Raw genomic sequence first — 40,381 nt, forward strand, 5'->3', positions numbered from 1 at the left:
CTGATCCTGACCGGCAAGGCCGGCACCCTGGTGATCACCTCGATGGGCCGGATGGACGCGGGCGACGTCAAGATGAACACCTTCCTGCTGTCCATGCTGCAGAAGACGGTGAAGGGCTGCATCTTCGGCGGCGGCAACGCCCGCCAGGACGCACCGCACCTGCTGTCGCTCTACAAGGCGGGTCAGCTCAACCTGGACGACATGGTGACCCGCAGCTACTCCCTCGAGGAGATCAACGAGGGTTACAAGGACATGCTGGACGGCAAGAACATTCGCGGCATCATCAAGTACACCGAGGCCGACTGGTAACAGCCACGAGGGCTACCGCTCGGCGAGCATGGCGGTGATGCGTGCGACGAGGTCGTACGGAATCGGCTTGCCGAGCGGGAATTTCAACGTGCCCTTGCCCGCACGGTACGGCTCGATCTCGCGCTCGAACGCGGCGTCGCCGTCCGGGATCGGATACAGGCTGACGTGCCGCTTCCAGCCCGCGAAATAAACGACGTTGTGACCGTTCAGCTTGAAGGTCGGGATGTCGTAGGTGATCGCCTCGGTCGCATCCGGCAGTGCGCGGTGAATCGTGCGCCGGAGCTCCTCGAGGACGGGCGCTACGTCCGCGGGGAACAAGGCGATGTAGGCGTCGACATTCGCTGGTTTCGCTGCCACGAGTCCCTCGATTCGGTGATCGGTCGCCAATGTGTTGATCCGTCGAGCCGGTCGAGCGGTCCCAGTCTATGGGCGCGAGACGCTCACGCTGCGCAACGCAGCAGGGCCTCGCGCAGATTGCGGCTGCGCACATCGTCGAGCACGGCGAGCCCGAGACGGTTCATCGAATATCCGAAGCCGAGACCCGTTGCGGGGTCGGCGAATCCGAACGAGCCGCCGAGGCCAGTTGTGCCGTAGGCGCGTTTGTCCGAGCCGAAACGGAACGAGCCGCGCGACTTGCGGAAGCCCAAGTGGTAGCGACTCTTGGTGTGCAGCACCAGATCGTCGGCGGGCACGTCGTCGGCGGTATCCGCGACGGCGAGCAGGTCGAGGACCTTGTCCTCGATCGGGAGGTTTCCAGTGCGACCGGCCGCCGCACCGTACGCCTTCGCCAACGACCTGGCATTGCCGACGCCATTGGAGCCCGGCATCTCGACCTCGAGAAACTCGCGCCGAGCCGCCCGTGCCGGAGCGCCGACACGCGGATTGCTCAGTGCGGCATGGGAATAGCCGCGCTTGGCGAGGATCTCCGCGCCGATGCGCACCGGCAGGTCGCGTTCGTAGCGCAGGATGTCGAGGCCCTCGGTCGCGGCGAGCGTCGCGATCCGGTCCATACTCTGCTCGGCGGGTAGGCCGATGAAGAAGTCGAGGCCCAGGGGCTCGGCGATCTCCTCGGCGAAGAAGCGGCCCAGCGTGCGCTGCTCGGGATCGACCCGACGCACCAGCTCGCCCTGATAGAGGCCGAGGGTGATGGCGTGATAGCCGTGCCGGGTACCGGGCAGCCACGCGGGCTTCTGCGCGGCGAGGATGGTGGCCAGCCTGTCCAGGTCGGCGACCTCGGCGAGGCGGACCACGGTGTCCAGGCCCGACAGGCCCGCCTGATGATCGATCAGCTGCCGGACGGTGACGGCGTCTTTGCCATTGGCAGCGAACTCCGGCCAGTACGTCGCGACCCGCTCCTCGTAGTCGAGCAGGCCCCGCGATACCAACGTGGCGAGCACCAATCCGGCCATGCCCTTGGTGGAAGAGAACACCGGGACGATGGTGTCGCGCTCCCACGGCAGTGTCCTGCGTCGGTCGCGATGCCCCGCCCACAGATCTACGACCGGGCGATCGCCCGCGAACACGGCCACGGCGGCGCCGATTTCGCCGTGGTGGGAGAAGTTGCGGCGAAAGGCGTCGGCGACGGGTCCGAAACCGGACTCGACCTCGCCGTGGATTGTGGGCAGTGCGCTCATGGTCACCAGATGGTACCGACGGTACCGGTGTTCGTGCGGCGGCGTTCGGTCCGCGCGGACACCGGTCGCGCGTCCGAGACCGATTCCGTCGCGGAATCGGCGAAAGCGTCCGCCTGGGACAGCCCGTCGGTCGTCTCGCTACGCTCGCCTGGTGCGTTCACTCGAGCAGATCAAGGACTGGCCGGTTCGGCATGCGGGAGCGGGTGTTGTCACCCGTGACGGCGCGCATACCGCGGGCGATGTCGAGCGAGTGTTTCCGCTCGCCTCGGTGACCAAGCCGCTGGTCGCCTACGCCGTGCTGGTGGCGGTGGAGGAGGGTGCGATCGAACTCGACCAGCCCGCGGGCCCGCCGGGGGCGACGGTGCGACATCTGTTGTCCCATGCCTCCGGCCTCGCCTTCGACACGACCGAGGTTTTGGCCGCTCCCGGGACCCGGCGGATCTACTCCAGCGCCGGCTTCGAGGTGCTTGCCGCGTTCGTCGCCGAACAGTCCGGGATCGGGTTCCCCGAGTATCTGCACGACGCGGTTTTCGAACCACTCGGCATGACCGCCTCGGTGCTGGCCGGGCCCGCCGGACACGCGGGCCGCTCCACCGTGGCCGACCTCGCTCGCTTCGCGACGGAGTTGCTGAATCCACAGTTGCTCTCCGCGCAGACCCACGCCGAGGCGACCGCGGTCCAGTTTTCGGGCCTCAACGGTGTGCTGCCCGGTTACGGTTCGCAGCGCCCGAACGACTGGGGACTCGGTTTCGAGATTCGTGACAGCAAATCTCCGCATTGGACCGGCGGAGGTAATTCGCCTGGTACCTATGGCCATTTCGGACAATCTGGAACATTTCTGTGGGTCGATCCGAACATAGGGGTGGCGAGTATCGCTCTGACAGACGAGAATTTCGGCGACTGGGCCCGGGAGGTATGGCCCGTCTTCTCCGATGCGGTGATCGCGGAGTCGACGTTCGCACGGAATGAGGTGCCCAAGTAACACCACGGAACATGCTTTCGAAGTAACACGTGTAACTTCGGACACTCCAGTACACTCAGGCAACGCCAGGTTCGACGGGTCGTTGGGGAAGACGTCCCTCGTCGAAGCTGGAGGTGTTAGTGGTGCGCGCATCGAGTCAGTTCGCGGATGCGACGGCGGGTGTGGTCTACATACACTCGTCGCCCCCCGCGCTGTGCCCACACATCGAATGGGCACTTACCTCGGCCCTGGCCGCGCCGGCGAAATTGCGCTGGACCGCGCAGCCCGCCGACGGCCAATTGCGCGCAACCAGTGATTGGGTCGGTCCGGTAGGTACCGCCGCCCGGATAGCCCAGGCCTTGCGGCCATGGCCGGTGCTGCGTTTCGAAGTCACCGAGAACCCGAGCGACGGTGTCGACGGCGAGCGCTACAGCTTCGTGCCGAACCTCGGTCTCTGGCATGGTTCCACCAGTGCCAACGGCGACGTCGCCATCGGCGAAATGCGCCTGCGCGCGCTGTTGCGGGCCTCCCGCGAACTCGGCAAGTACAGCGGCTACGACCTCGCCGCCGAAATCGACCGCGCCCTCGGCACCGCATGGGACGAGGACCTGGAGCTCTACCGCTACGGCGCGGAATCCGGTGCCGAGGTCACCTGGCTTCGCCGCGACGTGGGGTAATCGAGTACAGCGCTACTCGTGCCGCCGAACCGGTCCTGGCAAATGATTGGCGGGGTCGATAGAACCAAGGGGCCCGAGATGAGCTTGTTCACCGGCAGGTATGCCAACCCGCTCAATGCGTCCGCACACATCTTGATGCAGGTTGCCATGGAAACGACCAAGCAGGCGTTGCTGGCTACCGGCACCCCGAACGTCGACCGGCTCGCGCTGATGGTCGCGCTCGAAAGGCGTTTGGCTGGCAGGCGACTACGCCAATGGGGCGTTGTGGCCTGCCGCGCGCATCGACAGCCGCAACGACGGGCCCCTTTTGAGAATCGGGTCTTCGTCAGCGAGGTGAGTCCGAGACCCGCCGCACTACACTGTCTTTCGACTGAGCGCGATCCGCAGCGAGCGACAGCGGGGGGCGCGCGGAACTCGATCGCGTGATTCGAAAGCAGGTTCCGGCTTGACTACCTCCGAGCGCCCCTCTCTGATCGATCTCGGAACAATAGACCGGACTCGGTATTCCATAGCGCGAACGAGCCTGCCGTGGGAATTGGATATCGACACTGTTGTGGTGTCGGTGGGGTCGACTCTCGGTGAGCTCGGTCGTGCGCTGCGGCAGGAGTTTCAGCTGGCGCCATGGGACACGATCTATTTCGAACAGATCGACGCTGGGCATCCCCACATCCTGGATCTCCGGTCCGGCGCGTCGCTGCAACGCGCCGTACTTGTCACCCCCCGCGACGAACCGTCTGACCGGGGTGAAGTCACTTCCGCATCCGTGCGCCTCGCCACCCGCAGTGCGGTCCAGGTTGCCGTAACGGCTGGATCCCGAGTGCTCGGACTTCCGCTACTGGCAACGGGCGCGATGGCCGAACCCGTTGACACTATCGCTGCGATCGTGATGCCTGCTGTCGTCGAGGCTTTGCGGGATCTGCGCGAGGCAAAGCTCGATCGTCTGGTGTTTCTATGCCAGACCGAAGACAGTGCGGTAGCGATCGTGCGGGAGTTCGCGCGGCTGCCGGGGGTACAGTCCGCTATCCAGCTGGCAGGCGGAATAGCCAGGGACTTGGTGGATCCCAACGTCGGTATCCCGTTGGATCGCGATCGATTGGAAGTTGCCCCTTACGTCTCGATGCTGGCCACTGTCATGGCCGATCGGCACACGCCGTTGCCGCTATCGGTCGGTGTCTTCGGCGAATGGGGTTCCGGCAAAAGCTATTTCATGGCAATGATGCGCGATCGTATTCAGGGTCTCGCGGGATCGGACAGCACTCGATACTGCGACGAGATCGTCCAGATCGGTTTCAACGCCTGGCATTACGCCGACAGCAATCTCTGGGCCAGCCTCGGCGACGAGATATTCCGGCAACTCGCTGGGCCCGACCCCTCCGCACCGCACCGTGCCGAGCAGATCCGCACCGATCTGGCCGGTCGCCTCGACCAACGCCGGCAGCTCGAGGTGGCGACGGAGCAGGCCAGGGTTACCGCCGCCCGCTTGCAGGCCGAAGTGGACGCCGCCGTCGCCCGCCGCGAATCCAGCGCTCGGAAGCTCATTGCGGCGCTGCGCGATTCGGCCGAATTCGGCAACAGGGTAGACAGTCTCTGGCGGCAGCTCGGCATTACCGATCAGGTCGAGCAGGCGAAACTGTTTGCCGCGCAGATGCACGGCACGCTGACCGAAGTCGATGGTCTGCGCCGTGCCTCAGCTGATCGCCGTGGCCGAACCGCGCTGGCCGTCGCCGCCATTCTGCTTCTGGCGGGCGCGGTCGCCGCCATGCTGACACCCGCGGTGAAGGAATGGGTTGCGGTGGCCTTCGGCTTCGTGACGTTCTGTACCGGAGGGGTGGGGCTCACCTATCTGACCCGTGCGCGCGACGGCCTGCGAAACCTGCGTGAAGTCACCGAGGACGTGCAGTCGGAAATGGCAAGAGCCCATGCCTCCGGCGATGTGGAGTTGCGCGAGAAGCTCGCCCAATTGCGTGCTGCCGAGGCGGAACAGCTTGTCGCACAGTCCCAGCTCGACGATGTCGTCGCCCATGTCGGTGAGCTCGGTAGACAACTGGCTCAGCTCACACCCGGCCGGAGGCTCTACGCCTTTCTCGCCGAGCGTGCGAACGGCGACTCCTACACCCGGAATCTGGGGCTGATCTCGACCATTCGCAAGGATTTCGAACAGCTTGTCGAATTGATGAAGGACTGGCGGGAGAACCCGGAGGACTGGGACGGCCCCCGTCGGCCGGTCGACCGAATCGTGCTGTACATAGACGATCTCGACCGCTGCCGCCCTGATCAGGTCGTCGAGGTGCTCCAGGCGGTGCATCTGCTGCTGGCATTCGAGCTGTTCGTTGTCGTGGTCGGCGTCGATCCACGGTGGTTGCTGCGTTCATTGCACAGTCAGTACAGCGACCTGCTGCACGACGGTGTCACCGGAGACCCGGCGGACGACTGGCACACGCCCGAGGACTATCTGGAGAAGATCCTGAACATTCCTATCATGTTGCCCGCCATGCCTTCTGGGAGCTTGGGCCGATTGCTTCGCTCGCTCGAGGACGATGCCGCCGTGGCACGACCACTTCTCGCGGCGGATCGACGGGGATCCGGTGACCACCCGAGCCCGCTCGGCGCCGCGCCTGTGAACACCGCGCAAGCAGACGCTGCCGCCATCACCATCGAGCGTGGATCCGAGGTCGATACTCAGCAGCGAACGGCGACAGCGGTGGGCACCGCACGTCCACTCACCGAACCCGAACTGTCCCTGCTTGCTTCGCTGGACCTGCTGATCGCCACACCACGCGAGGCCAAACGTCTGGTGAATCTGTATCGCATGGTGCGCGCCACCCGCGACCTGTCCGACGCATCCCAGTTTCTGGGTCTCGGCGGTACCCGTCCGGGTCAGTACCAAGCCGTCGTGCTCCTGCTCGGCTTACTGACAGCCCATGCACGACTGCTAGGCGGCGTGCTCGACACCCGGCCCGATCCGCGCCGCGAGATCGACGGCGGATTGGCGCACCGCCCACCTCGTACGCCGTGGACCCGTTTCGTCGCCGACCTCGAACCACAACGATCGGAGATCGCGTGGACGAACCGCATCGTCGGGACGATTCCGGACAGCCAACTCGCGCAATGGAATCGACTCCATCGCGGCATCGCGAAGGTTTCGGAACTCGTCGACCTGCCCGATTTGAACGATCTACAGATTTGGCTGCCACGAATCCGACGTTTCTCGTATGTCCTCACATCGGCCGATAACGCCGAGGTCGACCACAACTGAGCGCTGGTCTGCTCGGCACAGCAGGGATCGAGCCGTCGTTCAGGTTCCGGATTCTGGAAGGTTCTCCGGGAAAACGGTGACATGGCGGATCGTTCCGGAGAGGCCGGGAAGTTCGCGGGGTGTGGTCCACGTGCGGAAGTCGTCATAGCTGTCGCTGTAGAAGTACTTGTTGTCGGTGTAGGCATCGAAGTAGATGCGCCAGCCACCATCGGGTCGACGGACGAGCGACTGTCCTTCGCGCGGGGTGCCCCAGTGTGCCCAATCACCCGTCGCGACAAAGACATACGGCCCGAGCGGGGTTGGAGCGACAGCCAGTTCGATGTATTTGGTGGTCTCGTTCTTGGTGAAGGCGAAATACCGGCCGTTCAGTGCGACCACTGTGGTGTCGATGTAACCGATCTGCGCGCGGTCGAAGAGGTTGGATATCAGCCCGACCATCGGTGTCAGCACAGTCCACGACCGCAACGACACATCGGTCGCCGTCATCAGATACGGCGTGAAGCGGCGCCCGTAGCTCAGCGACACGATGATGCTGACGCGGCCGTCGACATCGACGAACCATTCAGGTGCCCAACAGGCTTCGATGCCGGGCATCGGAACCGTGAAGTCGTAGAGATGTGTCCAGTCGACTCGATTGGCGCTGCGCGCAAACCCGATAGCATGCCCGTCCGCGGACGGGGTGTAGGCCAGGTAGTAGTCACCGTCGACATGGCGGAAGATGCTCGGATCCCGCATCACCCCACTCGGCGGCCGATAAGCGAAACCGCGCAGCAACCGAAACGTAGTCGCATCAGTAGATTCGTAGACGCACAAATCGGTTTCGCTGCCGTTGGTGAAGGCGCTCATCGTGTATCGAACCGCCGCCCCTGACATTTCGCCCGCAGCGGCCCTCCCCGCTGATAACGACACCAGCGGCAATCCCGCTGCCAACGCCAGCACCGACCTGCGACAGACCTTCCCAGAGGGCATCGCACAAATTATTCAGGCCGGATCGGCTTCGAGCCGCAGACACGCCGCCTGGCCACTGCGCCGTCACGCCGATGTCGGCAAGGGCGTCGGCCAGGCCAACGCCACTGTCGCGTGCATATTGAATCGGACTACTGTCCAGTCTAGTATATGGACACATGTCGACAAGTTGGTGCCCGAGTCACCGCGCACGGTCTGACCGTGCCACGGCGGCCGGGTGGTCGTGATCACCGGCGGTGCTACGACACCCGACTCGAGCATCTCTGATCCTCTCGAGGAGGCAATAGTGTCAGCGCCCTCGCTGCCCGCAGGATTTGATTTCACTGATCCCGCGTTGTGGGAAACCCGAAACCCTGCCCAGGAATTCGCCCTACTCCGCCGCGCCGCTCCGGTCTGGTGGAACTCGCAGAGTGCCGCTCGGTCCGGCGGCTTCCGCGACGGCGGCTACTGGGTCGTGAGCAAACACGAACACATCAAAGAGGTCTCAAGACAGCCCGAGGTCTTCTCCAGTACGACCAAGGGCGCGATCATCCGGTTGCCCGGCGAGGTCACTGTCGAGCAGATCGAGGTGACCGGTGCACTGCTGATCAATATGGACCCGCCCAAGCACACGAAGATCCGCCGGATCATCTCCAAGGGTTTCACCCCACGGGCGATCGAGGGATTGCGGGCCGCGCTGGCGGACCGGGCCGCGGCGATCGTGCGCGCGGCGAAGCAAGAGGTCGGTGGTGACTTCGTCGAGCAGATCGCTTGCGAGCTGCCGCTGCAGGCTATAGCCGAACTACTCGGTGTGCCGCAGGACGATCGCCACAAGTTGTTCGAGTGGTCCAACCAGATGCTCAACTACGACGATCCGGAGTACGGCGACACCACGTCCACCGACACCTCGCAGACTGCCTCGATCGACCTCCTCGGATATGCGTGGAATATGGCCGAGCAGCGGCGTGCCGATCCGCTCGACGACATCGTCAGCCGGCTGGTGCAGGCCGACATCGATGGTGAAGCCTTGGCGTCTGACGAATTCGGGTTCTTTGTCATCCTGCTCGCGGTGGCGGGCAACGAGACCACCCGCAACGCCATCACGCACGGGATGAAGGCGTTCGTGGACAATCCGGACCAGTGGGAGCTGTACAAGGAGCAGCGTCCACGCACCGCCGCCGATGAAATCATCCGGTGGGCTACTCCCGTGACGGTATTTCAGCGCACCGCCACCGTGGATACCGAGTTGGGCGGTCAGCGGATTCGGAAGGGGGAGCGGGTCGGTTTGTTCTACGGCTCGGCAAATTTTGACGAGGAAGCGTTCACTGATCCGTTCAGCTTCGACATTCTCCGTGATCCCAACCCGCATTTGGCTTTCGGCGGTACCGGACCGCATTTCTGTGTCGGCGCGAATCTGGCTCGCTTGGAGATCGACCTCATCTTCAATGCCATCGCCGATGCGATACCGAACCTGGCCGAGGTGGCCGCACCGGAGCGGCTGCGTTCCGGCTGGATCAACGGAATCAAGCACTGGCAGGTTCGCTACGAATAGCCGCCGATAGAAATGGCCACGGCAAGGTGTTTCGCCGTTGCAAGACACTGCGCATCCCGCACTCGAGCCTAGGGTCGAAGTTGTCCTAGGTGGGTCATAGTGTGTCCTCATGAGCACAGAGATCACTCGCTTCCGGATCGACATCCCGCAAGAACAGCTCGATGACCTGAACCGGCGACTGGACGCCACCCGTTGGACCGACGCCGATCCCGATGCGGGGTGGCGGCAGGGCATCCCGATCGAATACACAAGGGAACTGGTCGACTACTGGCGCAACACCTACGATTGGCGCGCCCAGGAGGCTCGGCTCAACTCCTTCCCACAGTTCCGCACCGAAATCGACGGCCACAACCTGCATTTCATCCACGTCCGCTCCGCAGAGCCCGGCGCGGTGGCGCTGCTGCTCACCCATGGATGGCCGGGATCGATCGTGGAATTCCTCGAAGTGATCGGACCGCTGACCGACCCGGTGGCGCACGGCGGCAAAGCCGAGGATGCCTTCCATGTCGTGGTGCCGACCATTCCCGGCTACGGATTTTCCGGACCGGCGGTCGGCTGGTCCACCGTGCGCGCCGCGAAGGCCTGGGCAGAACTGATGCACCGACTCGGCTATGACCGCTACGTCGCGCACGGCGAAGACACCGGCGCCGCGATCACCCGCCAGTTGGCGGTCATCGACGCCGAGCACCTCGTTGCCATGCATCTGACGATGATCGCCTCCGCCACAGTCACTCCCGAGACAGCCGACCTCGACAACCCGGCCGAACGGCGTGCCCTCGAACTGGCTCAGCGCGCCCAGTACGAACTCGGCGCCTACGCGATGCTGCAGGCAAGCCGTCCCCAGACACTGTCCTACGCGCTCGCTGATTCCCCGGTAGGTCAATTGGCTTGGATCGTCGAACGATTCAAAGACTGGACCGACTCCGCCGACGCACCCGAGGACGCCGTCGACCGCGACGCAATGCTGACCAACGTCATGATCTACTGGCTCAACGCCACCGCGGGGTCCTCGGCGCGCTACTACTACGAAGGTGCCGCCACTTGGGGCGCACCGGAACCCGACACCGACGTGCCGGTCGCGGTGGCGGTCATGCCCCACGACCTCGGAATCCCGGTGCGCCGCATTGCCGAACGAAACCACAACATCGTCCGCTGGACGGAATTCGAGCGCGGCGGCCACTTCGCCGCCATGGAAGAACCCGACCTCGTCATCGACGACCTGCGCGAGTCCTTCCGCGAATACCGCGATTAGAAACGGGACCAGCGTCGGCGCGATGTTGCTCTCCTGCGCCGGTCGAGATCATCGGCGTCAGGGGAGCTTTCGTACCAGCTCGAGGACCTCGAGGTCGCCGATCGCCTGGCAGCCACGGGCGATCATCGCGAGGATCGCCTCATTGCCGCGGTCCGTCACGGATTGCCTCGGTTCTGCAGTTCGTAGTAGTGTCTAGACATATGTCTGAACTTGCGTACTCCGGGGCCGAAGCCACTCGGCGACGTCTGACCGAGAAGCAGGCCGACACCGTCGACCGCCTTACCGTCGCGGTCGTCGAGGTGTTGTCTCGTGAAGGGTACTCGGGCACGACGATACGGCTCGTGGCTGCGGAGGCGGGGGTCGGCACCGCCACCGCGTACACATACTTCTCGTCGAAGGAACATCTGATCTCCGAGGTGTACTGGCGCAGGTTGGCCGCCACGCCGCTGCCCGAGATGGATGGACTGGATCGAGTCGCGCGCGTGGACGCGGTACTGCGCCAGATAGCGATGCTCATCGCCGATGAGCCCGCATTGGCTGCGGCGGTGAGCAATGCCCTGCTGGGTGACGATCCCGATGTGAAGCATCTGCGGGTGCGGATCGGGGTCGAGATTCGCCGTCGAATCCGAGCCGGGCTCGGTGCGGATGATCAAGAAACGCTCGACATTCTCGAGTTGCTGTACTCCGGCGCTTTGCTGCGCGGCGGGATGGGGCACCTTTCCTACTCGGAGGTCGCTGATCTGCTGGCGGTATCCGCCAAGCGTCTGCTGGGCTGAATCGCCCGGGCGGGAGCGATACCACTCGGCGCCTGATGTGCGCCACATAGCCGCAGATGTGTCGCCGGACTCCGGCGAACCTGCGGCAGCGTTCAGTGAATCAAAAAATTTGGCCGGAATCGTGAAGGCCGCCAATCGATTTGCCCTGCGCGCCCCTCGGCGGTTCAGGTCGAATGCGGCCCTGGTCTTGTACCGAATGTCCAACCGTAGTAGTGTCCGGACACATGTCCATCACATGTTTGGACAGGCATGCGGAAAGGACTTTCCAATGACACTGGTCAAGCCGCGGCGGGTATCCGGCGGAGCCGACGAGCACGGGCATCTCGAGGAGTTCCGCACCGATCCGATCGGGTTGATGCGGCGTGTTCGTGCCGAATGCGGGGATGTCGGGACCTTCGAGCTCGCCGGGCGTGATGTGGTGCTGCTGTCGGGTGCGGAAGCGAACGAATTCTTCTTCCGGGCCAGCGACGAGGACCTCGATCAGGCCGCGGCCTATCCATTCATGACACCGATCTTCGGTGCGGGCGTCGTCTTCGACGCGAGCCCGGAACGCCGCAAGGAGATGTTGCACAACCAGGCGCTGCGCGCCGACTTCATGCGTGGGCACGCCACGACCATCGCCGCCGAGGTAGACCGGATGCTGGCAACCTGGGATGACGAGGGCGAGATCGACCTGCTCGAGTTTTTCGCCGAGCTGACGATCTACACGTCCTCGGCCTGCCTGATCGGGCTGAAGTTCCGCAATGAGCTCGATGCGCGGTTCGCGCATCTGTACCACGAGCTGGAGCAGGGGACCGACGCGCTGGCCTACGTCGATCCGTATGCCCCGATCGAGAGCTTTCGCCGCCGCGACGAGGCCCGCGTGAAACTCGTCGAGCTGGTGCAGTCGATCATGGACGGCCGCGCGGCGAATCCGCCGTCCGGCAAGGACTCTCGTGACATGCTCGACGTGCTGATGTCGGTGCCGGACGAGAGCGGCGCGCCGCGATTCGCGGCCAGCGAGATTACCGGCATCTTCATCTCGATGATGTTCGCCGGGCACCACACCACTTCCGGCACGGCAGCGTGGACGACCATCGAATTGCTGCGTAACCCAGCAATATTGGACGCGGTGGTCACCGAGCTCGACGGGTTGTACGCCGATGATTCGGAAGTCAGCCACAACGCGTTGCGCCAGATTCCGAATCTGGAGGCGTCGCTGAAGGAAGCGTTACGGCTGCATCCGCCGCTGATCATCGTGATGCGCATCGCCCGTGGCGAATTCGAGGTGTGCGGGCACCAGATCGCGGACGGCGATATGGTCGCGGCAACCCCCGCGGTCTCCAACCGGATTGCCGAGGACTTCCCCGACCCGGACACCTTCGATCCGAGCCGCTACCTCGACCCGCGGCAGGAAGACATTGTCAACCGCTGGACCTGGATCCCCTTCGGTGCGGGCCGCCACCGGTGTGTCGGTGCGCCGTTCGCGCTCATGCAGCTGAAGGCGATCTTCTCGATCCTGTTGCGGGACTGGGAATTCGAGCTGGCCCAGCCGTCGGACACCTATCGCAACGACCACTCCAAGATGGTGGTGCAGCTGCAGCAGCCGTGCCGCGTCCGTTACCGCCGCCGGCGGCGGTAACTCCCGACCCGATTCGGGCGGCCCGCCACCGGCAGCTCCGGATGCCGGTGGACGGGGGTTGTCGCCACGACCGACCCCGTCACCGATCCGACCGAGACGATGTTCGCGCGGTCACTATCGGTGAGCTCGGCGACAGCTGGAGTCGATCAGAGGTGAGCGGCGCACCGTCGGCCCGGCAGATCGTGTCGTACATATGCAGAATCGAACCGACTGCGCTCGGCGAGGTGCGATCGCGAGAGAGATTGTCGAGGATGTCCCCGGCACACAGGTACATGTGATCGTACGGATCCAGGTATCGGTCGTCGGCCCATCGTCGCGCGACAGTGGCGTATCGCCGCAACAGCACGATGTCCACGCTGGGTCGACCGCCGACGACGGGACGCCCGTTCGGCAGTTTCAGCCATTGCATCTCGGCCAGCAGAAGCTCCGGCAGCAGCACATCGGTCATGATCTTGTCCGAGCCGACCCGGCCCCGCCGACTGTATGCGCCGATCACCGCCAACGAATGGGCGATGGCCGACAACTCCTCGTAGGTGGCGCTGGACATCCACGGTTGTATGCCCAGCCCTGTTGCGCGACGTCGAAGTTCGGCGTAATCCGGCAGGTTGGTGGCACGCCCGGAAAGCATGCGCCGCCACTGTGGCTTGTAGACCGTCCGAGCGATGTCGATCAGAATCGACCACCACAGATCGAAATTCTGTCGAGTATGCTCCTCCGGCTCTACCGGGCCGTGACCGACCGGAAGCGGCATCTCGATGATTTTTCGGCGCAATCCGGGTGCTGTCAGCGTGTCGAAGTCCGCCCGAATCCCGTTGTCCCGCAGGAAGGTCAGTACCCACCAGATAACGTGCGGTTGCAGCCACTGTCGCCCCTGCGAGGTTGCGTAGGAGTTACGCAACAACCGAATGAGACGGTGCGGATTACTCAGCTCGTCGCCGATGAGGGTGACCGCCCTGCTCTGTCGTAAGGACAACTCGCCCGGAAGTTCAGTGGGCGCCGCACCGTCGACCGTCATGCTCGAGCGCGCTTTTCGTACGCGGAAACCTTGTTGTCCCAGAGAGATTGTCGATACGAAGGCCCATGTGCCTTCGAGCAAGAGAAAGCCCCAGTTCCGGTCGGAATAGGCGATGGCGGCCAGGATGCCGCTGCCGACCGCGTTGCACGCGAGGTACGAGACCTTCGTGTCATCAACCAGACCGGCCTGAGCGGAAACAAAGGCCGCGAGCAGCAGCAGCGCGCCCAGAATCTGCGGGATCTGGCTCATCGGCGTGCCCGCTGTGCCATGAACGTCCACGCCACTCGCGGCCACGCGTGCTCACCCGCGTAATGCTCGAAGCCGCCGAATTGCGCGGCAAGCACCAGAGATATCCCGGCGAGCTGCACAATCGTCAGGCTTTGGTGCGCGAAGGTCCAGCCGAGTATCACCGCGACGACCGGGCCGAGCAGTATGAGCCGAGAACCGGTGGTCGCCTCGACGCCGCGGAGCAGGCCGCCGAAGAACAGCGCGAATGCCGCCGCGGTTGCCGCCAGGGCCAGCCATCCGGTCGCCAGCAGTTGATGCGGGCTCAGGCTGGGCGGTTCACCCTCGAGCAGCATCGCCAGTGGCAGCAGCATCAGCCCGCCCGCCAGCATCTGCCACGCGATCGCGCTCAGCGGCGCTGTCGATGGCGGCACGCCCCAGCGCCGGGTGAGTACCATCCCCGTGCCCGACAGCAGTGCCAGCGTGGCGGCCGCACCGACCCCCATGAGGTCCAGCCGGGTAGTGCCGCGCAGCACGACGAGCCCAACTCCGAGCAAGCCCAGCAACGGTGCCAAGAACTGACGCGGCGCCAGCCGCTGACCGGTCGTCATCACCATCAGCGGAACGACAATGCACTGCGCCGCGGAAATCGTCGATACAACGGCACCGGGTATCCGGTGCGCGGCGACCGCTTGAAGACCGAAGAAACCGCCGAAATTCAGCATGCCGAGCAGCACGGCGCGCGCCCACCAAATTCCCTCGGGGCGTGCGGGCCGAACAGCAAACAATACGAGCCCGGCAGGTAATACGCGGCACACCGCGTTCCACAACGGTGCGGCGGGCAGGGACTGTATGGCCAGAAAAGCGGTTCCGAAAAGGCACGGGCCCATTGCGCACGAAAGCAGCGCGTAAGTATTGACCGGTGCGACCTGTCGAATTACGGTCGTCACGCGATTTTCCAGACCGGTCACCGTGCACCGCCGTGCTGCGTCAAAAGAGCTCGCCCGAGATTTCCGCGTCGCAACAATTCGGTCAGCTCGGCGGATTCCGGGCAAAGCGCGGCCGGCGCGGACGCGACCAGATGCGGCGCATGGGAGGTGCGCGCCACGATCCTGTCGTGTTCGCCATGCGCCGTCATCACCGGACGCGCCCCGGTCGAACCGACGAACTCGACCACGGTTTCGATTGCGTCCGAACGCGTCTCGGCCGGTGGGGTGAGCACCCGGATCCGGCCGTCGAACAGTTCTGTCGAGGCGGCGTGCGGCCCGGGATCGTTCGCTGCCCACCATTCCGCCGACATCCTGAGATCGCAGCCGATCGCCTTCGCGCCGCGGGGTCTCGATCATGTAAATAAGTGAGTACGCCATGCCTATGTAAGGCGAGGCCCACCGATGTCCCGATCATCCCGGCCCCGATAACCGCGACCGTGCGCACCGGACGTTCCCGCAGCACATTCACGCACTTCTGCCTATTCTGCTCGGGATCCACCGTGAACAGCAGACTGGTGCGATGACATTCATTACCCGACCTCATCCGAATTGTTCCGTGCGAGTACAAATGAATGTCACCGCAGGAGAGTCATCTCGATTCGGTCAAGATACTCGCGTCATCCAGAGCCTTCAATCGGTAACTAAAATAGGTAGACCAGATCAGTGATTACCTATAGACGTAACATACTGATATGCGCGGAGACGGCGTGTCCGGTAAGCGCACACACGCGGCCGGTCGGGCGATGGCTATCCGCGCCGGATAGGACATTGCCGACCACGGGCGCCGTGCCTGCTGGTGAAGTCTGTCAGCGTCGGCGGCGATTTTGCAGCTCCGCGAACCTCGCAATCCCGTAGGCGACGAGGCCGGAGATGAACGCGATGTCGACAACCTCTTGCACCATCGCGGCCACGCGCCAGCCGCGCCCGTCACATTTGTCGGCGAAGTTGCTCTCCAAGCTGGCGCGCACGGTCGCCATTGTTCCCAGCGAGCAGTAGAACGCATCAAAAGATTCCAGGTCCGGAACGAACGCGAGGTACAGGATGGCGAAGGCGGACACGATCCCGATCGCTACTGCGATCAGGAAGAAGATGATTCCCCATCCAGACGGTGGACGCGGCCCTCCGCCTGTAGACCCGTCTGGTCTCCGCGGGTCGGGGTCATGAGGACCGTTCCCATCGCTGCTCGCGGACGACCATGTGATAACCACAAGCCGAAAGAAGAGGAATAACTGGATGGCGAGTATGAATATCGCACAGCTCGCCCACACGGCGATATTGCCTCTGTCGTAGGTCGCCCCGACAAGCAGTCCGGCCTGTATCAGCGCCGAAACCCACGCAACGATGACCAGGTGGCGATACCACCACTCCGGTTCGACATCCACGTTCAAGCTGGTCGTCACAAGATCAGCGTATCGTCAGCTATTGATTCGCATCCGCTATCGACGCCGTGTGGGTGTCCAATGCGGTCGAGTGTTGGGGCAACCTCGGTTGCGTACGTCGTGGCTGACTTGTTGTTCGGGCGAGTCTGCGGGTTCGCCTGCGCTGGTGCTGCGATGTGTTCGAAGTCGTCGACACGGGCGATGGCGGCGTCGATGAGTTCGCTGAGCGTGTAGAACTGTGGGTTGGCGATGCCGTGGTCGGCCGCGTGAACCAGCGCGGCGACGATGATTTTGTGGCCTTATCGTTGCCTGCGCGGCCAGGGGATTGCCCGCTGTAGCGGCGTTTACCGAGGCTGGCGAATCAAGAAACTACTTGACCTAGTGAAGGACCTTGATAGAGACCGATTTCCTGGACAGCGTGCAGTGCTTCTCGACCAGGTTGGACGTCATGCGACGGAGATGGCGGCGATCTATAAGGTTCCTCGAGATTGGCGCCTATTAATGGCCAGCTACCTGCTTTATGGCGCATTGGCAGGCAGCATTTTTGCCCTTATCTCCCTGGCGTCGTCGGCGTCAGGGATGTTTCTACTGCTGGGCTTTATTGTCGTCCTAATTCTAATTTTCGTCACTTACGTGGCGATGAAGCCGGCCCAAGCAGCCTTGAATTACGTAAAATTTCACCGCGCGGAATTTGTTCGACGGGGGTTACCGGAATCGTACGAGCTCCCACCGCGGCCAAGGCCTTGGCGGTTCCGGAAATAGGGCCGCCCGAGTACCCGGTGGCCATCTCCTCGGCTCTGGTCGATCGGCACAACCTAACCGGGCTGTGAGTGTGCGGCGCATCGCGGAGCGTGGCCAGGCGTCCAATCCGAGGACGGTCTTCACGCGCGGATCGCCCGCAAGTCCGGGGCAAGGACGGCGTCCGAGATCAGGTGAAAGCCGAGTCGCGCAGTACGGGCCGTGGGGCACCTCTGTGAGCCGGGCCACCACGCAGCTCCCTGAACTTGTCGGCACTATCCCGGCTCGGTCGCTGGTATCACGAGTGACCGTCGACTCGTACCGGGGTATCGCAGGGGTCTGGGTCGATAGCACGATGCGCTGAACCACTCCGAATCAATAGCGTCGGATTCCGGCACGGTCGACGACTATCGAGGGAGCTACGATGTGGCGATACCACCACGGGGCGACACCCGCTGCCACGTTGAACGTGACCGGCGTTCGCACGGGCCGGAGTGATCGCATCGCCGAGATCGACGCGTTGCGTGGTTTCGCTCTGCTCGGCATTCTCGTCGCCAACATCGTGTACTTCGCGTCCGGCTACCCAGCTCATCTTGCCGCCGATCCGACCTATGCTTCTCGACTGGACAGTGCGACGACGTGGCTGACCGCCTTCCTCATCGATACGAAGTTCTACCTGCTGTTCTCCTTCCTGTTCGGCTACAGCTTCACGTTGCAGATGGACTCCGCGGCACGAGCGGACGCCAGGTTCACACCCCGGTTCCTACGCCGTCTCGGTGGGCTTTTCGTCCTAGGGGTTCTGCATGCCGTTCTGCTGTTCCACGGGGACATCCTCACTACCTACGCACTACTCGGACTGATTTTGCTCGCGCTCAGGAAAGTCTCTACGACCGCCGCCCTCGTCAGCGCGCTCATGCTGACCGTTGCGGTTGCTGTGATCGTGCTACTGGTTGGGAACCCTGTGGCCGCCGATTCCGCCGAGGCGGTGATCGAGGGTGCTCGGACCACCGATGCGTTCCGTGGTGGCCCGGGCAGCGTCGTCGCCGAGCATCTGCGATTGGTCCCCGCGCAGTTGGTAAGTAACGCCGGTCAGGCAGCGCTTGCACTGTCCGCGTTCCTGGTGGGACTGGCGGCGGGCCGGCATCGTGTGCTGTCCGACCTCGATCGGTACGTGCATCTGCTGCGGCGAATCCAGTGGTTCGGATACCCGGTCGGGCTGGCTGGAGCGCTGGTCTTCGCATCCGGCGGCGGTACCCGCAACGCCGGAACGATGGCGGTCGGACTCCTGACGGCGCCGTTGCTCGCCGCGGCCTACGGTGCTTCCGCGCTACAGTTGGTGCACTCCCGCACAGGAACTCGGCTGGCACGAAGCTTTGCCGCGGCCGGACGGATGGCGCTGACCAACTACATCGGCCAATCGGTGATCTGCGTTCTGGTGTTTACCGGGTGCGGATTCGGCCTCGTCGGGCGAATAGCGCCACCCGTGGTCATCCTGATCGCCTTCGCAATCTTCGGCAGCCAGCTCGTGACCAGCACGTGGTGGATGAGCCGACACAGATACGGACCGCTCGAATGGATCCTGCGCTTCGTCACGTACGCGCGCCGACCATCACCCTGACAACTGCGACTGAGGGTACGGCCGTCGGCCCGAGGTATGAAATCCGCCGGGTTCGATCGTTCTGGTAGATGATCGTCTCGTCCGCAACCGCGCCGTTGCTCAGCGTCATCCGGCGTGTCCGTGGAACCTGGTCGTGATGTTCGATCAGCTCGCAACAGACCAGCGCAGGGCCTTGCAGTCCGCCCTCCTCCGCGGTCAACCACCAACGCAGCATGCCCGCCCAGTCGGAAAATCACCTTCGGGGTCCCTCGGGGAGGATTCACTCGTTCCAGTCCCAGTCCCAGTCGTGAAAGGGGGTGCGGGTGTCGAGGGAGTGTGTGAGGGCGTCGAAGAATTCGAGCAGCGTGTCGGCCCACAGGGTGCCTTCGAAATCGCCTGAGCCGATACCCAATTCGATGACGTGACCGTAGGTCGGTCCGGGGCGGTGCTCGACGAACAAGATACCGGCGTCGATGGAGTGAGCGATCGGAACCCATTGGTGGGCATGGCCGTAGAGGGTCTCCTCGCCCAAGCCCAATGCTCGATTCTCGGCACTGAACGTCTAGGTGTTGGTGTGGCGTCCCTAAAGACGTGTCCACTCGTAACCCTTGTCGACGTATCGGATCAACGCGCCGTGTCCGATGGGCCGAATCGTCGTCGATCACGACGGCGAATACGGCATGTGGTGTCCAGTGGCGCGAAAAGTCGCGCTAAGCCGGGCTGGGGTCTGAGCGACCGATTCGGGTGATTGGTGAGCGTTGTTGCGGTGCTGATGGTTTCATGAGCGGCTGTGCAGGTGCACTCTGTGGTCGCTGACGACGTGCCGCTGGCGTTCCGGGGCTTTCCGTAAGGCGGTGCCCCACAGCATCTCGGTGGAGGCCGACGAGTGCTCGGAGTGGGCGATCGCCGACATGGACCGGTGGATGGCGGCGGACCATGTGTTCGATCTGATAGGCCCGCTGCGGCGGTCGGTCGAGCGGGAGGGTTCTCGATTACGCGGAGAAGTCGTCGTATCGCTTGCGAATGTGCCCCGGATCTCCGCGCTTGATCAGCAGCCGTAGCGCCCGATATGGCACAGCGTTGTTCGCGCGGGACCCGTCCTGTTCGACGAACGGATAGCCATCGAACAGATTGACCTCGGGATCACCATCGCGATAAAACCATCGACCGCCCTTGACCCGGAGCAACGCCTCGCCGGTATACCAGCTTGCGCCCTCGACGAAATCCGCGTTCGCCGGATCGACCAGGGCATCGAGTGTCGGCGTGCGGCGTAACACGATGGTGCCCAACGCTTCTAACGACTCCGGAGAATGATCCCAGATTATCCCGTCGCCGTATGTTGCGGTCCAGTTCGCAAACCCCGCTTGCCGCGTCCGCAGCCAGCTTTGGAGGTGCTCGACCTCGGCAGCACTGGGCTCGCCGGGGGTCGTCTCTATTGGCTCGAATAGAAGGCCGAAGGGCCCGCCGAGCGCATTCAGAGCCGCCGGGTCCCCGAAAAATGCTTCCGAGGTCACATCGGGATCGTCGGGGTCCACAGTGCACCATCGCGCAGGCGAGCCGGGCGGCACCAACTCTCCCACGGACCAGCAGAATACCTGTTGGGCGTCGAATTTCTCGTCCGGCCCATGCGCGATCGGCCACTCGTGCGGTTGTCCATTGCAGCGGAATCGCAGCAGATGATCACCGTCGGCCGTGTCGACCAGCTCCACCTCCGTGATGGTGAACAACCCGCGTCCACAGGCGGCGATCCGCGCCAGTTCCTCTCGGTACACCCCTGCGTCGTTCTCACACGCGTGGCGGAAGGTCTTGTATTCCGTGCTGTATCGAACCTTCAAGTAGTCGAGTAAGAGCAGCACAGCCTGAGACTCGGTGGCGCCGAAGTCATCCAACGTATAGTCCAAATCCTCCGGGTCCAGCTCCGACACCATCACCGCCGCATCGACAAGACCGAGTTCGACTATCTGGTCCGCTACCTCGCGAACAGTCGACAGGGAATGCATCTGGACTCCATACCTTTCAGCGGGACAATACAGAAGCCGGTAGCAGCATCGGGTGAGCAGACCATCTGCTACGGGGCGGTAGTATGATGGTCCTCTGCCCTGATGGTTATCGGGACTTCCCATTCATGGGGGCATAGGTGTCGGTGTCGGCCTCGCTGGCTCACGCACGGCAGGCTGCGGGCCCGGCTGCGCCGCTGCACGAGGGCAACCGCGGCCAGGTGTCGCTCGCGCGCACGCAATTCGAGCCGGTTCGCAGATAGATACCCCTCACTACGAACCGGTTCGATCCAAATCTCTTGCAGCCGAGCTTCGTTACCGCCAGGTAACCACGATCGAAGAGTCGTGTGTGGTGATCGAGGTGCGCTCGATCATGTTGGAGAACTCGTGCTTCTTGACGGTGGCGTACTCATCAATGTGCTCGATGTCGAGGGGCTCCACAGTCCGGCAGGTCGGCACTGCGCACCTATAGCCGGACTCGAGCATCAGTTCGCGTGCGAGACTGGCGGGGATGGGCTGTCGTCCAGTCACGCTGCACCCTCCCGGTGTCGAGCTGCGCTGTGGTCGACCTCGATCACACATGCTGCCGGTTGGTCCTGCGGTCGGCGGCACTGCGCTTGTACGGACCCAAGGCGCGGGTCTAGCGGTGTCGCGCTTCGTGCCCCACGTTTGCCCCACAACATTCACGTGGGGCAAAACTGCGAGCCCCGAGCAAATGCTTCTGCCTGCATCTCCGTCTGTGGGCCTAACGTTTCACAACTCGAACTCTCTGGCAGCGGTTGGGCCCGAAGTCCAGATCAAGCCTGTCGGTACCCGCCGGATGGCGTCGGGCGGCGGTCGACGATGACTCCGAAGGCCAGGGCGGCGATTCCTTTCGTCCAGCAGTCGGATCTACATGTTGGAGGCGAAGTGCCTCTTCGACATGTAGTGAGGAGATCGTCAATGGATCAGCAGGTGATCATCGGTTTCGAACAGCTTCGCCGGGCGCTCGAGAGCACTCGGGCCGTCCTGGCGAAAGTCCAGCGTGACCAGTTGGGCTTGCCGACGCCGTGCGCGTCGTGGGACGTGGCGGCGCTGATCAACCATTTTGTGGGGTCTGCGAGGTGGGCGGCCCAAACCGTCTCGTCGGAGGACGCCACCGCCGACGAGGACTTCGCAGGAGGGAACTTCGTAGAGGCCTACAGCCGTAGTATCGGGATGCTGGTCAAGGCGTTCGGGGCCGAGGAGGTGCTCGACAAGCAGTTCGCGCTGCCGATCGGCGATTACTCCGGGGCCGATCTGCTGGGCCTGGCCGCACGAGAACAGTTCATCCACGGCTGGGATCTCGCCCGATCGATCGGGCATACCAGCGACCTCGAACCGGATTTGGCGGCAGACCTACTCACCCGGGCACGCGTGGAGATCTCCGACGAATTGCGCGGACCGGACGGCCTCGCGTTCTTCGGACTCGTCATCGATGCCACAGACGAAGCCTGCAGCGCGGACCGACTCGCGGCGTTTCTGGGACGCATGATCTGAGTCGACACGGCGTCACGCGGAAGGGATCAGGACAGGGTGGCCGATCAGACGAGTTTCGTACAGCAGACCGAACCGTTTCGGCGTGAGCTGCTGCCCCACTGCTATCGCATGCTCGGATCGGTTCACGATGCCGAAGACCTCGTTCAGGAGACATATCTGCTCGCTTGGCGAGGATTCGACGAGTTCCAGGGACGATCCTCGCTGCGCGTCTGGCTCTACCGGATAGCCACCAACGCCTGCCTGAAGGTGCTGCAGCGGCAGCGTAACCGGCTGCTGCCCAGCGGCCTGGGCGACGCCGAGTCCGATCCGCTGGCCCCGCCGGTCCTCGTCGAGACGCGGACGGCGTGGCTGGAGCCGGTGCCCGATGCCATGATCGGCTCGCCGACAGGCGATCCCGCCGAAACCATCGTCGCGCGCGAGGGAGTGCGGCTGGCACTCATCGCATGCCTGCAGAATCTGTCCGCACCCCAGCGTGCGGTCCTGATCCTGCGAGACGTGCTAGCCTTCCCGGCCCACGAAGTGGCCGCCATACTTGACACGACTACACCGGCGGTGAAGAGCGCCCTGCAGCGTGCGCGTACCAAACTCAGACAACTCGACCCGGACGCCGACCAGCCGACAGATGTGCACCATCCCCAGGCACGGGCGTTGCTGGAGCGATATGTCGCCGCATTCGCCGCGGCCGACGCGACCGCCCTCGAGCAGTTGCTCAGCGAGGACGCCTCTCTGGAGGCCACCACGATCCGGACCTGGTTCGCCGGTCGTGCCGGATGCGTCCCATTCCTGCGCCGGCACATACTGGGGGCCCCGGGCGACTGGCGCATGCTGCCCACCCGGGCCAACGGTCAGCCCGCCGCAATCGCATTCCGCCGCAACGGCGACACATACCACCCTTACGGAATCGTTGTGCTCACCATCGCCGGCAACGCCGTCACCGGAGTTGTCTCCTTCGCCGACCCGAACCTCGTATCCCTCTTCACCCGATTCGCGTGAAAACCCCACGACAACCCTCGGCGGTTCGCCGACTTCGTCCTCGCTCCTTCATATCCGGCAGCATCGCTCATCGGCTATGACCGTGCATTACCCCTCGGCCCGGAGTGCGTTGAGCCTCGAGGACCCCCTACGGCTCGGGACAAGCTGCTCCGAACCACCGCAAGGTGTTCGTGCAATGCCACACAACAGCAAAGCCGCAGGTCATCGGCCTGCGGCTTTGCTATTAAGTGGGCGCAGAGGGGATCGAACCCCCGACCGCTGGTGTGTAAAAGCGCGCCGTACCGTCCAGCAGGTAGCGCCACGTCCATCCCGTCCAGGTCAGAGGCATGAGCAAGTCCAGCCAGTACCGCGGGGCCCGGTCCGTATAGCCCACTGTGATAGAACTGTGATAGAAATATCACAGAACTGTGATAGGCGATCTTGTGAAGGAGGTCGTCGTATCGAAAGCTAAATTGGACCGGAGCGCGGATATGTTCGGCGGTGCCAGCATCGTATCGACTTTCAGGCAATATGACTTGATCGATGAGTATCGGCCGGTAATCAACCCTGTCGAAATTTTGGTTGAAGCGGTCGGCGAACGATGACTGCGAGCAGGGTCGGCGAACCCGGAGGGCCGGAGGAGACACAATCGCGAGGCGCTGCTGCGGCCCGACCAGGTGCGGGTGTCCCGCAGAACGCAAGCATCGTGGTGAATCCGGATGGACCGAGCGCAGCAGCGCGGGTTCTGTGGGCAACCTGCCTCGGGGTGGTGCGGCCGATCCTACGTTCCGTGCCGATCACGCCGGCGACCATTCCGATCGGCGCGGCCGTGATCGATGGGCTGGCTTGGTTGCGGCCGCGGCCGCACGGCATTGATCGGGAACGGGTGACGCTGAACGGCTTCGGTATGGAGATTATCCGTCCGTCCGGCGCCGCGAGGGCGTTGCGCCACGGCGTGGTGCTCTACATGCACGGTGGCGGATTCGCGGTCTGTGGGCTCGACACGCATCGTCCTGTCGCGGCGAGTCTGGCCCGGAGCACCGGGCTGCCGGTGGTCAATGTCGGCTACCGCCAGCTGCCGGGACGCCGCATTTCGGAGTCGGTCGAGGACTGCCTGAGCGCCTATCGCTGGCTGCTGCAGCACGGAGCGGATCCAGCGCGAATCGTTTTGGCGGGCGATTCGGCGGGTGGCTACTTGGCCTTCGCCACCGCGTTGCGCGCCATCGACGCCGGACTGCCCGTTCCAGCGGGGCTGGTCGGGCTCAGCCCGCTGCTCGATCTGGACTACGCCGCCAAGCGCGATTACGTGAACATCGAACGGGATCCTTTTATCCCGCTGTCGGCGCTCGAGGCGGTGGTCCGGATCGGCGCCGAGGTCGATGGCACGCTCGATCCGATGCTGTCGCCGGTCAACGGCGAGCTGGCGGGCCTGCCGCCCGCGCTGCTGATCGCCGCCGAGGACGAGATCCTGCGCTACGACTGCGAACTCATGGCGCGCCGGCTCACCGCGGCCGGGGTGTCGAACTCACTGGAGCTGTGGCGCGGCCAGGTGCACGCGTTCATGAGCATCTTCCCCGATCTGCCCGAGGGCAGGGCGGCACTCGGACGAGTCGCACGTTTCGTCCGTGCCCGCCTCGAGCTACCCGAACGGGCTCGGATGGCCTGACCTGGATCGGCCGGACGAGTCGACCCCGCCCCGGTCTCTTGGGTTCTAGGTGTGATGTCCAGGGAGGTTGTCTCGGGTTCGTGACGACACGGCCTGGTTGCTGACAGGCGAAGGCCTCCGGTTGTGAAGTGGAGATGTCGAGTAACCGCTTCACACCCAGGAGGCCTTCGTGGTCCACGCTAACGCCACTTTGACCCCGCGTGCACGTTTGAGGCTCGCCCGGTTGATCGTCGAGCAGGGCTGGACCTGCTCGACGGCGGCAAAGATGTTCATGGTCGCTCCCAAGACCGATGTCATTGCTCACAACCTGGATCTTTCGGCACCCTCGCCCACATCTCGCATCGAATGCGCGTCCCCGGCAACAACTTTCACCCAGAACCGGACGTAACGGCCACCGCTACCGGCAACCACCACATGCCTTGGAATCAATCATCTAGCGGCCACGAGGAGACTCTCGATTGTGTGCGCATTGTGTTCCAATTGACGCCGGGCACCGAGGCGCCCTCGGAGATGAACCGCCTTTTGGTGAGAGGTTGCGGATCAGCTGAGCAGAACGACGCAACCGACCACGGCCACATGCAGGAATGCACAGAAGTACCCGCTACGAGACGAGAGGCAGGCGTGAGAAGGAGTCAATGCCACCAGGCCTCGCGTTCGCGGGTCAGCGCGACCGAAATCGGTGCGTCGCGAACGTGCCGAGGCAGACTTCGACCGGACAGAGCGGTGAAGTGTGTGGAGAGGTCAGCCACCCGGATATGTGATGTACCCGTTCAAGGTGAAGGCCACCGGCAGTTCGGTGGCTAGATTGTGTCGACCTCGATATCCACGCTAACGAATGACATGATCGTGCCGGTGCGCCTATTTCTCGGACGTCTCGATGCCGTGCAGTAGGTAGCCCGTGATCCGACGCAGGCGGGGCTCGACATCCAGGACGGCATGGCCCAAAAGCGGGTCGGTCAGGTAGAACTCAGCGATCTCCGGGCCGGGGGTTGCGACTTGCCAGAACACTCCGGCCATGGCAGTGATCGCGGCGATCAGGTCAACGCCGTTCGATGCGGACAGTGCTGGCAGAACGCGTTGGATCGCTGTCACGATCGCGTCGAGTTCGGCGTGCGTGACGGTCTTGAAATCCCGGACGGCGTCGACAGATACGCGCCGCTCCAGATTGAGCGGCGCCTGCGCGAGGAGGTCGCAGAACATGCCGCGGGTGGCCAGCGTTCGGGCTAGCAACCCGGCAACGGCATCCGCATCGCCCGGTTCGATGGTGGCGAGAGCGGCCCGCACGTCGGCCGACCACTCTCGCCAGCCGTCCGCTGTGAGGTGGAGAAAGATTTCCTCGCGGGTTTCGAAGTAGCGCAGCATCGCCGATTTGTGCATGCCGACCGCTGCCGCGATATCGGTGAGAGTGATCTCCCGGATTCCCCGCGACGCGGCGAGTCCGCGCGCGGCATCGGTGATCGCAGCCTGTCGCTGTTGCTTGGCCGACTCGCTCCGGGCACGGGTGAACTGCTGTCCTGTCACGTCCCCATGGTAGCGCAACGCTGTTGCGTTATTAACAAAACGGTGTTGTACTAAATTCATGACACAGACATGGTTCATCACCGGCTCCACCCGCGGGTTCGGCCGCGCCCTCACACGCGCCGCACTCGAAAACGGCGATACCGTCGCTGCGACGGCCCGCCGACCAGAGCAACTCGCCGATTTGGTTGTGGAGTTCGGCGACCGCATCCTTCCCCTTCGCCTCGACGTGACCGATGCGGCGGCCGTCCAGGAAACCCTCGAGGAGGCGCGTCGTGTGTTCGGCCGGATCGACGTCATCGTCAACAACGCCGGCTACGCGAATGTCGCCCCCATCGAAACGGCGGCGGAAGCTGACTTCCGCACCCAGTTCGAGACCAACTTCTGGGGCGTCTACCACGTGTCGAAGGCAGCGATCCCGGTGTTGCGCGCGCAGGGCGGTGGGCTCATCATCCAGTTCTCCTCGATCGGCGGCCGGGTCGGCGGGTCCGGCGGGATCGCGTCGTATCAGGCGGCGAAGTTCGCCATCGATGGGTTCAGCCGGGTGCTGCGCGCCGAGACCGAACAGTTCGGGATCCGGGTGTTGGTAGTCGAGCCCAGCGGCTTCCGCACCGATTGGGCAGGCGCGTCGATGGCCATCGCCGAAGTGCCGGACGAATACGCCGGTCTGGCTCAGCGATACGCCGACGCGGGCACCACCGGGTCGTCGCTGCAGGCAGGGGACCCGGACCGTGCCGCCGCCATCCTCGTTCGCCTGTCGCGAAGCGAGACTTTGCCGCACAACCTCGCGCTCGGAGCCGACGCCAGTCGGCTCGCGGCATCGTTCAACCGCACCCAGCTCGACAGCGACCTCGCGTGGACTGCGGTTAGCGAGTCCGCAGACTTCGGGAGGACCTACCCGGTCGAATTTCCCGCGGGATCGCGGCGAGTTCTTTGCGAGCACGTTCCACCGGCGACGAGGGACGAAGACGTGGCAGCACCTCAGCGACCTGGCTAGCGGTCAGATCGGTCGACATGTCTCCTGGCGGCAACTCCCGCAGGATGTCGTGCAACTGGTTGACTGTTCGGGTGCGTTGCCCGGTGAGGTTGGTCCGGCGTTCACCGAGCATCCGCAGGACCGTGTTCGACCCTTCAGCCTCCACGGGAAAGGCGTCGCCGTGCGATGCGGCCACGCAGGCTGCCGCGGCGGCATCCAGGGTGTCGTTCTTGCGGCGGCTGCCCCGTGACAGCTCCCGCACACGCGCAGTGGCTGTGGCCGGAACATCGGTGACGATCTCGCCCTGGGTAATCAGCCACTGGGCCAGATGCCGACCCAGACCACACGCATTTTCCAGCGCCCATCGGCGCTCGGGGAATCGCCGCGCGCGCTTCAGCAGTCGCCGGTACTCCGGCAGCTTCGCCTCGATACGAATCGTGTCCAGCGTTGCGTGGGTGCTCGACTCCAGCGCCGCTGCCGTATGGCTGGATTTGTGCGGGTCGACTCCGATCACGACCATCTACCGCGTTCCTTCCCGCCAACCCCACGGGGCGGCAGGAATCTCACGAGCCAGCCCCGGCCCGGCACCTCCGGCAGACTACGGCCAGTGATCATCCAGCCCGTCCAACCGGTGACTTTCATATAAGCCGGAATCTCCAAATGTTTGGCGGTACCACGGCGGAAGCGGCACTCGCGCGCTGAGACTTCTAGATGATTGATTCCGAGGGGTGGACGGCGGCGAGTACGGTTGCTTTCGGCGCTGGGAGTGGAGGTCGGGCAGTGGCAACGATTTACGAGCAGACGGTGGTGAACGCGGACTGCGAGCTTGTGTGGGCCGCGGTCAGCGACGTCGGCGCTGTGCATGAGAGGCTGCTGCCCGGCTACGTGCTCGACACGAGCATGGACGGCGACGTCCGCTTTCTCACCATGCCTTCCGGTGCGGTCGTGCGGGAGTTGATCGTGACGGTCGACGACGCCGCCCGGCGCATGGCGTATTCGGCGGTGGAGGGTTTCAGTCTGCCGGTGCGGCATCATCACGCGTCGTTCCAGGTGTTCCCCGAGTCTGAGGGCCGCGCCCGCCTGGTGTGGATCACCGACGTGCTGCCCCACGACGTGGTCGAGGAGGTCCGACCCCGCATCCGGCGCGGGCTCGAGGTGATGCGAGAGTCGATCGAGAAACAGGCGAATCGATAGCCGCGACATCCGAAAAGTGTTGCGCTGCACCAGATGTGAGGCGTGTCGTTGGATTCGATCGGTGGCGACCGCCGCCGAACTGGTCACCCTGGCGGTGATGCAGGCGTTGCTGGGCTTCATCTCCGAACACCGCTGGCTGCGGTACGCCCATGAGCACCTGCAACACCTGTTCCGCTACCTGCCGAAGCAACCCGGCTACAACAAGCGTCTACGCAAGGCCGCCGGGCTGATCCAAGCGGTGATCCGCGCGCTTTCCGCCGACACGACGCTATGGACCGACGACGTGTGGGTGGTCGACTCCACGCCGGTCGAATGCGGCCGCTCCCGTGAGACGGTGAAACGCCCCGACCTGGCCGGATGGGCCGAATACGGGTACTGCGCCTCCCACTCCCGCTACTTCTGGGGCCTACGCCTGCAACTGATCGCCACCCTCGGCGGACTGCCCATCGGATTCGCTCTGACCGGAGCCAAGGCCGACGAACGCGAAACCCTCATGAGCATCCTGCACGCCGACCCCGACTTGGTCACCGACCGACCCGGACAGACCCTCATCGGCGACAAGAACCACTTCGGCGCCGCCTTCGAAGCCGAACTCGCCGACGCCGGACTACGGCTGCTGCGCCCGGCCCGCAAAGGCGAACCCGAACGCCTGGGATCCGCGCTGTTCAAACCGCTACGACAAGCCATCGAGTCGATCAACCAGACCCTCAAAAGCCAACTCGACCTGGAACGACACGGCGGCCGAACCGTCGCCGGCGTCACCGTCCGCGTCCTACAACGCCTCGTCGTACTCACCGCCGTCATCTGGCATAACGACAAGACCGGCGCACCCGCCCACAGGTCGCTGACCGCCTACGACCACTGCTCCCTTGGAATCAGTCATCTAGCGATCGGCGAGGCCAGCAGCGAGGACAAATCGTCGAAAAGGAACGCCACGCGCCGCTGCCCGGCCAGGAACAACGTCACGAACCACGCGGTGGCGGGGTCGGTGCCCGCGGTCAGCAGCTCCGTTGTCGCCTTGGTGACCTCCCTCAGCGGCTGTAGCGCCTCTCGGGTGATGATCCGTGTCCGAGGCCCCATCTTTCGCGGATCACCGCGGCGTGGTCGGGTCGATGTGCCTGGCGATCCATGTCGCGCAGTCGACGGCGGTCCGCGCCGTCGGGTCCGCGTTCAACCGAAGATTCCAGTAGCGGTCGGCGGCGATTCCTTTATAGGTCAGGCAGCGCCCCGGCCAGGTTGGGTGATGAATTGCGCGATCGCTTCGAGGCCGGGCTGGTAGCCGTCGGTGGTGTCGACGGTCAGTTCCGCGCCATCCATGCTCACCGGCACGAATGCGTCGGCGGTGTGTGTGCCGGCGGCGATCGCTGCGAGGAGGTCGCCGTCGTTGTGTGCTTGCCGGTGGGGGTTGGTTTCGGCGCGGTGGGTGATGCGGTCGTGCAGGACCGGTTGGGGCGCGCTGCAGTGGATGATGCGGATCTCGGCGAACTCGGCCAACGGCATCAGGTTGGGACGCCAGAGTTTGTCCTGGAACGCGGCTTCCACGACGACGCTGACACCGGCACGAGCCAGCACGGTCAGAACGTCGAAGAAGGCGTGCAGGGCGGGGATATTGAGATCGTCGTATCCGGTGTCGCGTGGTGGGGTGGTGGCCAGGACCATGCCCTGTTTGATTTCATCGCGGATGATCGCTGGGACGCCGATGTCGGCAGCGAGGGCGTGGGCGAGCGTCGACTTACCCGATCCGGGCGGGCCGGATACGACCGTGATCACCGGCGCTCTAGGGGAATTGGCCATAGCGCATTCTGGCACTTCAGGCATCGTCGTTGATCGTGCTGTCGCCCGAAGGCGGCTTGGCGATGCGATAGGCGATGAAGCCAGGTTGCCGGGTCAGGGTCTCGTGTTCGACTGGGTGGGTGTGGGCCATGTCCCCAGTCGGCTGGTGTAGCGGTTTGGTGAGGTCGTGTTGGCGCAGCGTGAATTGCCCGGCGACGTGGCGGCAGGCGAGGTCTTCGATTGTGTGTGGAGGTGATGGCTGCTGCGAACCGCTCGGCGATTCGCAGCGGCGAGGTTCATGCGAGGTGGACAGGGAGGGTGGCGTGTCCGTTGGAGATGAAGCTGTTGACGGTGCCCAGTTGTGTCGGATCGTCGATGGCCAGGCGCATGTTCGGGAATCGGCCGAACAGTGCGGGCAGCGCGATGCTGGCTTCTGGTCGAGCCAGTGGCGCGCCGAGACAGCGGTGAGCGCTGAGCCCGAAAGACATGTGGGCCTTATTGATTCGGTTTATGTCGAAGTCGTCGGCGTCGAGTAGTAGTCGATCGGATACCCGGCCCGGCGCGGGCCTGGCTGCTCGGCTCCGGTTGGCGTGAGCACCCGGGCTGGTCTGCGCCGATCACCGCGAGAGCCCCTTTCGGAACAGCCATCGACTCTGTCGACTGCCCGGCGGAATCGCTTCCCCGAGTTGCGATGAGTTTGCTGTCCCCTTCCAGGGGTAAGCCCGCAGCAGCGCAATCAGCGCTGACCGTACTACTTGCCCGAGGAGGCAATCGTGGAAGCAACGTCGATCAACACCACCGATGATGTCGTCACGTTCCTGATCGAACAGCACGCGCGCATCCGCGAACTGTTCGCCCAGGTCCAGCAGGCCCCCACCACCGAACAGCGGGAGCAGAAGTTCTACGAACTGCGCCGCTTGCTGGCAGTCCACGAAACCGCCGAGGAAGAAATCATCCACCCGCGCTTCCGGCGAGAAGTCCACGACGGCGCCGACATCATCGCGGCGCGTCTCGAGGAAGAGAACAAGGCCAAGCGTCAGCTCGCCGACATCGAAGCGGTCGACATCGATTCACCCGAGTTCGACGCCAAGCTTGCGGCCCTGCGTGACGGGGTACTCGCGCACGCCGAACACGAGGAGCACGAGGAGTTCAACCGGTTGCGTTCCGAACTGGAACCCGACGAGCTCGAGCGCCTACGCACCGCGGTGAAATTCGCCGAAGCCATGGCGCCGACACGTCCGCACCCCGGCGTCGAGTCCGCCAGCGCGAATCTGCTCGTCGGACCATTCGCGGCCATGATGGACCGCGCCAAAGACGCCATCAGCAAACCCCGCGCGAAATGATCACCGCTCGCACGCTCCCGGGCCCGACGCACGTCTAGCACGGTTCGGCGTTCAGGTCTCGAAGACGTCGCCGGGGTCTGGCCGGGTCGCGAGGCGGGAGATGGCCACGAGTCCGGGTTGGTGGCCGTGCGTGGTGTCCACGGTCAGCGTGGCCAGTTCACCGATGGCAGGGTCGAAGTCTTCTTCAAATGAGCTGCCGGTGTCGACCGACTCCAGCAGCTCGTCGCTTCGGGCGCGGCGGTTCGGGTTGGTTTCGATGCGCTGTTTGATGCGCTCCCGGATGTTCGAAGTCGGCGCGGTGCAGCGTAGTACGCGAACCTCGGCGACTTCGGTGGTCGCTTCCAGGCGAGGGTGCCACAGCATGCCCGGCAGCGCTGCTTCGGCTACGGCCGAGTTCGGCCATGATCCGGCCGTGCTGCTGCGGGTGTACGGCCACGTCTACCCCGAAGCGCTGGAGGCGGCGGGCGCGGCCCTGTTCGACGACGAAACCGAGGCGACCGGAACCTAGTTCGCCGACCTGTTGGCAAGTTCTAGGCAAGATCAGCTTGCGCGGCGGGGCACTTGTGGGGGACGAGGTGGACGGAAACAGGCAATGACCTGCATCTTCGTCTGTGGGCGCAGAGGGGATCGAACCCCCGACCGCTGGTGTGTAAAACCAGAGCTCTACCGCTGAGCTATACGCCCTTGCTCGCCGGAGATCCGACGGCAACGAGTTATGAATCTAGCGCGGCGAGGGCTTTCTCCCAAGCCGCCTGGTCACGGGGCTCTCCGGGGCCGTTCATCTCGGCGAAACGGATGATTCCGGTCTTGTCTACGACGAAGGTGCCTCGGTTGGAGTAGCCGGACTTCTTGTTGAAGACGCCGTAGCTCTGGGCGACGGCTCCGTGCGGCCAGAAGTCGGACAGGAGCGGAAAGACGTAGCCCTGTTCGGCTGCCCAGATTTTGTGGGTGGGTGGTGGGCCGACGGAGATCGCGACGATCTCGGCGTCGTCGTTCTGGAACTTCGGTAGCTCGTCGCGGACCTTGCACAGCTCGCCCTGGCAGATCCCGGTGAAGGCGAGCGGGTAGAAGACGATGAGCACGTTCTTCTTGCCCTGGAAGTCCGACAGCGTGACTTCCTGATTGTTCTGGTCCTTGAGTGTGAAATTTGGCGCGACAGAGCCGACCTCGAGCGGGCCAACCTCAAGTGGCATGCGAAACCTCCATCGAGTCGGGTATGAGCCGGGCGGCGCGAAGGCCACCCGGCTCAAACCATAGTGAAAGACCGGTCAGCGCTGTTTCGAGGGCGCTTTCGGCTGCACCAGTCGACTGCCTGCCCACTCCCCGAGACTGATTGCCGAGGTTTGCGTGAAGCCCGCCGGCGGTGCCGACTCGGCGATCTCGCTGGGATCGACATGCCCCGAATTTCCAGTCTTCGGGGTGAGCACCCAGACGAATCCTTCGTCCGACAACTGTCCGGTGACTTCCATCAAGGCATCCACCAGATCCCCGTCACCGTCGCGCCACCAGAGCAGCACGACGTCCATGACCTCATCGGAGTCTTCGTCGAGCAGCTCGCTGCCGATAGTTTCCTCGATCTCGGCTCGCAGGTCGTCGTTGGTGTCCTCGTCCCAGCCTAATTCTTGGACAACCAAGCCGTGAATGATGCCAAGCTTCTGAGCGTAGTTCTGCGCGTCCGCCGCGGCGACCACGGTGGTGTCCTCCTCAACTCCAGACAATAAGGTTGGTTGCAAGCGAACATGGTTATCGGCTCGAGCGCAAGCTGATCGGACGAAATACCGACCGAATGTCGTGTGACAAGATCGTCGCGAGCCGGTTTCCTCCCTCCGTTCAGCGCTTCGGGCAGGCGTCGCGGACAGCGTTGCGGGCGTCGTTGACCCGCTTGCTTGCGTCGTTGAGCGGCCCGACGGGAGCGGTGTAGGTCATCTTGCGGGTCTCCGAGGCAAGCAGCCGTGCGGCGCTGACGTACTCGGTAAATTTCGCGACGAGATCCGGCGGCAGCGAGTCGCTCGCGGAGTTCACTCCGGCCTCGACCTTGTTGGCCGCCTCGTCGAGAGTCGCGCTCGCGTCATCGCGACGGCTCGCGTAGTCGGCCGCGTTGGAGTCGTGTGCGTTGATGAAGTCGTTATACTTCGAGACGCCGACGCCGGTGGTGTTCGGGAATTGCCCGCAGTTCTCGTTGATGGCGGCTGTTTGCGCCGCAGCCTTGCGCGAAGAGGTCGCCGCAGCCGACGACGAGGCCGCCGCCGTCTTGTATGCGGCGAGGTCGGTCGCGTTCGGATTCGCAACTCCCTCTACCCGATTCGCGCATCCCGCGACCGTCACTCCGGCCACCACCGCAAGGGTCGCGCACACCAATCCGAACCCGCGTGGGTCCAGCACCTTCATCGTCCTCCCCGCTCCGGTTGTACTACGGCGGTCTCGACTCACGTTCCCTGCAGAACGGTACTGGATTTGAGGCTGACATGATGACCTGGGACACATCATCCGCAAGGATGGAGGTGCGCCCGAACCTTTCATGAAGCGGGCGGTCCGCCGACCACGCGTGCCCGCCCGGGGTAACAGACGTCATCACATGTCCACCCCCTGTACGAGGAGCAGATTTGACCGACCTGATCCACTCTTCCGCTACAGCGAAACCCGCTGTGCCGAACTCCGAGACCGCGCCTGCCCTAGGCGGCGATCCGCACGGATCGCCCGCCACTGCGGCGGGCGGGCGCGTCCGGGTGATCCGCGAAGGGGTGGCGTCCTACCTACCGGACATCGACCCGGAGGAAACCTCCGAATGGCTCGAATCGTTCGATGAGATGCTCGACCGGGAAGGCCCGGGCCGCGCGCGTTACCTCATGCTCCGGCTGCTGGAACGTGCCGGTGAGCGTCGGGTCGCCATCCCCGCCTTGACCTCGACCGACTACGTCAACACCATTCCCACCGAGAACGAGCCGTGGTTTCCCGGCGACGAGGAGGTGGAGCGGCGCTTCCGTGCCTGGATCCGCTGGAATGCGGCGATCATGGTGCATCGCGCGCAACGCCCGGGAATCGGTGTCGGCGGCCATATTTCGACCTACGCGTCCTCCGCGGCGCTCTACGAGGTCGGCTTCAACCACTTCTTCCGCGGGAAGGATCATTCCGGCGGCGGCGATTCGATCTTCATCCAGGGTCATGCCTCGCCTGGCATCTACGCGCGCGCCTTCCTCGAGGGCAGGCTCAGCACCGATCGGATGGATGGCTTCCGTCAGGAGTACAGCCACGGCGGACCCGGCCACGGCTTGCCGTCGTACCCGCATCCGCGGTTGCTGAACGACTTCTGGGAGTTCCCGACGGTGTCCATGGGCCTCGGCCCGATGAACGCCATCTACCAGGCGCGGTTCAACCACTACCTCAGCGATCGCGGCATCAAGGACACCTCCGATCAGCATGTGTGGGCGTTCCTCGGCGACGGTGAGATGGACGAGCCGGAATCGCGTGGTCTCGCGCACGTCGCGGCGCTGGAGGGCCTGGACAATCTGACGTTCGTCGTCAACTGCAACCTGCAGCGCCTCGACGGCCCGGTTCGCGGCAACGGCAAGATCATTCAGGAGCTCGAGTCGTTCTTCCGCGGTGCGGGCTGGAACGTCATCAAGGTCGTCTGGGGTCGTGAGTGGGACGCGCTGCTCGGCGCCGACCGCGACGGCGCGCTGGTGAACCTGATGAACACGACGCCGGACGGCGACTACCAGACCTACAAGGCCAACGATGGCGCTTACGTCCGCGACCACTTCTTCGGTCGTGACCCGCGGACCAAGGCGTTGGTTCAGGACATGTCCGACGAGAGCATCTGGAACCTCAAGCGCGGTGGTCACGACTACCGCAAGGTCTACGCCGCCTACGCGGCCGCGATGGCGCACAAGGGTCAGCCGACGGTGATCCTCGCCAAGACCATCAAGGGGTACACCCTGGGTAAGCACTTCGAGGGCCGCAACGCCACGCACCAGATGAAGAAGCTGACCCTGCAGGATCTCAAGGACTTCCGTGACCTGCAGCGGATTCCGATCAGCGATGCCGAGCTGGAGAAGGATCCTTACCTGCCCCCGTACTACCACCCTGGCATGGAGGCGCGCGAGGTCCAGTACATGCTGGATCGGCGCAAGGCTCTCGGCGGCTACCTGCCCGAGCGGCGCACCACAGCAAAGCCTCTGCAACTTCCGGGTGACGAGGCGTACAAGTCCGTCCGTAAGGGTTCGGGCAAGCAGAGTGTCGCCACCACGATGGCGCTGGTCCGGCTCATGAAGGAGCTGCTGCGGGACAAGGAAATCGGCAAGCGGATCGTGCCGATCATCCCGGACGAGGCCCGTACCTTCGGTATGGACTCGTGGTTCCCTTCGTTGAAGATCTACAACCGCAACGGCCAGTTGTACACATCGGTCGACGCGGAATTGATGCTTGCCTACAAAGAGAGCACCGCCGGGCAAATCCTGCACGAGGGCATCAACGAGGCAGGATCGACCGCTTCGTTCACCGCTGCGGGCACGTCGTACGCGACGCACGGCGAGCCGATGATCCCGCTGTACATCTTCTACTCGATGTTCGGCTTCCAGCGCACCGGCGATGGATTGTGGGCAGCGGCAGACCAATTGGCGCGTGGATTCGTGCTCGGAGCAACCGCCGGGCGAACCACGTTGACCGGTGAGGGTCTGCAGCACAACGACGGCCACTCACTGCTGCTGGCCTCGACCAACCCGGCCGTGGTCACCTACGATCCCGCGTTCTCGTTCGAACTCGCGCATATCGTGCGGGACGGGTTGCGCAGGATGTACGGCGGCGGGACTCCGGAGGCCGGGCCCGGCGCGGTACCGGGTGCCGTTTCGCATGGTGGGAAACCGAACGGTGGCTTCGGCGGCGAGGACATCTTCTACTACATCACCCTCTACAACGAGCCCTACCAGCAGCCCGCCGAGCCCGACGACCTCGATATCGCCGGTCTGCTCAAGGGTATTTATCTGTACAAGCGTGGTGCGGCGGGCGATGTGCGCGCACAGATCCTCGTCTCCGGTGTCACGGTGCCGGACGGTTTGCGTGCGCAGGCGCTGCTCGCCGAGTGGGGTGTGCAAGCCGATGTCTGGTCGGTGACCTCGTGGGGCGAACTCCGCAAGGAGGCGCTCGCCAAGGAAATCGCGAAGTTGCGCAACCCGGGTACCGAGGTGGGCGTTCCGTACGTCACGCAGGTGCTGTCATCGGTCGAAGGCCCGATCGTCGCGGCGACGGACTGGATGCGTGCGGTGCCCGATCAGGTCCGCCAGTGGGTGCCGGGTGACTTCACCACTCTCGGCACCGATGGTTTCGGCTTCTCCGACACCAGGCCTGCCGCGCGCAGGGTGTTCAACGTGGACGCGCAATCCATCGTGGTCGCAACCCTGGCCGGACTCGTCAGGACGGGAAAGATCGACTCCGCCGTACTGGCCGAGGCAGCGGCGAAATACCGCATCGATGATGTGGACGCCGCGCCGAAGTCGGTGGCAAGCGGCGACAGCGACGGCGAGTAGCGGACGATTGGATGGTGGACCGTAAACCGCCGCGGCCGCGACGGATCTCCGAGGGCTCTAACGAGCATGAGGTGTATCTGCCGACGGGCGCGCTCTCCCCGAACCGGCAAACCCGAGACCCGCTACCCGACACGTTGCTCAAACGTGTGAAGCAGTTCTCTGGTCGACTCTCCACCGAGGCGGTGGGGTCGATGCAGGATCGGTTGCCTTTCTTCACCGATCTGGATGCCGCGCAGCGCGCGGGTGTCCAGATGCTGGTGCAGACCGCGGTGGTGAACTTCCTGGAGTGGTTGCAGGATCCCGACAGCGACATCAGGTTCAGTCTGGATGCCTTCCAAGTGATTCCACAGGATCTGGCGCGGCGGCTGACGCTGCGCCAGACCGTGGACATGGTCCGTGTGGCCATGGAGTTCTTCGAACAGTGGCTGCCCGCGCTCGCGCGAAACGACCGGCAGCTCGTCGCGCTCACCGAGGCGGTGTTGCGGTACGGGCGTGAGCTCGGCTTCGCCGCCGCCTCGGTGTACGCGAGCGCGGCGGAATCGCGCGGCGCATGGGACACGCGTCTGGAGGCGCTCGTCGTCGATGCCGTCGTGCGCGGCGATACCGGTCCGGACATGCTGTCGCGGGCCGCGACGTTGAACTGGGACGCCACCGCGCCTGCGACGGTGCTGGTCGGCACCCCACCGGGAGACCAGGGCGTCGGGATGGTCGGGTCGGTGCACACCATCGCCGGGCGGCACGGCCGCGCTGCGCTGGCTGTTGTGCAGGGATCGCGATTGGTGATGGTCGTCAGCGGGAATCTCGGCGACAGCTCGTTCATCTCGCCGTTCCTCGCGGACCTGCTTGCCGAGGTGTTCTCCGACGGGCCGGTGGTGATCGGCCCGACCATGCGAACCCTGGGGGCCGCGCATGCGAGTGCGGTGGAAGCCCTGGCCGGCATGGAGGCCGTTGTGGGCTGGCGTGGGGCGCCCAGACCGGTGCATGCGACGGAACTATTGCCCGAACGCGCCTTGCTCGGCGATCGAGGTGCGGTGGACGCGTTGAACGAGTATCTTGTGCTTCCGTTGGCCGCGGCGGGATCGTCGCTGGCGGACACGCTCGAGGCCTATCTGGATTGCGGTGGCGCTGTCGAGACGTGTGCCCGTCAGCTGTACGTCCATCCAAATACGGTTCGCTACCGCCTCAAGCGGATCGCCGAAGTTACCGGGCGTGATCCGATGAACCCGAGGGACGCTTATGTGCTCCGAATAGCGTCCACAGTGGGTCGTTTGACACGAACCCGTAACGAATCGACAACATCTACCCCAGAGGCAACTCACATCGCAATGGGTCACGACGGCGTGTAACGCATCTTGGGGGTCGGTCGATCCGGACAACTCACGTGGCCTTTTGTGGGACTCCCACAAAAGGGCACCCAAAGCTTCATTCGCGTCGACATCTCCTGCGGCCTACCTCACAGTGTTCTCTTAGAGAGTGATCGCGTTGTTCGCCCCTGGACAGGGGTCCCAGACACCTGGCATGCTCGCGCCTTGGCTCGACCTCCCTGGCGCGACAGATCGACTCGCCCTCTGGTCCAAGGCCGCCGGCCTGGATCTGATTCGTCTCGGTACTACCGCGACGGCCGAGGAGATCACTGACACTGCCGTTACCCAACCACTCGTCGTCGCCGCCGCGTTGCTCGCATTCGCGGAGATCGACTCGAATTCGCTTCCGGCAGCTACCATCGTCGCCGGACACTCGGTCGGCGAACTTGCCGCAGCCGCCGTCGCCGGAGTCATCACTCCGGATGAGGCGGTCACCCTGGCAGCGATCCGCGGTGCGGAAATGGCCAAGGCCTGCGCGCTGGAGCCCACCGGAATGTCCGCGGTGCTCGGCGGCGATGAGGCCGCCGTGCTCGCTCGGCTCGCGGAGCTCGACCTCGTTCCGGCCAACCGGAATGCGGTCGGCCAGATCGTCGCCGCGGGTCGACTGGATGCCCTGGCGGAACTCGCCGCGAACCCGCCCGAGAAGGCTCGGGTGCGTGCGCTGCCCGTCGCGGGGGCTTTCCACACCGTGTTCATGGGCCCGGCCCAGGATGCTGTGACGGAAGCCATAAGCCAGATCATGCCGAATGAGCCGACTCGGACCCTACTGTCGAACTTCGATGGCAAGCCTGTTGTGTCAGGAGCGGATGCCATCGCTAAGCTCGCCGCGCAGGTAACCCGGCCCGTCCGTTGGGACCTGTGCACCGAAACCACCAGGCAAGCGGGTGTATCGGCAGTGGCGGAGTTGCCACCGGCAGGCACGCTCATCGGTATTGCGAAGCGGGAGATGAAGGGCACGCCCACACTGGCCCTGAAGACCCCGGAAGACCTCCCCACGTTGGCCGGATTCACGAGTTCCGGTTAGCTTTCCTCGCGGCCGTGTATCCAAAAATTCACGGTCGTGACCGAGTCGGCGGTAACTATCGCCGTTCTCGATCCGAAAAACCCAGTAAAAGCCCTACACACGAAAACAAGAAGGGAGCCACACAGTGGCCAGCCTGACCCAGGAACAAATCGTCGAAGAACTCGGCAAGATCATCGAAGAGGTAACGGGTATCGAACCCTCTGAGGTGACGATCGAGAAGTCCTTCGTCGATGACCTGGACATCGACTCGCTGTCCATGGTCGAGATCGCGGTTCAGACCGAGGACAAGTACGGCGTGAAGATCCCCGACGAGGATCTCGCAAGCCTGAAGACGGTCGGCGACGCAGTCGGCTACATCCAGAAGCTCGAGGCGGAGAACTCGGATGCCGCCGCCGAGCTCAAGGCCAAGTTCGATAGCGCCGAGTAGGGCCGACACTGTGACCACTCCTTCCACCTTGAACGGGAACTTCCCCAACGTCGTCGTCACGAGCCTGGCGGCGTCTACGTCGATCGCCGGTGACGTCGATGCGACGTGGAAGGGCCTTCTGAACGGCGAGAGCGGTATCGACGTTCTCGAGGACTCCTTCA

At 64.2% G+C, this 40,381-nt stretch carries 39 protein-coding genes, 1 tRNA gene and 5 pseudogenes (1 of these 45 only partly in view); 26 read left to right on the forward strand and 19 right to left on the reverse strand.

Annotated features, from left to right (window positions below):
* Positions 1-309 carry the end of an NDMA-dependent alcohol dehydrogenase gene (locus ACLMAJ_RS30230; RefSeq protein ID WP_412017254.1) on the forward strand. The gene continues 822 nt to the left of window position 1, outside the view, so only the last 309 of its 1,131 coding nucleotides appear in the window; its start codon lies off the left edge, out of view; it ends in the stop codon at positions 307-309.
* 12 nt (positions 310-321) lie between these two features.
* Here the strand turns inward: ACLMAJ_RS30230 and ACLMAJ_RS30235 are convergent, their stop codons facing one another.
* Both ACLMAJ_RS30235 and ACLMAJ_RS30240 read right to left on the reverse strand, forming a co-directional pair.
* Positions 322-666, reverse strand: coding sequence for an iron chaperone (locus ACLMAJ_RS30235; protein WP_412017255.1), 345 nt, complete (start codon positions 664-666; stop codon positions 322-324).
* Between the two features lie 83 nt (positions 667-749).
* The gene (locus tag ACLMAJ_RS30240; RefSeq protein WP_412017256.1) at positions 750-1,943 is read right to left on the reverse strand and encodes a serine hydrolase domain-containing protein; all 1,194 of its coding nucleotides are present in this window, start codon (positions 1,941-1,943) and stop codon (positions 750-752) included.
* 151 nt (positions 1,944-2,094) lie between these two features.
* Between ACLMAJ_RS30240 and ACLMAJ_RS30245 the strand changes: the two genes are divergently transcribed.
* From ACLMAJ_RS30245 to ACLMAJ_RS30260, 4 genes are all read left to right on the forward strand, one after another.
* Complete coding sequence (locus ACLMAJ_RS30245) at positions 2,095-2,925, forward strand: serine hydrolase domain-containing protein (protein ID WP_412017257.1); 831 nt, start codon at positions 2,095-2,097, stop codon at positions 2,923-2,925.
* A 122-nt stretch (positions 2,926-3,047) separates the two neighbouring features.
* Positions 3,048-3,581, forward strand: a complete 534-nt coding sequence (locus ACLMAJ_RS30250; protein ID WP_412017258.1) for a DUF3145 domain-containing protein — start codon at positions 3,048-3,050, stop codon at positions 3,579-3,581.
* A 78-nt stretch (positions 3,582-3,659) separates the two neighbouring features.
* A complete protein-coding gene (locus tag ACLMAJ_RS30255) occupies positions 3,660-4,007 on the forward strand; it encodes a hypothetical protein (protein WP_412017259.1) in 348 nt (115 codons plus the stop codon).
* A gap of 19 nt (positions 4,008-4,026) precedes the next feature.
* Entirely contained in the window at positions 4,027-6,837 is a 2,811-nt protein-coding gene (locus ACLMAJ_RS30260; RefSeq protein WP_412017260.1) for a P-loop NTPase fold protein, read from the forward strand.
* Between the two features lie 39 nt (positions 6,838-6,876).
* Here ACLMAJ_RS30260 and ACLMAJ_RS30265 read toward each other — a convergent pair whose 3' ends face one another.
* Positions 6,877-7,806 (reverse strand): glycoside hydrolase family protein, encoded by a 930-nt coding sequence (locus tag ACLMAJ_RS30265; protein ID WP_412017261.1) that lies wholly within the window; start codon positions 7,804-7,806, stop codon positions 6,877-6,879.
* Between the two features lie 283 nt (positions 7,807-8,089).
* Here ACLMAJ_RS30265 and ACLMAJ_RS30270 point away from each other — a divergent pair, with 283 nt between their 5' ends.
* From ACLMAJ_RS30270 to ACLMAJ_RS30285, 4 genes are all read left to right on the forward strand, one after another.
* Positions 8,090-9,334, forward strand: coding sequence for a cytochrome P450 (locus ACLMAJ_RS30270; protein WP_412017262.1), 1,245 nt, complete (start codon positions 8,090-8,092; stop codon positions 9,332-9,334).
* Positions 9,335-9,455: 121 nt separating this feature from the next.
* On the forward strand, positions 9,456-10,586 hold the full coding sequence (locus ACLMAJ_RS30275) for an epoxide hydrolase family protein (protein ID WP_412017303.1): 1,131 nt from the start codon (positions 9,456-9,458) through the stop codon (positions 10,584-10,586).
* Positions 10,587-10,786: 200 nt separating this feature from the next.
* Positions 10,787-11,362 (forward strand): TetR/AcrR family transcriptional regulator, encoded by a 576-nt coding sequence (locus ACLMAJ_RS30280; protein ID WP_412017263.1) that lies wholly within the window; start codon positions 10,787-10,789, stop codon positions 11,360-11,362.
* Positions 11,363-11,630: 268 nt separating this feature from the next.
* A complete protein-coding gene (locus ACLMAJ_RS30285; RefSeq protein ID WP_412017264.1) occupies positions 11,631-12,983 on the forward strand; it encodes a cytochrome P450 in 1,353 nt (450 codons plus the stop codon).
* A gap of 79 nt (positions 12,984-13,062) precedes the next feature.
* Here the strand turns inward: ACLMAJ_RS30285 and ACLMAJ_RS30290 are convergent, their stop codons facing one another.
* The 4 genes from ACLMAJ_RS30290 to ACLMAJ_RS30305 all read right to left on the reverse strand — a co-directional run bounded on the left by ACLMAJ_RS30290 (position 13,063) and on the right by ACLMAJ_RS30305 (position 16,612).
* Positions 13,063-14,292 carry a CBU_0592 family membrane protein gene (locus ACLMAJ_RS30290; RefSeq protein ID WP_412017265.1) on the reverse strand — a complete coding sequence of 410 codons (1,230 nt, stop codon included), beginning with the start codon at positions 14,290-14,292 and terminating at the stop codon, positions 13,063-13,065.
* Positions 14,244-15,173: an EamA family transporter gene (locus ACLMAJ_RS30295; RefSeq protein ID WP_412017266.1), complete on the reverse strand. Its 930-nt coding sequence runs from the start codon at positions 15,171-15,173 to the stop codon at positions 14,244-14,246. Before ACLMAJ_RS30295 ends, ACLMAJ_RS30290 begins: the two co-directional genes overlap by 49 nt.
* Before the next feature lie 17 nt (positions 15,174-15,190).
* A complete protein-coding gene (locus ACLMAJ_RS30300; RefSeq protein ID WP_412017267.1) occupies positions 15,191-15,523 on the reverse strand; it encodes a hypothetical protein in 333 nt (110 codons plus the stop codon).
* Positions 15,524-16,018: 495 nt separating this feature from the next.
* The gene (locus ACLMAJ_RS30305; protein ID WP_412017268.1) at positions 16,019-16,612 is read right to left on the reverse strand and encodes a hypothetical protein; all 594 of its coding nucleotides are present in this window, start codon (positions 16,610-16,612) and stop codon (positions 16,019-16,021) included.
* A 155-nt stretch (positions 16,613-16,767) separates the two neighbouring features.
* Here ACLMAJ_RS30305 and ACLMAJ_RS30310 point away from each other — a divergent pair, with 155 nt between their 5' ends.
* Positions 16,768-16,929, forward strand: a complete 162-nt coding sequence (locus ACLMAJ_RS30310) for a hypothetical protein (RefSeq protein ID WP_412017269.1) — start codon at positions 16,768-16,770, stop codon at positions 16,927-16,929.
* An 824-nt stretch (positions 16,930-17,753) separates the two neighbouring features.
* Positions 17,754-18,947 carry a DUF418 domain-containing protein gene (locus ACLMAJ_RS30315; RefSeq protein WP_412017270.1) on the forward strand — a complete coding sequence of 398 codons (1,194 nt, stop codon included), beginning with the start codon at positions 17,754-17,756 and terminating at the stop codon, positions 18,945-18,947.
* A 259-nt stretch (positions 18,948-19,206) separates the two neighbouring features.
* Here the strand turns inward: ACLMAJ_RS30315 and ACLMAJ_RS30320 are convergent, their stop codons facing one another.
* The 3 genes from ACLMAJ_RS30320 to ACLMAJ_RS30330 form a co-directional block, all read right to left on the reverse strand.
* The gene (locus ACLMAJ_RS30320; protein ID WP_412017271.1) at positions 19,207-19,464 is read right to left on the reverse strand and encodes an SMI1/KNR4 family protein; all 258 of its coding nucleotides are present in this window, start codon (positions 19,462-19,464) and stop codon (positions 19,207-19,209) included.
* A gap of 454 nt (positions 19,465-19,918) precedes the next feature.
* Entirely contained in the window at positions 19,919-21,049 is a 1,131-nt protein-coding gene (locus tag ACLMAJ_RS30325; RefSeq protein WP_412017272.1) for a hypothetical protein, read from the reverse strand.
* A gap of 189 nt (positions 21,050-21,238) precedes the next feature.
* Positions 21,239-21,454, reverse strand: coding sequence for an HNH endonuclease signature motif containing protein (locus tag ACLMAJ_RS30330; RefSeq protein ID WP_412017273.1), 216 nt, complete (start codon positions 21,452-21,454; stop codon positions 21,239-21,241).
* Between the two features lie 411 nt (positions 21,455-21,865).
* Here ACLMAJ_RS30330 and ACLMAJ_RS30335 point away from each other — a divergent pair, with 411 nt between their 5' ends.
* The 5 genes and pseudogenes from ACLMAJ_RS30335 to ACLMAJ_RS30355 form a co-directional block, all read left to right on the forward strand.
* The gene (locus ACLMAJ_RS30335; RefSeq protein WP_412017274.1) at positions 21,866-22,441 is read left to right on the forward strand and encodes a TIGR03086 family metal-binding protein; all 576 of its coding nucleotides are present in this window, start codon (positions 21,866-21,868) and stop codon (positions 22,439-22,441) included.
* Between the two features lie 30 nt (positions 22,442-22,471).
* A pseudogene (locus tag ACLMAJ_RS30340) lies at positions 22,472-23,434 on the forward strand (RNA polymerase subunit sigma-70); the annotation flags it as partial.
* Between the two features lie 422 nt (positions 23,435-23,856).
* Positions 23,857-24,018, forward strand: a complete 162-nt coding sequence (locus ACLMAJ_RS30345; RefSeq protein ID WP_412017275.1) for a dihydrofolate reductase family protein — start codon at positions 23,857-23,859, stop codon at positions 24,016-24,018.
* Positions 24,019-24,203: 185 nt separating this feature from the next.
* Positions 24,204-25,079 carry an alpha/beta hydrolase gene (locus ACLMAJ_RS30350; RefSeq protein ID WP_412017276.1) on the forward strand — a complete coding sequence of 292 codons (876 nt, stop codon included), beginning with the start codon at positions 24,204-24,206 and terminating at the stop codon, positions 25,077-25,079.
* 169 nt (positions 25,080-25,248) lie between these two features.
* Positions 25,249-25,368 (forward strand): annotated as a pseudogene (locus ACLMAJ_RS30355) (IS481 family transposase); the annotation flags it as partial.
* Between the two features lie 569 nt (positions 25,369-25,937).
* Here the strand turns inward: ACLMAJ_RS30355 and ACLMAJ_RS30360 are convergent.
* The gene (locus tag ACLMAJ_RS30360; protein ID WP_412017305.1) at positions 25,938-26,678 is read right to left on the reverse strand and encodes a TetR/AcrR family transcriptional regulator; all 741 of its coding nucleotides are present in this window, start codon (positions 26,676-26,678) and stop codon (positions 25,938-25,940) included.
* Here ACLMAJ_RS30360 and ACLMAJ_RS30365 point away from each other — a divergent pair.
* The gene (locus tag ACLMAJ_RS30365; RefSeq protein WP_412017277.1) at positions 26,659-27,594 is read left to right on the forward strand and encodes an SDR family NAD(P)-dependent oxidoreductase; all 936 of its coding nucleotides are present in this window, start codon (positions 26,659-26,661) and stop codon (positions 27,592-27,594) included. The genes ACLMAJ_RS30360 and ACLMAJ_RS30365 overlap by 20 nt on opposite strands.
* A 91-nt stretch (positions 27,595-27,685) precedes the next feature.
* Here ACLMAJ_RS30365 and ACLMAJ_RS30370 read toward each other — a convergent pair.
* Positions 27,686-28,093 (reverse strand): annotated as a pseudogene (locus ACLMAJ_RS30370) (IS110 family transposase); the annotation flags it as partial.
* Between the two features lie 260 nt (positions 28,094-28,353).
* On the opposite strand from ACLMAJ_RS30370, the gene ACLMAJ_RS30375 reads away from it, so the two are divergent.
* Positions 28,354-28,767, forward strand: a complete 414-nt coding sequence (locus ACLMAJ_RS30375) for an SRPBCC family protein (RefSeq protein WP_412017278.1) — start codon at positions 28,354-28,356, stop codon at positions 28,765-28,767.
* Between the two features lie 67 nt (positions 28,768-28,834).
* Positions 28,835-29,629, forward strand: a pseudogene (locus ACLMAJ_RS30380) (IS982 family transposase); the annotation flags it as partial.
* A gap of 353 nt (positions 29,630-29,982) precedes the next feature.
* On the opposite strand, the gene ACLMAJ_RS30385 reads toward ACLMAJ_RS30380, so the two are convergent.
* Together ACLMAJ_RS30385 and ACLMAJ_RS30390 are read right to left on the reverse strand one after the other, a co-directional pair.
* A complete protein-coding gene (locus ACLMAJ_RS30385; protein ID WP_412017280.1) occupies positions 29,983-30,585 on the reverse strand; it encodes a P-loop nucleotide/nucleoside kinase family protein in 603 nt (200 codons plus the stop codon).
* 251 nt (positions 30,586-30,836) lie between these two features.
* The gene (locus tag ACLMAJ_RS30390; RefSeq protein WP_412017281.1) at positions 30,837-31,028 is read right to left on the reverse strand and encodes a hypothetical protein; all 192 of its coding nucleotides are present in this window, start codon (positions 31,026-31,028) and stop codon (positions 30,837-30,839) included.
* A 285-nt stretch (positions 31,029-31,313) separates the two neighbouring features.
* Here ACLMAJ_RS30390 and ACLMAJ_RS30395 point away from each other — a divergent pair, with 285 nt between their 5' ends.
* The gene (locus ACLMAJ_RS30395) at positions 31,314-31,883 is read left to right on the forward strand and encodes a hemerythrin domain-containing protein (RefSeq protein WP_412017282.1); all 570 of its coding nucleotides are present in this window, start codon (positions 31,314-31,316) and stop codon (positions 31,881-31,883) included.
* Between the two features lie 51 nt (positions 31,884-31,934).
* Here the strand turns inward: ACLMAJ_RS30395 and ACLMAJ_RS30400 are convergent, their stop codons facing one another.
* The gene (locus ACLMAJ_RS30400; protein WP_412017283.1) at positions 31,935-32,246 is read right to left on the reverse strand and encodes a hypothetical protein; all 312 of its coding nucleotides are present in this window, start codon (positions 32,244-32,246) and stop codon (positions 31,935-31,937) included.
* Here ACLMAJ_RS30400 and ACLMAJ_RS30405 point away from each other — a divergent pair.
* Positions 32,245-32,391 (forward strand): hypothetical protein, encoded by a 147-nt coding sequence (locus tag ACLMAJ_RS30405; RefSeq protein ID WP_412017284.1) that lies wholly within the window; start codon positions 32,245-32,247, stop codon positions 32,389-32,391. The genes ACLMAJ_RS30400 and ACLMAJ_RS30405 overlap by 2 nt on opposite strands.
* Positions 32,392-32,495: 104 nt before the next feature.
* Here ACLMAJ_RS30405 and ACLMAJ_RS30410 read toward each other — a convergent pair.
* The 4 genes from ACLMAJ_RS30410 to ACLMAJ_RS30425 all read right to left on the reverse strand — a co-directional run bounded on the left by ACLMAJ_RS30410 (position 32,496) and on the right by ACLMAJ_RS30425 (position 34,271).
* Positions 32,496-32,567, reverse strand: a tRNA-Val gene (locus ACLMAJ_RS30410).
* 29 nt (positions 32,568-32,596) lie between these two features.
* On the reverse strand, positions 32,597-33,076 hold the full coding sequence (locus ACLMAJ_RS30415; protein ID WP_412017285.1) for a peroxiredoxin: 480 nt from the start codon (positions 33,074-33,076) through the stop codon (positions 32,597-32,599).
* Between the two features lie 75 nt (positions 33,077-33,151).
* On the reverse strand, positions 33,152-33,574 hold the full coding sequence (locus tag ACLMAJ_RS30420; protein ID WP_412017306.1) for a DUF3052 domain-containing protein: 423 nt from the start codon (positions 33,572-33,574) through the stop codon (positions 33,152-33,154).
* Positions 33,575-33,713: 139 nt separating this feature from the next.
* Positions 33,714-34,271 (reverse strand): hypothetical protein, encoded by a 558-nt coding sequence (locus ACLMAJ_RS30425; RefSeq protein ID WP_412017286.1) that lies wholly within the window; start codon positions 34,269-34,271, stop codon positions 33,714-33,716.
* A gap of 338 nt (positions 34,272-34,609) precedes the next feature.
* Between ACLMAJ_RS30425 and aceE the strand changes: the two genes are divergently transcribed.
* From aceE to ACLMAJ_RS30450, 5 genes and pseudogenes are all read left to right on the forward strand, one after another.
* Positions 34,610-37,405 (forward strand): pyruvate dehydrogenase (acetyl-transferring), homodimeric type, encoded by a 2,796-nt coding sequence (aceE, locus tag ACLMAJ_RS30430; RefSeq protein ID WP_412017307.1) that lies wholly within the window; start codon positions 34,610-34,612, stop codon positions 37,403-37,405.
* 11 nt (positions 37,406-37,416) lie between these two features.
* Complete coding sequence (locus tag ACLMAJ_RS30435; RefSeq protein WP_412017287.1) at positions 37,417-38,751, forward strand: PucR family transcriptional regulator; 1,335 nt, start codon at positions 37,417-37,419, stop codon at positions 38,749-38,751.
* Positions 38,752-38,878: 127 nt separating this feature from the next.
* Entirely contained in the window at positions 38,879-39,793 is a 915-nt protein-coding gene (locus ACLMAJ_RS30440; RefSeq protein WP_412017288.1) for an ACP S-malonyltransferase, read from the forward strand.
* Between the two features lie 124 nt (positions 39,794-39,917).
* Positions 39,918-40,220, forward strand: a complete 303-nt coding sequence (gene acpM, locus ACLMAJ_RS30445; RefSeq protein WP_412017289.1) for a meromycolate extension acyl carrier protein AcpM — start codon at positions 39,918-39,920, stop codon at positions 40,218-40,220.
* 10 nt (positions 40,221-40,230) lie between these two features.
* A pseudogene (locus tag ACLMAJ_RS30450) lies at positions 40,231-40,381 on the forward strand (beta-ketoacyl-ACP synthase); the annotation flags it as partial.

Origin of the sequence: Nocardia arseniciresistens, assembly GCF_046764875.1 — a bacterium.
GTDB classification, from domain to species: domain Bacteria; phylum Actinomycetota; class Actinomycetes; order Mycobacteriales; family Mycobacteriaceae; genus Nocardia; species Nocardia arseniciresistens.

Excerpts from the sequence above, each read along its gene's own strand:
- ACLMAJ_RS30280 (WP_412017263.1), top strand. The coding sequence starts at position 10,787 with ATGTCTGAACTTGCGTACTCCGGGGCCGAAGCCACTCGGCGACGTCTG.
- ACLMAJ_RS30240 (WP_412017256.1), bottom strand. The coding sequence starts at position 1,943 with ATGAGCGCACTGCCCACAATCCACGGCGAGGTCGAGTCCGGTTTCGGA.
- ACLMAJ_RS30365 (WP_412017277.1), top strand. The coding sequence starts at position 26,659 with ATGACACAGACATGGTTCATCACCGGCTCCACCCGCGGGTTCGGCCGC.
- ACLMAJ_RS30415 (WP_412017285.1), bottom strand. The coding sequence starts at position 33,076 with ATGCCACTTGAGGTTGGCCCGCTCGAGGTCGGCTCTGTCGCGCCAAAT.
- ACLMAJ_RS30400 (WP_412017283.1), bottom strand. The coding sequence starts at position 32,246 with ATGCTGTGGCACCCTCGCCTGGAAGCGACCACCGAAGTCGCCGAGGTT.
- ACLMAJ_RS30335 (WP_412017274.1), top strand. The coding sequence starts at position 21,866 with ATGGATCAGCAGGTGATCATCGGTTTCGAACAGCTTCGCCGGGCGCTC.
- ACLMAJ_RS30405 (WP_412017284.1), top strand. The coding sequence starts at position 32,245 with ATGCCCGGCAGCGCTGCTTCGGCTACGGCCGAGTTCGGCCATGATCCG.
- ACLMAJ_RS30265 (WP_412017261.1), bottom strand. The coding sequence starts at position 7,806 with ATGCCCTCTGGGAAGGTCTGTCGCAGGTCGGTGCTGGCGTTGGCAGCG.
- ACLMAJ_RS30360 (WP_412017305.1), bottom strand. The coding sequence starts at position 26,678 with ATGAACCATGTCTGTGTCATGAATTTAGTACAACACCGTTTTGTTAAT.
- ACLMAJ_RS30325 (WP_412017272.1), bottom strand. The coding sequence starts at position 21,049 with ATGGGAAGTCCCGATAACCATCAGGGCAGAGGACCATCATACTACCGC.
- ACLMAJ_RS30435 (WP_412017287.1), top strand. The coding sequence starts at position 37,417 with ATGGTGGACCGTAAACCGCCGCGGCCGCGACGGATCTCCGAGGGCTCT.
- ACLMAJ_RS30315 (WP_412017270.1), top strand. The coding sequence starts at position 17,754 with ATGTGGCGATACCACCACGGGGCGACACCCGCTGCCACGTTGAACGTG.
- ACLMAJ_RS30425 (WP_412017286.1), bottom strand. The coding sequence starts at position 34,271 with ATGAAGGTGCTGGACCCACGCGGGTTCGGATTGGTGTGCGCGACCCTT.
- ACLMAJ_RS30385 (WP_412017280.1), bottom strand. The coding sequence starts at position 30,585 with ATGCCTGAAGTGCCAGAATGCGCTATGGCCAATTCCCCTAGAGCGCCG.
- ACLMAJ_RS30285 (WP_412017264.1), top strand. The coding sequence starts at position 11,631 with ATGACACTGGTCAAGCCGCGGCGGGTATCCGGCGGAGCCGACGAGCAC.
- ACLMAJ_RS30300 (WP_412017267.1), bottom strand. The coding sequence starts at position 15,523 with ATGTCGGCGGAATGGTGGGCAGCGAACGATCCCGGGCCGCACGCCGCC.
- ACLMAJ_RS30390 (WP_412017281.1), bottom strand. The coding sequence starts at position 31,028 with ATGTCTTTCGGGCTCAGCGCTCACCGCTGTCTCGGCGCGCCACTGGCT.
- ACLMAJ_RS30255 (WP_412017259.1), top strand. The coding sequence starts at position 3,660 with ATGAGCTTGTTCACCGGCAGGTATGCCAACCCGCTCAATGCGTCCGCA.